This is a genomic window from Nitratireductor aquimarinus (genome assembly GCF_017255295.1).
In the GTDB taxonomy this organism is placed as follows: domain Bacteria; phylum Pseudomonadota; class Alphaproteobacteria; order Rhizobiales; family Rhizobiaceae; genus Nitratireductor; species Nitratireductor aquimarinus.
Window position 1 is genome coordinate 112,126 of the sequence record NZ_JAFKDE010000007.1, and the last position, 56,489, is coordinate 168,614.

At 63.1% G+C, this 56,489-nt stretch carries 55 protein-coding genes and 1 tRNA gene (2 of these 56 only partly in view); 26 read left to right on the forward strand and 30 right to left on the reverse strand.

What is annotated here, in order from left to right; genetic code table 11:
• The 5 genes from JYP46_RS13325 to JYP46_RS13345 all read left to right on the forward strand — a co-directional run.
• On the forward strand, positions 1-186 hold the 3' end of the coding sequence (locus tag JYP46_RS13325) for an AraC family transcriptional regulator (RefSeq protein ID WP_206546165.1). Its footprint begins 810 nt before the window's first position; 186 of the gene's 996 nt are visible here — the last part of the coding sequence; the start codon falls outside the window, past its left edge; its stop codon occupies positions 184-186.
• A gap of 110 nt (positions 187-296) precedes the next feature.
• Positions 297-959 (forward strand): outer membrane protein, encoded by a 663-nt coding sequence (locus JYP46_RS13330; protein WP_206548357.1) that lies wholly within the window; start codon positions 297-299, stop codon positions 957-959.
• A 66-nt stretch (positions 960-1,025) separates the two neighbouring features.
• Complete coding sequence (locus JYP46_RS13335; RefSeq protein ID WP_206548358.1) at positions 1,026-1,829, forward strand: SDR family NAD(P)-dependent oxidoreductase; 804 nt, start codon at positions 1,026-1,028, stop codon at positions 1,827-1,829.
• Between the two features lie 18 nt (positions 1,830-1,847).
• Positions 1,848-2,147, forward strand: coding sequence for an acyl carrier protein (locus JYP46_RS13340; RefSeq protein WP_206548359.1), 300 nt, complete (start codon positions 1,848-1,850; stop codon positions 2,145-2,147).
• 1 nt (position 2,148) lies between these two features.
• Positions 2,149-3,351 carry a beta-ketoacyl-[acyl-carrier-protein] synthase family protein gene (locus JYP46_RS13345; RefSeq protein ID WP_206548360.1) on the forward strand — a complete coding sequence of 401 codons (1,203 nt, stop codon included), beginning with the start codon at positions 2,149-2,151 and terminating at the stop codon, positions 3,349-3,351.
• A 76-nt stretch (positions 3,352-3,427) separates the two neighbouring features.
• Here the strand turns inward: JYP46_RS13345 and JYP46_RS13350 are convergent, their stop codons facing one another.
• Positions 3,428-3,823 (reverse strand): VOC family protein, encoded by a 396-nt coding sequence (locus JYP46_RS13350; RefSeq protein WP_206548361.1) that lies wholly within the window; start codon positions 3,821-3,823, stop codon positions 3,428-3,430.
• 198 nt (positions 3,824-4,021) lie between these two features.
• Between JYP46_RS13350 and JYP46_RS13355 the strand changes: the two genes are divergently transcribed.
• From JYP46_RS13355 to JYP46_RS13375, 5 genes are all read left to right on the forward strand, one after another.
• On the forward strand, positions 4,022-5,032 hold the full coding sequence (locus JYP46_RS13355; RefSeq protein WP_206546160.1) for a TAXI family TRAP transporter solute-binding subunit: 1,011 nt from the start codon (positions 4,022-4,024) through the stop codon (positions 5,030-5,032).
• 116 nt (positions 5,033-5,148) lie between these two features.
• Entirely contained in the window at positions 5,149-7,230 is a 2,082-nt protein-coding gene (locus JYP46_RS13360) for a TRAP transporter permease (protein WP_206548362.1), read from the forward strand.
• 112 nt (positions 7,231-7,342) lie between these two features.
• Positions 7,343-8,311: a helix-turn-helix domain-containing protein gene (locus JYP46_RS13365; RefSeq protein WP_206548363.1), complete on the forward strand. Its 969-nt coding sequence runs from the start codon at positions 7,343-7,345 to the stop codon at positions 8,309-8,311.
• Between the two features lie 80 nt (positions 8,312-8,391).
• Positions 8,392-9,825: an aldehyde dehydrogenase family protein gene (locus JYP46_RS13370; RefSeq protein ID WP_210346613.1), complete on the forward strand. Its 1,434-nt coding sequence runs from the start codon at positions 8,392-8,394 to the stop codon at positions 9,823-9,825.
• Between the two features lie 27 nt (positions 9,826-9,852).
• A complete protein-coding gene (locus JYP46_RS13375; protein ID WP_206548364.1) occupies positions 9,853-11,838 on the forward strand; it encodes a copper amine oxidase in 1,986 nt (661 codons plus the stop codon).
• A gap of 133 nt (positions 11,839-11,971) precedes the next feature.
• On the opposite strand, the gene JYP46_RS13380 is transcribed toward JYP46_RS13375, so the two are convergent.
• The 4 genes from JYP46_RS13380 to JYP46_RS13395 all read right to left on the reverse strand — a co-directional run bounded on the left by JYP46_RS13380 (position 11,972) and on the right by JYP46_RS13395 (position 15,694).
• The gene (locus JYP46_RS13380; RefSeq protein WP_090328370.1) at positions 11,972-12,454 is read right to left on the reverse strand and encodes a GlcG/HbpS family heme-binding protein; all 483 of its coding nucleotides are present in this window, start codon (positions 12,452-12,454) and stop codon (positions 11,972-11,974) included.
• Between the two features lie 87 nt (positions 12,455-12,541).
• Positions 12,542-13,153 carry a response regulator transcription factor gene (locus JYP46_RS13385; protein ID WP_113153204.1) on the reverse strand — a complete coding sequence of 204 codons (612 nt, stop codon included), beginning with the start codon at positions 13,151-13,153 and terminating at the stop codon, positions 12,542-12,544.
• A complete protein-coding gene (locus JYP46_RS13390) occupies positions 13,150-14,745 on the reverse strand; it encodes a sensor histidine kinase (protein ID WP_206548365.1) in 1,596 nt (531 codons plus the stop codon). Before JYP46_RS13390 ends, JYP46_RS13385 begins: the two co-directional genes overlap by 4 nt.
• Positions 14,746-14,782: 37 nt before the next feature.
• Positions 14,783-15,694, reverse strand: coding sequence for a LysR family transcriptional regulator (locus JYP46_RS13395; RefSeq protein WP_206548366.1), 912 nt, complete (start codon positions 15,692-15,694; stop codon positions 14,783-14,785).
• A gap of 326 nt (positions 15,695-16,020) precedes the next feature.
• On the opposite strand from JYP46_RS13395, the gene JYP46_RS13400 reads away from it, so the two are divergent.
• The 3 genes from JYP46_RS13400 (at position 16,021) to JYP46_RS13410 (ending at position 19,021) form a co-directional block, all read left to right on the forward strand.
• A complete protein-coding gene (locus JYP46_RS13400) occupies positions 16,021-17,019 on the forward strand; it encodes a TRAP transporter substrate-binding protein (RefSeq protein WP_206548367.1) in 999 nt (332 codons plus the stop codon).
• Positions 17,020-17,185: 166 nt separating this feature from the next.
• On the forward strand, positions 17,186-17,731 hold the full coding sequence (locus JYP46_RS13405; protein ID WP_206546153.1) for a TRAP transporter small permease: 546 nt from the start codon (positions 17,186-17,188) through the stop codon (positions 17,729-17,731).
• Positions 17,732-17,737: 6 nt separating this feature from the next.
• Positions 17,738-19,021: a TRAP transporter large permease gene (locus JYP46_RS13410; protein ID WP_113153208.1), complete on the forward strand. Its 1,284-nt coding sequence runs from the start codon at positions 17,738-17,740 to the stop codon at positions 19,019-19,021.
• A gap of 68 nt (positions 19,022-19,089) precedes the next feature.
• Here the strand turns inward: JYP46_RS13410 and JYP46_RS13415 are convergent, their stop codons facing one another.
• Complete coding sequence (locus JYP46_RS13415; protein ID WP_222474114.1) at positions 19,090-19,968, reverse strand: SMP-30/gluconolactonase/LRE family protein; 879 nt, start codon at positions 19,966-19,968, stop codon at positions 19,090-19,092.
• A gap of 217 nt (positions 19,969-20,185) precedes the next feature.
• Between JYP46_RS13415 and JYP46_RS13420 the strand changes: the two genes are divergently transcribed.
• The gene (locus JYP46_RS13420; RefSeq protein ID WP_206548369.1) at positions 20,186-20,959 is read left to right on the forward strand and encodes a MarR family transcriptional regulator; all 774 of its coding nucleotides are present in this window, start codon (positions 20,186-20,188) and stop codon (positions 20,957-20,959) included.
• Between the two features lie 55 nt (positions 20,960-21,014).
• Here JYP46_RS13420 and JYP46_RS13425 read toward each other — a convergent pair whose 3' ends face one another.
• Complete coding sequence (locus JYP46_RS13425; RefSeq protein ID WP_206546150.1) at positions 21,015-21,833, reverse strand: IclR family transcriptional regulator; 819 nt, start codon at positions 21,831-21,833, stop codon at positions 21,015-21,017.
• Positions 21,834-22,119: 286 nt separating this feature from the next.
• Here JYP46_RS13425 and JYP46_RS13430 point away from each other — a divergent pair, with 286 nt between their 5' ends.
• Positions 22,120-22,824 carry an MOSC domain-containing protein gene (locus JYP46_RS13430; RefSeq protein ID WP_206548370.1) on the forward strand — a complete coding sequence of 235 codons (705 nt, stop codon included), beginning with the start codon at positions 22,120-22,122 and terminating at the stop codon, positions 22,822-22,824.
• 110 nt (positions 22,825-22,934) lie between these two features.
• On the opposite strand, the gene JYP46_RS13435 is transcribed toward JYP46_RS13430, so the two are convergent.
• Positions 22,935-23,010, reverse strand: a tRNA-Thr gene (locus JYP46_RS13435).
• Between the two features lie 791 nt (positions 23,011-23,801).
• Here JYP46_RS13435 and JYP46_RS13440 point away from each other — a divergent pair.
• Together JYP46_RS13440 and JYP46_RS13445 are read left to right on the forward strand one after the other, a co-directional pair.
• Positions 23,802-24,290 (forward strand): (2Fe-2S)-binding protein, encoded by a 489-nt coding sequence (locus tag JYP46_RS13440; RefSeq protein ID WP_206548371.1) that lies wholly within the window; start codon positions 23,802-23,804, stop codon positions 24,288-24,290.
• Positions 24,291-24,305: 15 nt separating this feature from the next.
• Positions 24,306-25,106, forward strand: coding sequence for an FAD binding domain-containing protein (locus JYP46_RS13445; protein ID WP_206548372.1), 801 nt, complete (start codon positions 24,306-24,308; stop codon positions 25,104-25,106).
• 85 nt (positions 25,107-25,191) lie between these two features.
• Here JYP46_RS13445 and JYP46_RS13450 read toward each other — a convergent pair whose 3' ends face one another.
• From JYP46_RS13450 to hutI, 10 genes are all read right to left on the reverse strand, one after another.
• Positions 25,192-26,844: an alpha/beta hydrolase gene (locus JYP46_RS13450; protein WP_206546148.1), complete on the reverse strand. Its 1,653-nt coding sequence runs from the start codon at positions 26,842-26,844 to the stop codon at positions 25,192-25,194.
• A gap of 113 nt (positions 26,845-26,957) precedes the next feature.
• Positions 26,958-27,953: an N-acetyltransferase DgcN gene (gene dgcN / locus JYP46_RS13455; protein ID WP_206546147.1), complete on the reverse strand. Its 996-nt coding sequence runs from the start codon at positions 27,951-27,953 to the stop codon at positions 26,958-26,960.
• Positions 27,954-28,096: 143 nt separating this feature from the next.
• Positions 28,097-29,275: an alpha-hydroxyketone-type quorum-sensing autoinducer synthase gene (gene cqsA / locus JYP46_RS13460; RefSeq protein WP_206546146.1), complete on the reverse strand. Its 1,179-nt coding sequence runs from the start codon at positions 29,273-29,275 to the stop codon at positions 28,097-28,099.
• A 258-nt stretch (positions 29,276-29,533) separates the two neighbouring features.
• Entirely contained in the window at positions 29,534-31,084 is a 1,551-nt protein-coding gene (locus JYP46_RS13465; protein WP_206548373.1) for a TRAP transporter large permease, read from the reverse strand.
• Positions 31,081-31,590, reverse strand: coding sequence for a TRAP transporter small permease subunit (locus JYP46_RS13470; protein ID WP_113153220.1), 510 nt, complete (start codon positions 31,588-31,590; stop codon positions 31,081-31,083). Before JYP46_RS13470 ends, JYP46_RS13465 begins: the two co-directional genes overlap by 4 nt.
• Before the next feature lie 55 nt (positions 31,591-31,645).
• Positions 31,646-32,737, reverse strand: a complete 1,092-nt coding sequence (locus tag JYP46_RS13475; protein ID WP_113153221.1) for a TRAP transporter substrate-binding protein — start codon at positions 32,735-32,737, stop codon at positions 31,646-31,648.
• A 27-nt stretch (positions 32,738-32,764) separates the two neighbouring features.
• Positions 32,765-34,438, reverse strand: a complete 1,674-nt coding sequence (hutU, locus tag JYP46_RS13480) for a urocanate hydratase (protein WP_206546144.1) — start codon at positions 34,436-34,438, stop codon at positions 32,765-32,767.
• A gap of 3 nt (positions 34,439-34,441) precedes the next feature.
• Positions 34,442-35,245 (reverse strand): N-formylglutamate deformylase, encoded by an 804-nt coding sequence (gene hutG, locus JYP46_RS13485; RefSeq protein WP_206548374.1) that lies wholly within the window; start codon positions 35,243-35,245, stop codon positions 34,442-34,444.
• Positions 35,246-35,414: 169 nt separating this feature from the next.
• Complete coding sequence (gene hutH / locus JYP46_RS13490) at positions 35,415-36,956, reverse strand: histidine ammonia-lyase (RefSeq protein ID WP_206548375.1); 1,542 nt, start codon at positions 36,954-36,956, stop codon at positions 35,415-35,417.
• A complete protein-coding gene (hutI, locus tag JYP46_RS13495; protein ID WP_206548376.1) occupies positions 36,953-38,161 on the reverse strand; it encodes an imidazolonepropionase in 1,209 nt (402 codons plus the stop codon). The genes hutH and hutI overlap by 4 nt, the downstream gene beginning before the upstream one ends.
• 123 nt (positions 38,162-38,284) lie before the next feature.
• Between hutI and JYP46_RS13500 the strand changes: the two genes are divergently transcribed.
• From JYP46_RS13500 to rpe, 3 genes are all read left to right on the forward strand, one after another.
• Positions 38,285-39,670 (forward strand): formimidoylglutamate deiminase, encoded by a 1,386-nt coding sequence (locus JYP46_RS13500; RefSeq protein WP_206548377.1) that lies wholly within the window; start codon positions 38,285-38,287, stop codon positions 39,668-39,670.
• On the forward strand, positions 39,667-40,365 hold the full coding sequence (locus JYP46_RS13505) for a GntR family transcriptional regulator (RefSeq protein ID WP_206548378.1): 699 nt from the start codon (positions 39,667-39,669) through the stop codon (positions 40,363-40,365). The genes JYP46_RS13500 and JYP46_RS13505 overlap by 4 nt, the downstream gene beginning before the upstream one ends.
• Positions 40,366-40,441: 76 nt before the next feature.
• Positions 40,442-41,113: a ribulose-phosphate 3-epimerase gene (rpe, locus tag JYP46_RS13510; RefSeq protein WP_206546138.1), complete on the forward strand. Its 672-nt coding sequence runs from the start codon at positions 40,442-40,444 to the stop codon at positions 41,111-41,113.
• Between the two features lie 85 nt (positions 41,114-41,198).
• On the opposite strand, the gene pal is transcribed toward rpe, so the two are convergent.
• The 9 genes from pal to ruvC form a co-directional block, all read right to left on the reverse strand.
• Positions 41,199-41,702 carry a peptidoglycan-associated lipoprotein Pal gene (gene pal / locus JYP46_RS13515; RefSeq protein WP_113153229.1) on the reverse strand — a complete coding sequence of 168 codons (504 nt, stop codon included), beginning with the start codon at positions 41,700-41,702 and terminating at the stop codon, positions 41,199-41,201.
• A 182-nt stretch (positions 41,703-41,884) separates the two neighbouring features.
• Positions 41,885-43,198, reverse strand: coding sequence for a Tol-Pal system beta propeller repeat protein TolB (tolB, locus tag JYP46_RS13520; RefSeq protein ID WP_113153230.1), 1,314 nt, complete (start codon positions 43,196-43,198; stop codon positions 41,885-41,887).
• Positions 43,199-43,262: 64 nt separating this feature from the next.
• Positions 43,263-44,324 carry a hypothetical protein gene (locus tag JYP46_RS13525; RefSeq protein WP_206548379.1) on the reverse strand — a complete coding sequence of 354 codons (1,062 nt, stop codon included), beginning with the start codon at positions 44,322-44,324 and terminating at the stop codon, positions 43,263-43,265.
• 4 nt (positions 44,325-44,328) lie between these two features.
• Positions 44,329-44,784 (reverse strand): protein TolR, encoded by a 456-nt coding sequence (gene tolR, locus JYP46_RS13530; RefSeq protein ID WP_113153232.1) that lies wholly within the window; start codon positions 44,782-44,784, stop codon positions 44,329-44,331.
• A 9-nt stretch (positions 44,785-44,793) separates the two neighbouring features.
• Positions 44,794-45,507 (reverse strand): protein TolQ, encoded by a 714-nt coding sequence (gene tolQ / locus JYP46_RS13535; RefSeq protein WP_113153233.1) that lies wholly within the window; start codon positions 45,505-45,507, stop codon positions 44,794-44,796.
• A 307-nt stretch (positions 45,508-45,814) separates the two neighbouring features.
• Entirely contained in the window at positions 45,815-46,285 is a 471-nt protein-coding gene (gene ybgC, locus JYP46_RS13540) for a tol-pal system-associated acyl-CoA thioesterase (protein ID WP_206548380.1), read from the reverse strand.
• Complete coding sequence (gene ruvB, locus JYP46_RS13545) at positions 46,282-47,328, reverse strand: Holliday junction branch migration DNA helicase RuvB (protein ID WP_113153235.1); 1,047 nt, start codon at positions 47,326-47,328, stop codon at positions 46,282-46,284. Before ruvB ends, ybgC begins: the two co-directional genes overlap by 4 nt.
• A gap of 47 nt (positions 47,329-47,375) precedes the next feature.
• Positions 47,376-47,996 (reverse strand): Holliday junction branch migration protein RuvA, encoded by a 621-nt coding sequence (gene ruvA / locus JYP46_RS13550; RefSeq protein WP_113153236.1) that lies wholly within the window; start codon positions 47,994-47,996, stop codon positions 47,376-47,378.
• Positions 47,993-48,508 (reverse strand): crossover junction endodeoxyribonuclease RuvC, encoded by a 516-nt coding sequence (gene ruvC, locus JYP46_RS13555; RefSeq protein WP_113153237.1) that lies wholly within the window; start codon positions 48,506-48,508, stop codon positions 47,993-47,995. Before ruvC ends, ruvA begins: the two co-directional genes overlap by 4 nt.
• Between ruvC and JYP46_RS13560 the strand changes: the two genes are divergently transcribed.
• Positions 48,499-49,386, forward strand: coding sequence for a sulfite exporter TauE/SafE family protein (locus tag JYP46_RS13560; RefSeq protein ID WP_222474115.1), 888 nt, complete (start codon positions 48,499-48,501; stop codon positions 49,384-49,386). The genes ruvC and JYP46_RS13560 overlap by 10 nt on opposite strands.
• Here the strand turns inward: JYP46_RS13560 and rcdA are convergent.
• The 3 genes from rcdA to JYP46_RS13575 form a co-directional block, all read right to left on the reverse strand.
• Entirely contained in the window at positions 49,352-49,885 is a 534-nt protein-coding gene (gene rcdA, locus JYP46_RS13565; RefSeq protein WP_113153239.1) for a protease adaptor protein RcdA, read from the reverse strand. The genes JYP46_RS13560 and rcdA overlap by 35 nt on opposite strands.
• 347 nt (positions 49,886-50,232) lie before the next feature.
• Positions 50,233-51,882: an acyl-CoA synthetase gene (locus JYP46_RS13570; RefSeq protein WP_206546137.1), complete on the reverse strand. Its 1,650-nt coding sequence runs from the start codon at positions 51,880-51,882 to the stop codon at positions 50,233-50,235.
• 43 nt (positions 51,883-51,925) lie between these two features.
• Entirely contained in the window at positions 51,926-52,699 is a 774-nt protein-coding gene (locus JYP46_RS13575; RefSeq protein ID WP_206548381.1) for a sulfite exporter TauE/SafE family protein, read from the reverse strand.
• A gap of 193 nt (positions 52,700-52,892) precedes the next feature.
• Here JYP46_RS13575 and JYP46_RS13580 point away from each other — a divergent pair, with 193 nt between their 5' ends.
• The 5 genes from JYP46_RS13580 to JYP46_RS13600 form a co-directional block, all read left to right on the forward strand.
• Positions 52,893-53,540 (forward strand): thiamine phosphate synthase, encoded by a 648-nt coding sequence (locus tag JYP46_RS13580; protein ID WP_206548382.1) that lies wholly within the window; start codon positions 52,893-52,895, stop codon positions 53,538-53,540.
• A 2-nt stretch (positions 53,541-53,542) separates the two neighbouring features.
• A complete protein-coding gene (locus JYP46_RS13585; RefSeq protein ID WP_206548383.1) occupies positions 53,543-54,595 on the forward strand; it encodes a tetratricopeptide repeat protein in 1,053 nt (350 codons plus the stop codon).
• Positions 54,596-54,864: 269 nt separating this feature from the next.
• Positions 54,865-55,428, forward strand: a complete 564-nt coding sequence (gene efp / locus JYP46_RS13590) for an elongation factor P (RefSeq protein ID WP_113153243.1) — start codon at positions 54,865-54,867, stop codon at positions 55,426-55,428.
• Between the two features lie 45 nt (positions 55,429-55,473).
• Positions 55,474-56,277, forward strand: coding sequence for an inositol monophosphatase family protein (locus JYP46_RS13595; protein WP_206548384.1), 804 nt, complete (start codon positions 55,474-55,476; stop codon positions 56,275-56,277).
• Positions 56,278-56,481: 204 nt separating this feature from the next.
• Positions 56,482-56,489: the 5' portion of a MotA/TolQ/ExbB proton channel family protein gene (locus JYP46_RS13600; RefSeq protein WP_206546131.1), read on the forward strand. It continues 1,003 nt past the right edge of the window; the window shows 8 of its 1,011 coding nt (coding positions 1-8); its start codon is at positions 56,482-56,484; its stop codon lies off the right edge, out of view.

The window sequence follows — 56,489 nt, forward strand, 5'->3', positions numbered from 1 at the left end:
GCCATCAGAAACGCCCGCATCGAGCTTGCATCGACACAGCTCGTCAATCGCCCCGACACGCCGGTAAAGCAGATCGCCCATGGCTGCGGCTATGCCGACGCCGCCGCCTTCGCCCGCGCGTTTCGCGCCGCCACTGGCCTCACCCCCTCGGATTTCCGGGAGCGCCATCAGGAAACCGACAGATAAGCCGGTTCATTTGTGTCGTTTGAGACCCTGCGCACAGCCGTGAGACACCCTGCATGGCCGTTTTTTGATAAGGCTCCGGAAAATGTTCTAGGGGGTTCCCGGGGGGTTACATGAAACGACTGACCATCGCGACCGCGCTTTTTCTCGCCGTCGGCGCAACCAGTGTCCACGCCGCCGACACCTTTCCTCCGGCGGGTGAAGCGCCAGCCGAGAAGTGGCAGGGTTTCTATGCCGGCGCATGGCTGGGCTATCACTGGGGCAATATCGAGAACACCTATTGCAACGGCATTTGCGGCGACGATCTGGACCTGAGCGGTGCGGTTGGCGGTGTGGAAGTCGGCTATAATTTTGCCGTCGACCAGAACTGGGTGCTCGGCGTCTTCGCCAATGTCCCGCTTCTCAAGCCTCAGGAAGACGCAGACGTGCCGATCTTCGGCACCTATGACGTCGATCCGCGCTGGGCCGCCTATACCGGCGTGAAGATCGGCCGCGCCTATGGCCAGTGGATGCCCTATGGCCTGGTCGGCCTCGGCGTCGCGCGGGTCAAGGTCACAGACCCCGTGGGCACGTCTTCCAGCGCAACGCATCTCAGCGGCGTTGTGGGCGCGGGCGTCGAATACATGTTTGCCGACAACTGGTCGCTCGACGGTCGTTTCGTCTACAGCTTCTCCAATGAGAAGGATTACGATTTCTGCACCGGCGGGTTTTCCTGCCCCTCGGGCTACAAAGAAAACGCGCCCAACGTCACGATTGGCCTGAACTATCAGTTCTGAACAGGCTTCGACGCGCGCAATGCACACACAGGAACCACACGCATACCCAAGCCGGCCCGCACCAGAATGAAGCCGGACAACAAGACGAGCTTCGCCGACCTCGACGGCAAATTTGCCGTCGTCACCGGCGGCACGCGCGGCATCGGAGCCATTGTGGTCGAACGCATGCTTGAGGCGGGGGCCAGCGTGCTGTTCACCGGCACCGATGCCGACCGCGGCCGGCAGGCGCAGGAGCGCATGGGCGGAACCTTTCTGCGCGCAGACGCCGCTTCCCCCGACCATGCCGACCACATCGCCAAAGCGGTGCGCGAGCGTTTCGAGAGGCTGGACATCCTCGTCAACAATGCGGGCAGCCTGGGCAGCCCGCAAGGCGTCGAAGACACCACGCCAGAGGCGCTTGATCAGACGCTTGCCGTCCATCTGCGCGCGCCATGGCTCACCATGTCCGCGCTTGCGCCGCTGATGCGCCCGGCCGGCGGCAGCATCGTCAACATGGCCTCCATCGCCGGGCACCGTGTCGGCGCATCATCCGTCGCCTATTCGGTCAGCAAGGCCGCGCTCCAGCATCTCACGCGCTGCGCAGCGGCGGAATTCGGCAAGGATGGCATCCGCGTGAACTCGATCTCGCCGGGCTTCGTGTCGACGGACATTCACGCCGCCGCCATTCCCGGAAGCGAGGCGCGCGGCGCGCGCTTCGTGCAGGGGCTCGGCAAGGTGTTCGTCTCCCGTCAGGCGCTGCCGCATCTCGGCCAGCCGGGCGACATCGCAGAGATCGTGCTTTTCCTGGCTTCAGAAGCATCCGCCTTCGTCACCGGCTCCGACATCGTGGCAGATGGCGGCGTGATCTGGGGCAGAGACAGTCTTGGCTGAGACGACCCGCGAGGCACCATGAGCAAACCACCGCACACAGGCACCGCCATCAGGGCAGAACTGACACGGATCATCGCCCGCGAAGGCGAGATCGCGCCGGAGCGCATCATTCCCGAAGCCACACTCGACACGATCGGCATCGCCTCGCACGATCTCGTTCTCGTGCTGATGAGCATCGAGGAAACCTTCGACCTCTATGTCGCCGTCGACAGCGATTTCGCCGATGTCGAAACACTCGATCAGCTGCTTGGCCTCCTCACCAGCCGGATCATGGAGCATCAGGCGCTGGCGGAACCCGCCGCAAGCGAAGCCTGCTGACATGACAAGGCAGGTTGCCATCACCGGCATGGGCGCCGTCACGGCGGCAGGCATTGGTGCGGAAACGCTGTGGAACGCGGCAGCGGCCGGGCGCTCCGCCGTTCGCACCGTCGATCTGCCGGGGCGGGAAAAGGCGCGCGTCAACATCGCTGCGGCGCTGGATGAGGCGACGGACGCGCGCATCGCGGAACACACCAACACGACCACGGACCGCTTTGCAGCCATGGCGCTTCTGGCGGCACGGGAAGCGTTCGGTCAGGCGAACCTGCCGGGCGAAGCCTTCGGCCAGCGCTGCGGCATTGTGCTGGGCACTGGTGCTGGCGGCGCTGTCAGCACGGATCGCAACGCCCGCGCATTCTATGTGAAGGATGTGGACGCCGAGCCGATGAGCGTGCCCAAGGTCATGCCCAATGCCGCCGCCTCGCTTCTTTCGATGAAATACGGCATGACCGGCCCCGCACTGACCATCTCCACCGCCTGCGCTTCATCGGCCCAGGCCATCGGCCTCGGCTTCGAGCTAGTCCGTTCCGGTGCGCTGGACCGGGTCATCGTCGGTGGATCGGAGGCCATGCTCACGCCCGCCGTTTTCCGCGCATGGGAAATGCTGCACGTTCTCACGCCCGTCGCTTCACGCCCCTTTTCCCGTCGCCGCGATGGCATGGTGCTGGGCGAAGGCGCAGCCATTCTCGTGCTTGAGGCTGAAGAAAGCGCGCGGGCGCGCGGCGCTGAAACGCTCTCCCTGCTCGCCGGATATGGAACCACCAGCGATGCGCGCGACATGCTGCGCCCCGATGCCGATGGCGCGGCCCGCGCCATGCAGCTGGCGCTGCAATCGGCCGGCCTCGCGCCCGACGCCATCGGATATGTGAACGCCCATGGAACGGGCACGGTCTACAATGATCTTGCGGAAGCCGAGGCGCTGCGCACCGTGTTCGGCGCAGGCCTTCAAGACCTGCCGGTCTCATCCACCAAACCCGTTCACGGGCACTGCATCGGCGCGGCTGGCGCAATCGAGCTGATCGTCACCGTCGCCGCCCTGCGCGAACAGATCGCGCCGCCCACGATCAACTGGCTCGGGGCCGATCCGAAAATTCCGCTCGACCCCGTGCCCAATGAACGCCGTCCGGCGACGATGGACGCTGCGCTCTGCAACTCCTTCGCCTTCGGCGGCATCAATGCAAGCCTCGTCGTGCGACGGGCCTGAAACGTTCCATTTCCTTGATCTCGAGAAACTCCGGACGCAAAACCGGTTGCCGGTTCTGCCGGAATTTCTCCGGCAGTTAATGGAAGCGGCCGTGCTTCTGCAGCACTTCGATCTTGTAGCCGTCCGGGTCCTGCACGAAGAAGAAGCGCGCCAGAAGCGTGCCCTCGCGCTCGAAGGCGACAATGTCGCGCGGCGCAAGACCGGCCGCCTTGAAACGGGCGTGCTCGGCATCGAGATCATCGACGACAACCGCAAGATGCCCATAACCATTGCCCAGATCATAGGGCTCGGTCTGGTCCTTGTTGATGGTGAGCTCGACCTCGAAGCCGATCTCCGCATTGCTCAGATAAACCAGCGTGAAGCTGTCGAAATCGAGACGGTCCGCAATCTTAAGGCCGAACGCTTCCTTGTAGAAAGCGACCGATTTTGCCTCGTCCAGAACGCGGATCATGGTGTGAATGCACTTGGCCAAGATGCCTCCAATAGCGTTTCAAGCGGCGCTGGCTAATCTGCCGGGCGCCTGATTTTCCGTTGTCGAGGCACCCGAATAACAGAGTTGAGGCATAAATGTGATGGTATCTTGCCACCATCTCACTTGAAAGATTGATGCTGACCGGCAGGAATGCTAGCTCACGTTACGTTACTTGTTTTTATCTCTTGGGAGGTTTCCGTGAACAGACGGCGTTTTGCGATTATTGGAGCAGTCTTGTGCGGCATCGCCGCGAGCGGTGTGGCGCTTGCCCAGCAGCCGCAGTTTTTCCGCATCGGCACCGGCGGCACGGCCGGCACCTACTATCCGATCGGCGGCCTCATCGCCAACGCCATCTCCAATCCGCCCGGCTCGCGCCCCTGTGAGGAAGGCGGCTCCTGCGGTGTTCCCGGCCTGATCGCCACCGCCCTTTCGGCCAATGGTTCGGTTGCCAATGTGAACGCCATTGCCGGCGGTTCGCTGGAATCCGGTTTCTCGCAGTCGGATGTCGCCACCTGGGCGCACAGCGGCACGGGCATCTGGGAAGAGCGTGATCCGGTCGAAAAACTGCGCGCCATCGCCAATCTTTATCCCGAGACGATCCACCTGGTCGCCAGCGCGTCCAGCGGCATCGACAGCGTCGATGACCTGGCAGGCAAGCGCGTCTCCCTCGACGAGCCAGGCTCCGGCACGCTGGTTGACGCCCGCATCATTCTCGATGCCTACGGCCTTACCGAGAAGGACGTGGAAGCGCATTACCTGAAGCCCGACCAGGCTGCCGAGCGCATGCGCGACGGCGCAATGGACGCCTTCTTCTTCGTTGGCGGTTTCCCCGCCGGCGCCATTGCCGAGCTCGCCAGCCAGCACGACATCACGCTCGTTTCCATCTCCGGCGACGAAGCAGCCAAGGTGACGGGCGAGCATGGCTTCTTTGCCGCCAACACGGTTCCTGCCGGCACCTATGAGGGCGTGGGTGAAGACGTCACCACGCTTTCCGTCGGCGCACAGTGGATCACCAGCGCAGACCAGCCCGAAGAGATGGTCTACGAGATCACCAAGGCGCTGTGGAACGACAACAGCCGCAAGCTTCTGGACGCCGGCCACCTGAAGGGCCGCCAGATCACGCTCGACACCGCGCTTGACGGCGTCGGCATCCCGCTGCATCCGGGCGCCGAGAAGTTCTACCGCGAAGCGGGTGTGCTGGGCGACTAAACCCTGCCGGCAAGCATCGCCAACGCAAACGGACTCGGCCTGTCACCACGGGCCGGGTCCGTCTTTTCAGGCGTCGACGCGCGCACCAAACGTGATTTCCAGAGAGGCTTTGCAGGATGGCCCATCCATCTGAATCCGAACGCGCGGAAGCGCTGACCGAAGAACAGATGAAGGCGCTCGAAGAGCGCTATGATCCGGAAGTCCGTTTCAGACCCCTGCCCGAACTGCTCGGCTGGATCGCCGGCGGCGCGCTGTTCGTCCTCTCCTGCTATCACTATTACACGGCCGGTTTCGGCATTCCGCAGGCGACCACGCATCGCGGCGTGCATCTGGCCTTCACGCTGGCGCTGATCTTCGTTTTCTTCGCCGCCTGGAACCAGCCGCGCGAGCCGCGTAAGGGCCTGCTCTACCCGCTCGGCATGCCGGTCATCGACTGGGTTCTCGCCATTGCGGGCGCGGTGGCGGCGCTCTATGTGCCGTGGATCTTCAACGATCTCGCCTTCCGCGTCGGCGATCCCCTGCCCATCGACGTGTTCATGGGCACGGTGCTTATCGTCGTGTTGCTTGAGGCCACGCGCCGGGCCATGGGCTGGCCGCTGCCGGTCATCGCCCTGCTCTTCATCGCCTATGCCCATTTCGGTCAGTCCATGCCCGGCATTCTGGCGCATCCGGGCGCGAGCTGGAGCAACATCGTCAACCATCTCTACCTGACGAGCCAGGGCATTTACGGAACCGCGCTGGGCGTCATCTCCACCTATGTGTTCCACTTCGTGCTGTTTGGCGTTCTTGCGACGCGCATCGGCCTCGGCCAGCTCTTCATCGACCTCGCCTCGGCCCTTGCCGGACGCTATTCCGGCGGCCCGGCCAAGGTGTCTGTGCTTTCTTCGGCCATGCTCGGCTCGATCTCCGGCTCGTCCATCGCCAACACGGTGACCACCGGCTCGCTGACGATCCCGGCGATGATCCGCATCGGCTATCCGCGCCATTTCGCAGCCGCCGTGGAAGCGGCAAGCTCCACCGGCGGTCAGATCACCCCGCCGGTCATGGGCGCCGTCGCCTTCCTGATGATCGAATATCTGGGCGTGCCGCTCACCACCATTCTGACCGCTGCCCTCGTGCCCGCCTTCATGCACTTCTTCGGCGTTCTGGTGCAGGTGCATCTGGAAGCCCGCCGTCGCGGCCTGCGCGGCCTCACCAGGGATGAGCTGCCCGTCGCCTGGACCGTCTTCAAGGCTGGCTGGCTCACCACGCTGCCGCTCTTCGTGCTGGTGGCCATTCTCCTGTCGGGCAAAACGCCCTATCTCGCCGCCTTCTGGGGCATCTCCGCCTGTCTTCTGGTGCTCGTCATCCAGAATTTCATCCGCCACGACATCAAGACCGCGATCCGCGAAAGCGTGCGCGAAACGTGGGACGGGTTCGTTGTCGGTGCGAAATACTCGCTCTCCGTCACGGCGGCCGCGGCCCTTGTCGGCGTCATCATCGGCGTGGTCACGCTTACCGGCGTCGGCTTCAAGATCGCCTATATGGTCACATCCGTTGCCGCCGGCTGGGCGCAGAGCGTGGCCGACAGTCTCGCCTTCCTGCCGTTCGAGCTCTTCAGCGTGAGCACGCTCACCCTGCTCTTCACCCTGATCATGACCGCAATTGTCTGCGTTCTGATGGGCTGCGGCATCCCCACCACGGCGAACTATCTGATCATGATCGCCGTCGCGGCCCCCATTCTGAGCCTGCTCGGCGTCGAGCCCATCGTGGCGCATTTCTTCGTGTTCTATTTCGGCGTTCTGGCAGACATCACGCCGCCGGTGGCGCTGGCGGCCTATGCGGCGGCCGGCATCGCCGGGGCCAACGCCTTCAAGGCCGGCAACACCGCCTTCCGGCTCGGCATGGGCAAGGCGCTGGTGCCGTTCGTCTTCGTCTTCTCGCCCTCCATGCTGCTGGTCACAGACAGCTTCACCTGGAACGAGTTCTTCCTGGCGACCATCGGCGCGATGCTCGGCATCTGGATGCTGTCGGCGGCGTTCTCAAGCTGGCTGTTTGCACCGCTGCGCGTCTATGAGCGGCTGCTGCTCGCGCTCTCCGCCATCCTGTTCGTCGCGCCGGATCTCTACGCCACGCTGGCCGGCGCCATCATCGCCGCACCGGTTTTCGTCCGGCAGTTCTCGGTGCGCAAGGCAGGCGCCGTCACGGCGGAAAACTGAGGACGGCAGGGGCGGTGCATACCCCACCTTGCCGAGCCGCTGAAAGCTGACTACGCTTCCCCTGCCGCTTCCTGCCCGCAATGCGATGGCAGGCGACGGCGGGAGGAGAAACATGCCGTCTGACGAGACGAACAGCCTGGCGCCGCTGGACGCCTTCCAGGCTGGCGTACGCAATGTTTGCGGGCAGTTCCTGGTTTCGCCGCCGGACGGCGCACGGGATATGCGCGGCATCATCACACTGAAACAGCGTCAGGCGCTGGCGGTTGCCGTGGTGCGCAACAGTGCGGCCCGGATCAACCGCGACTGGCGCTGCATCAGGCAGGATTCCGCCGAGCACCTGTTTCTGGTTCTGCAGAAGGCGGGCCATTCGGTGATGCGTCAGGGCGATGCCGATGTACGGCTTGCGCCCGGCGACTTCATCATGATCGACTCCGCCTATCCCTCCCGCTTCCTCTATGGCGACAGTGGCAGCCTGCAATATTCCGTGCACCTCAACCGCGCCGAATTCGCCCATCGCTTTGGCACCTGCGCGCTGGGTGGCTGTCCGATCCCCGGCTCCACCGATATCGGCATGGCGCTGCGCGCCACCATCGACCGCATCGTCGATGGCGAGGGGGCTGCCGCGCAGCAGCATTTCATCGGCGAGGCCTTCTTCAACCTTATGGGGGCCTATCTCTGCGGCATGGAGGCAGGCGACCTGCCATCCCCGGAAACCAGCAACGAACTGCTCATGGCCAAGGCGCGGGCTTATATCCGGCAGCGTTTCCGCGATCCGGAATGCACGCCGGCAGACGTCGCAGCCGCCATGGGCGTCAGCCTGCGCGCCCTGCAGCGCCGGTTTCAGGCGGCCGGCTCCTCCCTGTCGGAATGTCTCATCGGCGCGCGGCTCGACTATGTTTGCCAGCGGCTGATGGCGCAGGAGGCGGCGGGAACCTCGGACCGCATCTCGACAATCGCTTTCGACGCGGGCTTCAACGACCTGTCCTATTTCAACCGCCAGTTCCGCGCCCGCTACCGGGTGCCGCCCGGCGAATACCGCCTTCATGCGGCGACGCCATCGGCCAAAAGCGTGACGCAATAGTCCAAGACCGGTGGCCGGCCCGCTTCCACTATGCCCGATTGATGCCGCCCGAAAGGCGGCGCTATCGGAGGAGGAAGACGATGGCAGACACCGCGACAGCCACAGGCGCAGATGCGTTCCAGAACATCATCAATGGCCGCCCCGCGCCAACCGCGGGAGGCCAGCCCGTGCTTGATCCGGCAACCGGAACACCGGTCGGCCAGATGCCGCTTGGCACGGTTGAGGATCTCGAAGCGGCGGTGGACGCCGCCCGCGCAGCCTTTCCCGCATGGGCGGCTGCCAGCGATGCGGACCGTCAGGCAGCCTGCCTGAAGATCGCAGACCGGCTCGAACAGGCGATCCCGGAGCTTGCGCCCCTTCTGACGGCTGAGCAGGGCAAGCCCATTGGCGGTTTCGGCTCGCAATGGGAAATCGGGGCTGCCGCCGCATGGACCCGGCACACGGCAGGCCTCGAACTGCCGGTCTCCGTCCTGCAGGACAACAATGAGGGCCGCGTGGAGGTGCACCGCAAGCCCATCGGCGTGGTTGGCTCCATCACACCGTGGAACTTTCCCGTGCTGATCGCCGCCTGGCACATCATTCCCGCCGTGCGCGCCGGCAATTGCGTGGTCATCAAGCCCTCGCCCAACACACCGCTCGCCACGATCCGCTTCGTCGAGATCATCAATCAGGTGCTGCCGGCCGGCGTGGTCAACATCGTGTGTGGCGCAGATGAAATCGGCGCGGCCATGTCCGCCCATCCCGGCATCGACAAGATGGTGTTCACCGGCTCCACCGGCACAGGCCGCAAGATCATGGCCTCGGCCGCCGAAACGGTGAAACGCCTGACGCTGGAACTCGGCGGCAATGATGCAGCCATCGTGCTTCCCGATGTCGACCCGCAGGCGGTCGCCGAAGGGCTCTTCTGGGGCGCGTTCCTCAACAACGGCCAGACCTGCGCCTGCATCAAGCGGCTCTATGTGCATGACAGCATCTATGACGCCGTCTGCGATGCGCTCTCGGCGCTGGCCGCCGCCATTCCCATGGGCGACGGACGGCAGGATGGCGTCGCGCTCGGCCCGGTGCAGAACGCCATGCAGTTCGAGCGCGTGAAAGAGCTGGTCGAGGAGGCAAGAGCTTCCGGCGCGCGCATTCTCACCGGCGGCGCACCCTCCGGCGGACCCGGGTATTTCTATCCCGCCACCATCGTCGCCGATGCCGAACACGGCATGCGCCTTGTCGATGAAGAGCAGTTCGGCCCGGTCCTGCCGGTCATCCGCTACACGGATGTGGAGGCCGTGATTGCACGGGCCAACGACAATCCGAACGGGCTTGGCGGCTCCGTCTGGTCGCAGGACACCGAACGCGCCAAGGCGCTGGCGCTGCAACTCGAATGCGGCACCGCGTGGATCAACAAGCACGGCATGATCCAGCCCAACGCCCCCTTTGGCGGCATCAAGCAATCCGGCGTCGGCGTGCAGTTCGCCGAGGCAGGGCTGATGGAGAACACCGTCGGCCAGACCCTGATCATGTAACGGCACGGTTCAAGAGGAGGAGACACGATGAAGAGACACTTATCCGCCACCTGCGCGGCCATGGCGCTCACCGTCTTATGCGGCGGCGCTCTGGCTCACCCGCTGGACGGCCTGTCGAAAGAGGAGATCGCCGAGGTCGTCACCATCATGAAATCCGATGACCGGATTTCCGACGAGGCCCGCTTTCCGCTGATCGAGCTGAAAGAACCGGAAAAGGCCGAAGTGCTTGCCTGGAAAGAAGGCGATAAAGGCCCACGCGCCGCCACCGTCCATGTCATCTCGGGCGACGAGACCTACAAGGCCGAGGTCAATCTCGTTTCCGGAGAAATCAGCGATTTCGGCGCCATTGGCGGCCAGCACATGGTGCTTCTGGAAGAATTCATAGGGGCCATGGATCTGGCCCTTTCCGACGAAAACTTCGTCGCCGCCCTCGCAAAGCGCGATCTGGAGCCCGGCGACGTGTTCTGCCTGCCGCTCACGGCCGGCTCGTTCGACATGGAGGCGGAAGCCGGCCAGCGCCTGATGAAGGTGCCCTGCTACGTCAATCCGACCGGCTCCAACTTCTACGCCAAGCCCATCGAAGGGCTCTATGCCGTGGTCGATCTCGCCGGCAAATCCGTGGTCGAGGTGATCGACAATGGCGTCGTGCCGGTGCCGCAGGATGCCTGGGGCTACATGGAAGAAGAGGTCGAGGCGCGCACGGGCGCGCTGCGGCCCGAAAGCAATCCCGCCACGCTTCGCCAGGAAGGCGACCCCAATTTCACCATCGACGGCAGCATGGTGAACTGGGACATCTGGCGCTTCCGCTGGCGCGTCGACAAGCGCCCCGGCGTGGTTCTGTCCAACATCGAGGTCAATGACCGCGACGACTGGCGCTCTGTGCTCTATCAGGCCCATCTGTCGGAAGTCTTCGTGCCTTATATGGACCCGGACGAAGGCTGGTACTGGCGCACCTATATGGACAGCGGCGAATATGGTTTCGGCATCTTCCTGAGCCCGCTGCGCGCGGGCGTGGACTGCCCCTCCTATGCGCGCTTCCTGCCCGCCACCGTGCATGACGATCTGGGCAACCCGATCGAAATCCCGGATGCGTTATGCATCTTCGAACGCAATATCGGCGACCCCGCCTGGCGGCATTACGAGATCTTCGCCCAGAGCGAGGAACAGTCCGTGCCTGCGGAAGGCCGCCCGGCAAGCGAGCTGGTGGTGCGTTCCGCCTCACAGGTGGGCAATTACGACTATCTTATCGACTATGTGTTCGAGCAGAACGGGCGCATCCGCGTGATGGTCGGCGCAACCGGCCTCGATGCGGTGAAGGGCGTTGCCTCTACCTCCATGGAGGACGCAACCGCCGAACAGGAAACCCGCTACGGCACGCTGATCGTGCCCAATCTGGTTGCACCCAACCACGACCACTTCTTCAACTTCCGGCTCGATTTCGACATTGACGGTCAGGACAATGTCTTCATGCGCACCGGCCTCGTGAAGGGCGACATGCCAGATGGCGTGCCGCGCCGCTCCATGTGGGTGACCGAGGCGACAATGCCGAAGACCGAAATGGAAGCGCGCTATCGCGTGAACCCGGCAACGCCGGCCATGTATCACATCATGAACATGGGCCGGAAAATCGGCGTCGGCCATGCGCCGGGCTACATGATCCTGCCGCAGAACAGCGTCGCCTACAGCCCGCTGGACACGGAGAACGATCCGCCCGCAAAGCGCAACGCCTATATCGACTACACGTTCTGGAACACGCCCTATGCGGCAAACGAACGCTATGCCGGCGGCGAATACGCTTTCCAGAGCGACGGGTCGGACACGCTCGCCGAGTGGGTGAAGCAGGACCGCAGCATCGACAACACCGACATCGTGACCTGGTACACGATGGGGTTCCATCATGTGCCGCAGATGGAGGACTGGCCGGTCATGTCGACCATGTGGAAGGGCATCACGCTAAAACCCTACAACTTCTTCCCGCACAATCCGGCGCTCACCGTGCGACTGCCCGAATAGGCCAGAGCATCGGACCGAAAAGTGGTGTCCGGTTTTCGGATCATTCCGATGCTCCATCAATAAATCAGATCGCAGAAACGAAGAGAGGCGCGACCGAAAGGCCGCGCCTCCTTTGTTCAACCCGTAGGGGTGATTATTCGGCGCCGATTGCGTCGAGACCGGCGCGGGCGCAGGTGGCGTCAATGTCGCCCGAAGGCGCGCCGCCGACACCGATGCCCGCCACCAGAGCGCCACCGATGCGCACCGGCAGACCACCGGCCTGGATCACCAGACGGGAATCCATGTCGCGCAGGCCGTCATTCTGCGGGTTCTCACCGATGAAGTTGGCCAGACCAGCCGTGTCGCGGCCAAGGCTTGCGGAGGTGAAGGCCTTGCCGACGCTGCTGCCGGTCGTGTGCGGGCCGGAATTGTCGGCTTTCACGAGAACCTTGGTTGCGCCGCTGCGCTCCACCACGGCAACGCTCACCGCGTAACCTTCAGCGGCACAGGCGTCGAGTGCAGCCTGAGCAGCCTTCTGCGCCATGTCGAGCGGCAGGTAGGGAGCGGTGGGCAGGTCCTGAGCCGAAACGGCGGTCGCGGCCAGAAGCGAGGCGGAAAGAACAATCGAACGGATCATCGGGAACTCCTTGGGTTTGGATGATCCGTTTCTAGCAAGCTGCCCCGCTCCACCGCATCGGTAGCGCTGGCGGGGGGCTCCGTAGTTCTACGGATGCCTGTTCGCCTGCAGCCAGAGCCGCGTCATTTCCGCCGCCGATGTCGTGCCGAGCTTTGCGCCGATGGAAGCGCGATGGCTTTCCACCGTGCGTGGCGAAACGGCCATGGAAGCGGCAATCTCCTTGGTGGTGAAGCCGCCGGCAATGCGCTCCAGAACCTCGCTTTCACGGCCCGTCAGGCTCGCCAGAAGATCCGCCGTTTCGGCGTGTTCGGCCGCTTCCCGCTCAGAGCGGTCCAGCATGTCCTGCGCCTTCTGGATGGCGTCGATCAGATCCTGCTCATCGACGGGCTTGCTCAGAAAATCCACCGCGCCATTGCGGAAAGCCCGGCGGCAGGCCTCGATATCACCATGGCCGCTGATCACCACGGTCGGCCAGTCTATGCCCTGCGCGATCAGGCGCTCCTGAAGCTTCAGGCCCGAGATCACGGGCATGCGAATGTCGAAGATCAGACAGCCGGGCGGCAGCTTGCCGAGCGCGGCCAGAAAACTCTCCGGGTCGGGAAACGATTTCACGTCGACGTCGACCGTGCTCAAAAGCAGCACCAGAGCGCGGCGCACGGCTTCGTCGTCATCCACCAGATAGACCGGCCTGCCACTCATGCCGAAACCCTCCCCTCATCGTGCTTGATCTCGTGCCGTTGGCTCGCCAGAGGGAGGCGCACCTGAAAGCGGGCGCCTCCTTGCGAGGGCAATAGCTCGATCTCGCCATTCATGCGCTCGACGATGCGTTGCGAGAGCGAGAGGCCAAGCCCGGTGCCCTGCTCCTTGCCGGTCACGAAAGGCTCGAACACCTGCCCCGCCAGCGCTTCATCCACGCCCGGCCCATTGTCATACACGTCCAGAATGGCGAGCCCCGCCTCGCGGCGGCTTGTGACGCTCACCTGCCCGTCCTGCGTTTCTTCCAGCGCCTCAAAGGCGTTGCGCACGAGATTGAAAATCACCTGTTCGAGCTCCGTCCGGTCGGCGCGCACGGCCAGCGCCTCATCGGCAAGGTCCAGCTTCAGCTTCACCGAACGCTTGCGCGCCTCGGGCGCAAGGAGCGCCTCAACGCCGCCGATGGCCGCGTTCAGGTCGGTCATGCCGGTCTCACCGCGCGGCGGACGGATCCACTGGCGCAGATGCGAGAGAATGTCCGCGCCGCGCCGTGCCTGCGCGACAAGTTCGTCCAGCACGGACGCCACGGCCTGCGTATCGCCCTTGGCAAGCAGGCGGCGGCCCGCCTGCGCCTGTGTCAGAATGGCGGTGAGCGGCTGGGTCAGTTCATGGGCGATGCCGCTTGCCATCTCGCCCAGCGAATTGACCCGCGAGGCATGGGCCAGCCGCGTCTCGCGCGCGCTGAGCTTCGCTGCACGTTCCGCCTGCATGCGCCCGGCCCATTGCTGCCACAGCGCCAGACCGGCCAGGAACAGCACCGACATCACGATCAGCGCCGGAACGATCTTCGACATGGGGAACAGCGCCGCCATGTGCTGGGTGACTGCCGTGCGCAGCACAAGCGGCTGCGAGGCGCTGCCCAGCGTTCTCTCGAAAGCGGGTGGCCCGACGATTTCATCGCCGATCAGAAGCGCGCCATCGGGAAAGACAAGCGACTGGCTTGCCGAAGCGGTCTGCCAAAAGTCGCGATCACTATCCAGAAGTCCCTGCGCGTCGATCTCAAGACCCAGACCATAGATCGCCGCATCGCTGTTCGGGCTGCGCTTGACCAGAAGATAGTGCCCCGGCACACCGCCGGGCATTGGACCCAGAACCAGCGACCCATCGGTTGCCTGAACCGCTGCGCGGATCGCCGCATCGACCGCCGGATCGGCTGAGGCGCGGGTCGTCACGCCTTTGCCGTCCTCATCCACGGGCACGAGATCGACAGCCTCAATGCGTGGATAGAACCGGCGGAGCGCATTGGCCACGTCGAGAAAGAGATCGAACCCGCTTTCACCGCCGGCAAGCGCCACCGCCGAGAGCGCCGTCATATGCGCGTCGTGCTGGCCGGCCCGCTGCGAGGCAAGGCGATGCAGCGCCGCACTCTCATCATCGAGTTCCGAGAGCAGCCGCCAGCGCTCATTGGCGGCAATCGCGGCAATGGTTGCGAGCGCCAGCACGAACCACGCGGCGACAAACCAGACCGGCCGGCCGAAGCCCCGAAAGCCCCCATGGCCCCCAGGGCCCATGCGATTGTCGGAAGAATTCTGTTTCATGCGCGCGATCTTGAGGAAGGGCGGGGCTTTTGCAAGCTCATTGTGCCGGAAACATCTCGGCCACGATGTCCGCCAGATGCTGCAGCGCCGCGCCGGCCCCGGCCTCACGCCACGCAAAACCGATCTCGATTTCCGGCTGCACGCCGGCAAGCCGGAAATAGGCAACACCCGGTCGCACCATTCGCCGCATCGTGCTCGGCACGAAGGCGACGCCAAGCCCGCCGGAGACCAGATTGATGATGGTCTGCATCTGCATGGCCTGCTGCCCCGGAAGCGGCGCAGCGCCCCGCTCCGCATAATAGCGGGTCACGAGATCGTGCAGCACCGGCGCGCCATGCCGGGGAAAGAGAATGACCGGAAGGTCGCGCAGGGCTGCAAAGTCAAGCTTGCCGCCACGGGGCCGCACGCGACCGGAGATCACCCACTCCTCCGGCACGGCGACCACCAGCCTGTCCTTCTCCACCGGGCGGTATCGCAGGGGCGAATGCAGCGCGCCGCGCGGCGGGGTGATGACAATGCCCGCATCCAGAGTGCCGTCGAGCAATTCGGCGATCTGCACATCGCACGTCGCCTCGCTCAGAACCAGTTCCACCTCGGGAAACCGCGCCTTGAAGCGGCTGACCAGCTCCGGCAGGAAACTGTAGCTGACGAAACTGATGAAGGAGAGCCGCACCGTGCCGATTTCGCCGCGCGACAGACGCTGCGCCACCTGCGGCAAATCGCCGGCCTCCTGCAGCACACGCCGCGCATGCGGCAGCCACTCGCGCGCCACGGGCGTCAGCGCCACGCTACGCCTCGTGCGCTCGAACAGCGGCAGGCCGAGCTCCGCCTCCAGCGCCTGAATGCTCTGGCTGAGAGGTGGCTGGGTCATGCCGAGACGTTCTGCGGCACGACCGAAATGCAGTTCCTCGGCAACGCTGACAAAGTGCCGTATCTGGCGGATGTCCATGCGCTTCTCATCTGCAAAGCAACTTAATTCAATACGATATATATATTTCTCATATCACACAAACACCCATAGCCTCGGCCCGGATGGTGGCGCATCGCCTGAAACGGCGCTTGAGGACGGGTCCCGGAACAGCGCCGCCGGCGCTCGGTCCGGCGATGCAGCGGCGCGGATAATCGCAAGGGGGACATGGCCATTTCCGCAAATCCCGCCGCCCCGGCGAACAGTGTCAGATTGAATAATTGGGGACCGAATGGGTTTGACACGCCCGATCCTTTGGGCGAATGGGAGAAAACAATCGCAATGAAATTCCATAAAGGGAGAGAGTGATGAAACTTTTCGCAAGAAATCTTGCGTCTGCGGCAGCGTTCGCTGCGGCACTGGGCATTTTGGCTGGTGCGCAGTCCGCGCAGGCTCAGCAGGAAATCAAGCTCGGTTACGCGCTTGCGCCGAACTCGCATTACGGCGTCGCCGCCGACAAATGGCAGGAAGAAGTCGAAGCCAAGACCGATGGCCGCTATTCCTTCCGTCACTTCCCCTCCTCCGGCCTCGGCGGTGAGCGCGAAGTGATCGAAGGCCTGCAGATCGGCACGATCGAAGCCACCATCGTCTCCTCCGGCACGCTCAGCAACTTCGTGCCCGAGACCGGCGTGTTCGACATCCCCTTCCTGTTCCGTGACCTCAATCACGCACGCGACGTGCTCGACGGCGAGATCGGCCAGAACATCCTTGCCAAGTTCGATGATGTCGGCCTGGTTGCGCTTGCATGGGGCGAGCAGGGCTTCCGCCACATCACCAACAACCGCAACACGATCGGCAAGCCCGAAGACGTCGCCGGCCTGAAGCTGCGCACGATGGAAAACCCGATCCACATCACCGCCTTCGAGACGCTCGGCGCCGCGCCGACCCCGATGGCATGGCCGGAAGTCATCAGCTCCCTCCAGCAGGGCACGATCGACGGCCAGGAGAACCCGCTCTCCGTCATCACGTCGACCAACCTCTCCGAGGTCCAGAAGTATCTGACGCTTTCCGGTCACGTCTATTCGCCGGCCATGCTGCTCGTCTCCAAGCAGCTCTGGGAAGGCATGTCTGACGAAGACAAGCAGGCGTTCCAGACGGGTGCGACCGAAGCCGCAAAGGCGATGCGCGCCTTTGTCGACAATGTCGAGACCTCCGGCGTCGCACAGCTCAAGGAAGAAGGCATGGATGTCGGCGAACTCACCGCCGAGCAGAAGGCCGCCTTCCAGCAGGCCGTCCAGCCTGCCTATGAGCAGTACTACGAACAGTATGACAAGGCGCTGATCGACCAGATCATCGCGACGAAATAAGCGCTTCGCGCCATCACGTCCGGACGGCGGCCCCGTGGTCGCCGTCCGAATTCTGTTTCAGAATGTAATTTTTCGGGCCAGACGGTTCCCACCGCTCGTGGGGATGGGCTAAACAAAGCCCGTTCAACGGGCTGCGGCGCAACCGGCCGCCAGGCGGGGAAGATCGGTGAAAACGTTCGAGCGATATTTTGTTGCCCTCAACAAGTGGGCGCTGGTGCTGCTTCTCGGCGCCATGGCGGTCATCGTCTTCGCCAATGTTACGCTGCGCTACCTGACGAATTACTCGATCACCTGGTCCGAGGAAGTCGCCCGCTACCTGATGATCTGGATGACCTTCATCGGCGCCGGCCTTGCCCTGCGCACCGGTGGCCATGTGGCGATCAGCAATTTTCAGGAAATGCTCGGCAAGTATGGCCAGCGCGCAGTGCGCATTCTCATCCTGCTTCTGCTTCTGGCCTTCTTCTCGCTCATGATCTGGATGGGCCTGAACTACATGGAGCGCGCCCGTTTCCAGCTTACGCCGGCAACCCGCATTTCCTTCCGTTACATCTACGCCGCGATGCCGATCGGCTTCAGCCTGCTCATCGTGCATCTGCTTCTGGTCGCGCGCTCCTTCGTGATGGAAAACCGGTTTGTCGACATCGAGACCGACACCCCATCCGCCGCGCTCGCCGAGAGCGGTGACACCCATATCGCAGCCAACCGGGACTAGACGGCCGTGGCGCTGATCCTCTTTGCATCCTTCTTCCTCCTTCTCATCATCGGCATGCCGGTGGCCTTCGCGCTGGCGCTTGCCGTCTGGGCCGCGATCAGCCTCGGCAGCACCTATCCGCAGATCGTCATCGTCAAGGAGATGTTCTCGGGGCTGGACAGTTTCCCGCTCATGGCGGTGCCGTTCTTCATTCTGGCGGCCGAGCTGATGTCCAGCGGCGCGATGACGCAGATCCTGCTGCGTTTCGCCTCACAGTTTGTCGGCCATCTGCGTGGCGGGCTGGGCTACGCCAATGTGGTGTCGTCCACCATGTTCGCCGGCATCTCCGGCTCCGCGCTCGCCGATGCCGCCGGCCCCGGCGCAATGATGATCCGCATGATGGAGAAGGACGGGTACGACAAGTCCTATGCCAGCGCCCTCACGGCGTCGGCCTCGGTGGTCGGCCCCATCATCCCGCCATCGATCATCATGATCCTCTACGCCATGCAGGACGAGCGGGTTTCCGTGATCGCCCTGTTCATGGCGGGCCTCATTCCCGGCGTCGTGATCTCGCTCGCGATGGCCGCGACCAACTGGTATGTCTGCCGCAAGCGTGGCTTCAAGAGCAGCGCCCCGCGCCCCTCCGCGCGCGAGATGCTGCGCACCAGCTTTCAGGCACTGCCCGCAATCTTCCTGATCGTGCTGATCATCGGCGGCATTCGCAGCGGCATGTTCACGCCCACCGAAGCCTCGGTTGTGGCCGTGTTCTACGCCCTTCTGTGCGGCATGTTCGTCTACCGCTCGCTGCGGATTCGCGACCTGCCGGACATCATCTATCGCTCCGCGCTCGTCACCGTCGCCATTCTGCTCATCCTGGCAGCGGCCCGCGCTTTCGCCTGGATCATCATCATCGAGGGCATCCCGCAGAGCATCGCGGCCACCATCGTGGCATGGGACCTCAGCCCCATCGTGTTCCTGCTGGCGGTCAACGTGCTGCTCCTGGCTTTCGGCCTGTTCATGGACCCGCTTCCGGGCGTCATGATCCTCGTGCCGATCCTCAGCCCCATCGCCTATTCGCTGGGCATCGACCCCATCCACTTCGCCATCGTGGTGATCGTCAACCTGACGCTGGGGCTTTTGACGCCCCCGGTCGGGGCGTTGCTGTTCGTCGTGTCGTCAGCGGTGAAGATCCGGGTCAGCGACATGATCCGCGAGATGCCGCCCTTCCTGATCGTGCATCTGATCGTGTTGCTGTCGCTCACCTTCATCCCGGCGCTCTCGACCTGGCTGCCGAGCCTCAGCGGCTACTAAAGCAATCCCAGGAAAAGCGGGCATGCTCTAACTTCAGCCCCCGCTGGCGTCAGCCGGTCAGACCAGCGTCAGCCGATCAGAACGTCGGGTTCAAACTTGCCCGTCGGCACACCAAGATCGACAAGAAACACGCCCCCGGCCGCATCCGCGCCGGGGCTTTCAGGGTCGATGTTCACTAAGGCCGATGTCACGAGAAGGCGCTCCGCCTCAGGCCCGACAAAGGCCGGGCAGGTGGTCAGGGCGGCCGGCAGCGCGATCTTGCGAAGAAATGCGCCATCTGGCGCGTAGACCTGCACCCCGTGCCCTCCCCAGCACGCCACCCAGAGATTGCCCTGCGCATCCACCACCGCGCCATCGGGCATGCCGTCCTCGAAGGGTGCGCCGAATGGCGTTGGCGCGCCAATGGGCAGACCGGTCCCGGCGTCGAGCGCGACCTGCATGATCTGCCGGGTCGGCGTATCCGTGAAATAACCCAGGCGGCCGTCCGGCGAAAAGCAGATCGCGTTGCTGACCGTGATGCCTGAAAAGAGGCGGCGCAGCGCGCCCTTGCGATACCAGTAGATCGAGCCCGCGCCTTCCTTCTCGTCCTTGCCCATCGTGCCGATCCAGAAGGCGCCGGACGGATGCACGCGGGCATCGTTGGAGCGGGTCTGCGGCTGATCTGCCTCAAGCGGCATGTGCAGGCTGAGACTGCCATCGGCGATGCTGCGCAGGTAAAGACCGCTCTCCGTCACCAGCAATTGCCGCTCGCTGTCGATCCGCGCAAGCGCGCTGGAGAGTTCGGGCAAGCCATGCCGGCGCGTTACGCCGCCTGTAAAGCAATGCTCAAACAACACCCTGCCGGGTATGTCGAACCACCAGACCGTATCCGTGTGCCGGTCATAAGTCGGCCCCTCGCCCAGCGTGCAGCGGAAACCTTCAAGCCGCTCCCAAACCGTTCCGGTCAAATGCCCCTCCTTTGCCCATATGCCCCTCAGCGCAGACATAGCGCTGCCACCGGATCGCCTTCAAGCGGAATGCACCGGAAGGAGTCCTGACCCAGACTTGATCACATTTTGGAGAGAATGCCGCCTGGCACACCGTCAGAAGCCGTCAACATATTGATATACCGGCGATCTTTCACTTAAAAAGGCGTGGGGGCCCTACATCAAGGCGAAGCATACGGTGAAAGCACGGATAGAAGACGGGAATAGCAGCACAGTCGCATTGCAGAACGGTCTGGAATTGGTTCGCCGTCTCTCCGACGAAGGTCCGATGACCAGTGAGGAATTGGCACAGAGCCTTTCCCTGAGAAGCGACACGACCGCCAAACTTCTGAAAACGCTGGAAATGCACGGTTTTGTCGAACCCGCGCGGTTCGCCAAACGCTTCCAGCCAGGCAGAATGGCTGGAACCCTTTCAGAGAAATTTCTTGGCGATACGCCCGTCACCGACATCGCCCGCCCCGTTCTTCAGGCGCTTGCCGACCAGCATGACGGAATCGGAACGCTCGTGGTGGCGGACCGTGACGAAGCCCTTCTTCTGGTCACCTGCAGCGGCCCGACCCGCCAGAATGCCCATGAATGCCATGTGGGCTCGACATACCCCCTGCCATTCACGGCGGGCGGACACGCCCTGCTCTTCACCATGCACAATGCAGCAGACGAACCGATTGCAGAGCGCGGCTACAACGAGGTCGAAACCAGGGCGCTCGAAGAGAGCTTTGCGTTCTTCTGTGCATCAGGGTGCTTCCGGACGCCGCTTCCCGAATGCGATCTGCTTTTGCTCGGCGCGCCGCTTCATCTCAGCAATGCCGTTCTGGCGCTGGAACTTGCCATTCCCACCGGATCGAGCGCCAGCCAGGACACGACAGCGGCGGTCAAGGATCTTCTGGCGGCCGTCGAGCTGATCCAGCGCAAATGCTCGACACTCGGTGTGCGCTATCTGGAAGATTCCTGAAACGGCATCGGTTTCTGCGTCAGGCGGACACGCCTGACGTCGGCAGGGCCTCGCCTCAGACGGCGTGCTGGTGAAACTGGGTGTTCTGGGCGCGGGTCGATAAGGCAGCAGACAGATGCAGGAGTTCCTGCCCCAGCTCCCTGAGACGCGATGGTGGCGTATGGGCGCGCGGCGCACCGCAGGCGATAGACATGGCGTTCAGCTGGCCCGAAGGTCGCAGTGGCACCGCCACGCCATGCACATCTTCATGCCAGTTGCCCAGCGACAGCGCAAAGCCCTGCTCCTCTATCTCCGAGAGCCCCTGCTCGACATGCTGCGCCAGGTGCGACCAGTCCCCACCGTGATGCCGCTCTAAAGCCGCCATCAGGTGTCCAAGCTGTGTTTCTTCAAGACAGGAAATCAGCGCGTGGCCGATGGGCGAGGCGGCAAGCGGAATGCGCGAGCCGGCCTCCAGGCGTAAGGTGACCAGCGTGGCGCTGCTGTGGCACACTTCCAGATGCAGCGCGTCGGTGCCGTCGATTACGGCAAGAGCGGTGTGAACCCGAAAATTGTCCGCAATCTCCTGCAGATAGGGGCGCGTCAGCTCGACGATCTGCGCTTCGCTGCGCGCACCATATCCAAGCCGCACAACCCCAGGAGCCAAGCGAAAGCGACGACGGCTGGCGCTGTAATGCAAAAGCCCCATCAACGCGAGGGATTTGGTCAATCGTGCAACGGTAGCAGCCGGCAGATGCGTGCGCTCGACAATGTCGGAATTGCTCATCCAGACGGGCGCTTCGGCAAAAACGGAGAGAAGGCGCAGTCCCCGGGACAGCGCGGTTGAAACAGGCGGCGTCTTGCGCCCTTGCCGCTTGAGTATACCCGCGCCTGCCATTCTCCCCCCTTGGTGTGATGTTGAACCCTTCGGAAAAAGGGAACCAAAACTAGCAACACTGAGGCTCCACAGGCAACGATAAACATGCGTTTATCGCAAACATTCTATGGCAAACTGCAATTTCAAAACCGGGTTTAGTTCTGAAACACTGCGTCAACACGCTAGTTCACATGAAACCCTAAACTGGCTCACAACGCCGGCCTCTTCCGCCTCTATGTACTGACCGGACCTGAAGCACATCTTTTCGATCCGATGCTTCAGGACACCAAACTCAGGAGGCAACCACGTGCCCCACGCGACAAACACCCCACTGAAAGCCCTCCTGATCGGCGAAATCGCGCCGCTTGGAGAGAAGCAGGCGCCAAGCGGCATCAACAAGAAGCCCGTCGAAAGGGCTCTTTTCCTCAGCCACACCGGCTTCATCGGCGACAATCAGGCAGACACCAAACATCATGGCGGCCCCGATAAGGCCGTTCACCACTATCCCCGCGATCACTATGACGCCTGGCGGGAAGAGATCGGTGACAACACCCTTCTCGACAGCCCCGGCGCGTTTGGCGAAAATCTCTCAACCCTTGGCCTCAATGAAGAGACCGTGGCGCTGGGCGATGTGTTTCGCCTCGGCAACGCCATTCTTGAAGTATCCCAGGGACGGCAGCCATGCTGGAAGCTGAACAGCCGCTTCGGCGTCAGGGACATGGCGCTCAGGGTACAGAAAAGCGGCCGCACCGGCTGGTATTACCGGGTCTTGCAGGAAGGTCAGGTGGCGCCGGGCGACGCGCTTGAACGGATCGACCGCCCCCTGCCCGAATGGCCGCTGAAACGGCTCTGGCAGACGCTCTACGTCAAGACGCTTGACCGCAGTGAGCTGGAAGAGATGGCGGCGCTGGAGAAGCTGCCCGATGGCTGGCGGCGCTATGCACAGCGACGCCTTGAATCCGGCAAGGTCGAGAGCTGGAACCGCCGCCTGCGGGGCGACAAAGCCGACTGAGGAACAGGGCCGACTGAAGAACACGAACACGCGCGCTCCGACAGCACGCGGGGCGCGCACTCAAGCCCGGGTGGTCATCTTCCAGAGTGGAGAGAGAGAGAGAGAGAGAGTGGTGCCGCTTGTCAGACTCGAACTGACGACCTCCGCATTACGAATGCGATGCTCTACCAACTGAGCTAAAGCGGCCCTTTCGCCATGGTCGGAACCCCGCCATGACCAGCTTGCTTCGCCATCCGCTCTGGACAATTGCGGCGCGAAGCACTTTCCCAGTGCACATACCCGCCTCTGCGAGCTTTCGCAACCCAATTGTCGAGCTAGAACGCCGTTTGGAGAGGGACATTTTCGGTCCGCAATCACCAAGGCAGCAAGCGGCGTCCTGATAGCGGCAATCTCCCAGGAGATCAAGCGGAAATGGCACAATCAGAGCAACCTAAAAAAAGCCATGTAGATTTGATAGTTAACAAACAATAATTCAGTAAATCATTTTAAGTATAAATACAAATTACTTGATAAACAAATAGATATGATTTTTAATTTGCGCATTGGAGGAATATACTATGAAAAATTTTGCACCAATTATAATTGCTGCAGCGGCGTTTCTGCCCGTGAATGCCCACGCCGACGCAAATGCGTATCAGTGCAGGACCAACAGTTACCTCACGCATGTGAGAACCGACACACCATGGCGTGCCCATGTGGTGACCTACATCCACCTGACCGACAGGAAAAAGTTCCCGTCAGGCGGCGCAACCGTCAACAAGATCAGGTGTAGACTACACCCGAAGAGGACGCTGACCGAAAGCCGCAGACCTCCCGCGCAAATCCGCGGAAACGGCGGGGAGCACAGCCAGTAGAAAGTACCCGTGGCAGCGGCGTCCGGCCCCTTCTTTCACACGGCAGGCATGGACACCGCTGCTGCATTCGCTAAGTTGGCGATCATCACAATAGCCACCGAAAATTCCAGTAGGCAGGTACCCATGACGAATGTGACAATGACGGTGAACGGACAGAAGGTCTCGGGCAGCGTCGAAGGTCGAACCCTGCTCGTTCAGTTCCTGCGCGATACGCTGGGGCTGACCGGCACCCATGTGGGCTGCGACACCTCGCAATGCGGCGCCTGCACGATCCATCTGGACGGAAAATCAGTCAAGGCATGCTCCCTTCTCGCCGTGCAGGCCGAAGGCGCGGAGATCACCACCATCGAAGGACTTGCCGAAGGCGATGTGCTGCATCCGGTGCAGGCCGCGTTCAAGGAGCATCACGGCCTTCAGTGCGGCTTCTGCACGCCCGGCATGATCATGGCCGCCACGGACATGATTCGCCGCCACCCGGAAGGGCTCGACGAGGGAACCGTGCGCGAAGAGCTTGAAGGCAATATCTGCCGCTGCACCGGCTACCACAACATCGTCAAGGCCATCATGGCCGCTTCCGAAGCGGTCAAGACCGGTTCCACGAAAGCCGCCTGAGCGAGGAGAGCGACCATGTATGACGTCAATTATCACCGCGCCGGCTCCCTCGAAGAAGCCCTCAAGCTGTTCAAGGCGGCGGAAGACGGCAAGTTCATCGCCGGCGGCCAGACCCTCATCCCGGCCATGAAGACGCGGCTCGCCGCTCCGTCCGACCTCGTGGACCTGCGCCATATCGCCGATCTGAAGGCGATTTCCGTTTCCGGCAAGACCGTCACCATCGGTGCGGGCGTCACCCATGCCGAGGTCGCCGCCAGCGCTGACATAGCAGCCGCCTGCCCGGCGCTCTGCCATCTGGCCGGTCTCATCGGCGATCCGCAGGTGCGCCATATGGGCACGATTGGCGGCTCGCTCGCCAACAATGATCCGGCGGCAGACTACCCCGCCGCCATGCTGGCGCTTGCCGCCACCATCATCACCAGCACCCGCGAAATCGCCGCCGAAGACTTCTTCACCGGCCTGTTTGAGACGGCGCTGGAAGAAGACGAGATCATCACCGCCGTGCGCTTCGACGCGCCGGAAAAGGCCGGCTACGCCAAGTTCCCGAACCCCGCTTCGCGCTATGCGATGGCCGGTGTCTTCGTTGCCGTGGATGGCGGCGCAGTCCGTGTGGCCGTAACGGGGGCCGGCGATGACGGCGTTTTCCGCAGCGCCGAACTCGAAGCCGCACTCGCCGCCGAGTTCAGCGCATCGGCGCTCGAGGCCGTGGCCGTCCCTGCGGACGATCTCATGACCGACATCCACGCATCGGCCGAATACCGCGCCGGCCTGGTCGTTGCCATGGCCAAGCGCGCCGTTGCAATGGCAACGAGCTGATCCTCCAGCGCACGCGATAAAGCGCGGGCCTGTCCGCAGGCCCGCAGCTGGAGCGCTCCCGCTTTTCCTGGATGTGCTCCAGGGCCTACTTCTTCAGCTTTTCCTTGAGACGCTCGATCTCCGCCGGCGACCAGCCTTCCGGCTGGGTCACGGCCACCCACGCATCGATATAATGCTGCGGAGCATAGAGATGCCCGTATCCGATGGGCGCCGTGGTCGCCATCGCCATGTCCAGCGCAAGTTGCAGGAAGGTGACGATCGGATACCAGCGCAGGTCCGGCGAAACGTCAGGCCCGCGCTCCCCCACCAGCCATGCCGGTCGCCGATACCAGGCGAGCGGATCGAAAAAGACGACCGGGTCGCTCGCATATTGCAGATAGACGATCCGCAGCGGACCCCACTTTGCGCCGGGAATGTCGAGCGAATTCTTCTGCGCCGTGAAGCGCACCACGGATCCATCCCCCAGACGCGGCAGCCAGGCCGGCGTGCCGGGGTTGCGGTCGCGGGTGAAATTGCTCCACAGGCGGCTGTTGAAGGGCGGCCCGGCCCACAGCGCCCCCTGGAAGGGATCCGCCAGAATGTTGTAGATCTCGGTCGACTGCTCCGAACTCAGTGCGCCAAGGCTCAGACCGTAGAGATAAAGCTCCGGCCGGTCGTCTTTCGGCAGCGTGGTCCAGTGACCATAGACCTTGCGGAACAGCGCATGCGCGGCTTCCGCCCCGTAGCTCGGCTCGATCAGCAGCGAAAGCCAGCTCGTGAGGTAAGAATATTGCTGCGCGACCATCACCGTGTCGCCGCCATGCAGATATTCCAGTGTCACGCTCGCTTCCGGGTCGATCCAGCCAGTGCCGGTGGGCGCCACCACCGCCATGACCTTGCGCTCGAACGCGCCGATCCGCTTCAGCTCTTCCAGCGCCAGCTCGGCGCGCTCATCTGCAGTCTCCGCCGAACGCAGCCCCACGTAAACGCGCATCGGCTCCAGCGCCTCGCGACCGGTAAACGCAGCAATCGCTTCCCTGCTGTCACCGCCGACAACGAACTGGCGTCCGGTACGCCCCAGCGTGTCCCATGGGATCAACGATCCCGGCCCGCCCGTGCGCAGCCCGCTTTCAGGCTGCTCGATACCGTCCTCAAACAGCGCATCGAGCTCCGCATAGGCGGAATCGGCAACCCGCAGCGCATAGCGCAGCAGCACGCGGTCGACCAGCGATGCCAGCACGAGACCGACAATGACAATGCCGATCACATTGGCCACGCGGCGCGGCACATAAGGCTTCAGCCGGCCTGAAATGAAGGTGAAAGCACGCCCGATGCCACGCCCCATCACGACAAATAGAAGGAACAGAACCAGCGCGATGCCGCCCACCTTGAAGGGATGCGCGGTATCAACCGGCTCAAGCTGCATCAGCGCACGAATGGAATTCTGCCATTCGGCCGCTTTCCAGAGGAAGAAGATGGCGACAGCCACGCACAGCGCGGCCATGGCGAATTTGCCATAAATGCGCGGACGGCGCGGCGGCTCCGGCAGTTCCAGATAACGCCACAGCCAGACGCAGAAAACGCCCAGCCCATAGCCAACCGCTGCCGAAACGCCAGACAGAACACCCTGCAGCAGAAAGTCCCGCGGCAGCAGGGTGGGCGTAAGCGATGCTGCGAAAAGCAGTGTTCCAAGGCAAAGCCCCAGAACGGAGAATGAATGCCAGACGCGCACGTCGCCCTGCTCCAAGGTATCGGTCATGTCTGCCCCACTGTCTCACCAATCCCGTGCATGGCATCGGGATGGCCACAGTGAAGCGTCATGGCAGGCAAGGCAACAGCCCTGTCTGCCACGTCGTTAAAGATCGGTCAGGATCAGTCCAGCGCGTCGACCAGACGGCCAGCACCCTGGCGGAACGGATCGATGGTCGGCAGCCCCATGCGGCTCTCGATTTCCTCGAGGCAGGCTTTCGCCTCCGCATCGTTGAGGGCAGCGGTGTTGACCGAGATGCCCACCACCTTGACGTCCGGATTGACCACGCGCGCGGTTTCCAGAGACAGGTCGCGCAGCGCCTCGAGCGTGGGCAGCTGATAGTGCGGCAGGCCGCGCATGTGGGTGCGGGTCGGCTCGTGGCACAGCACCAGCGCGTCCGGCTGACCGCCATGGATCAGCGCCATCGTCACGCCGGAGAAGGAGGGATGGAACAGGCTGCCCTGCCCTTCGATCAGATCCCAGTGATCGGCGTCATTGTCAGGCGTGATGTGCTCCACGGAACCGGCCATGAAATCGGCAACGACCGCGTCGAGCGGCACCCCGGAACCGGTGATCAGAATACCGGTCTGGCCGGTTGCGCGGAACGAGGCCTTCATCTCGCGCTTGTGCATCTCGCGCTCCATGGCGAGCGCGGTGTACATCTTGCCGACCGAACAGTCGGTGCCCACGGCCAGGCAGCGCTTGCCCGCACGCCTCTTGCCATCGGCAATCGGGTATTCTTCCTGAGGCACACGCACGTCATAAAGATGCGTGCCGGCCTTTTCGGCCGCCGCCACAAGGGCGGGCTGCGCCGTCAGGCGATTGTGCAGACCGGAGGCGATGTCCATGCCCGCTTCGGCAGCTTCCACCAGCGTCGCGACCCAGCTCTGCGATATCACACCACCGCGGTTGGCCGCGCCCACAACCAGCGTCTGCGCACCGGCTTCCCGGGCTTCCGCGATGGTCATGTCCTTGAGACCCAGATCAGCCTTGCACCCCTCAAGGCGCAACTGCCCCACGCAAAACTCGGGTCGCCAGTCCTTGATGCCTTGCGCGACCTTTGCGGTCAGCGCGTCCGGCGCATCTCCAAGAAACAGCAGATAGGGCGTTTTCAGCATCGGTGGGTCGCTCCCTTATAATTGGTTTATCGGCTCATCAATGATGAAAGCCCCGCTTGTCAAGCTGTGGTTCGGCAACCAGAGCCCTCTGGATCAACCGCCGCCACAACGATTGAGCCAGAGCGCGCCGCACCTGAAAGCGCCTATGCCATCACTTCTTTCAGCAACTTCAACGCGTCTGCACAGCGTGTCGTCAGCGTGTCGAGTTCCTCATCCGTCAGTCCCGAATGAACCGATAATCGCACCAGGCAGTGGTTGCGCGGCGTCGCTGGCGGGCAGAAAACCGCGCCGAACACACCCGATCCCTGCAGTGCATCGCGCATTTTCAGCGTGTCCGGCTCATTGCCGCTCTCAATCGCGATGATCTGCTCCGTGCCGCCGCCCACATCGAAGCCAAGCTCGTCCAGCCGCCAGCGCACGATGTCCGACACCTCGCGCAGGCGCTCGCGTCGATCATCAGCCCTGCGGATCAGCGCCAGCGCTTCCAGGAACCAGACATACTCATGCTCCAGCAGTCCGGAGCTGAAGATCGCGGGGTTGGACTCCATGCGAAAATACTCCTTGAAGCGGCGTGAGCAGACAATCAGTCCGGCGCGGCCGGCAAACGTCTTGGCCAGAGAGGCCGTGCGAAAGTCGATCCGGTCTGCCAGTCCCAGCGCCACGGCAAGCCCCGCACCACCGGGACCGTGCGTGCCAAGCGAATGGGATTCATCGACAACGAGAACACAGCCCGTGCGCGTTGCGACATCCACGATTGCGGCCAGCGGGCAGAGGCTTCCATCCGTACTGTAAACCGTGTCGACCACCAGCACACCGGGCCCATACCGCCGGATCAGGCGCTCGGCATGGTCCGGGCTGTTGTGGCGAAAGGGAATGCCCCGCGCGCCTGCTGCTTTCACCCCTTCCCAAAGGGACGCATGCGCATTCATGTCCAGATAGACCGGAACCGAAGGGCTGGCGATGGACTGAAGCAGCCCCACATTGGCGGTGAAGCCCGACTGGCAGATGATCGCCTCTTCGCCCTGCATGTAATCGGCGAACGCCGCCTCCAGCTGCTGCATCGGGCTGCCCTTCATGGTGAAGACGCTCGACATCAGCAGATCGGTCTTGCTGTTCAGAAGGGCCTCGGCCTGCGCTTCTCTCAGCGCCGGCTCGTTCTGGATGCAAAGATAATCATTGCTCATGAGCTGGAGGTCGCCGCTGCCCGGCTCACGCCCCCTCAGGAGATGGCCCCCGCTCCATAATCGTTCCACGCGCTGGATATGGAACGCGTCTTCGCGTTCACGCAGCTGTTCTTTGGGACACGCAGCGAGCTCGGCCATAAGCAAATTCTCCAAAACAGTTTCGCGAGCCCCGGTCGCGCCATGAAATCGCAACGCCGTGCAGCACCCCCCATTCTGAAAGGCTTATAAGCAACAATATTAGGGCTTCACCTACAAAAACAGTATCAGCATATGTATATGACGAAGGGATTTCAATTCTGAATAAAATAGAATTGTAACCGACGCTTTACATAAATTCTCTACTTATACGCGCAGCATTAATACAATCATTAAGATAAATAAAAGCAGATATTCGCGTCAGAATATCTGCGCCGGAAGCCATGTGGAAATCGACGGCAGAAGCCAGATAACGCCCATGCCCACGAGCTGCAGAATGATGAAGGGAATGACGCCGCGATAGATCTGTCCCGTCGTGATTTCCTTTGGCGCAGCCGCGCGCAGATAGAACAGCGAGAACCCGAAGGGCGGCGTCAGGAATGACGTCTGCAGGTTGATCGCGATCAGGATCGCGAGCCAGAGCGGGTCATGTCCCATCAGGATCAGAATGGGAGCGACCAGTGGCAGGACGATCACCGAGATTTCCACGAAATCGAGGAAAAAGCCGAGCACGAAGATCATCGCCATCACAAAGATGAGCGCCCCCTGCGGACCGCCGGGCATGGAGTGCAGGATGTCCTCAACCCGCGCATCACCACCCAGTCCACGGAACACGAGCGAGAACACGCTGGCCGTGAGAATGGTGGCGAAGATCATTGCCGTCACCGTCATCGTGTTGGTGACAATCGGCGTGAGAATGCCGCGCTGGCGCGCCTTGTCGATGGAAATGACGATGGCGAGGACGCCGAGCGCCAGAAGCCCGGTTGTCAGCCCCGCGATGAGCCATTCGAAGAGGCCCACATCGCTGCGCTGCAGACGCACCGGAAAGATACCGGCCAGCACCGCGACAGCACCCAGCGCCGCCGCGCCCAGAACGATCAGACGGCCATTTCCTTCGCTGCGCACACCGGCGAGTAGCAATGCGCCAATGGCGCCCACGCTTGCCGCCTCGCTTGGCGTTGCAATGCCGCCGAGGATGGAGCCCAGAACGGCAACGATGAGCAGAACCGGCGGCAGAACGGCGCGCTGCACCTCCTGCCTGCTCGGCCGGTCGCCGACCGCAACCAGCGCCGGAGCGCTGTCCGGCTTCAGGGCTGCCCGCGTCATCAGGTAGGCGATGTAGACCGCCACAAGCGTCAGGCCCGGCAGAAGCGCTGCGGCGAAAACCTGACCGACGGAGATCGTCTCGATGGTGAATTTGCCCTGCTCATACTGCGCCTGCTGATAGGCGGTCGACATCACGTCGGACAGGATGATGAGCAGCGTCGAGGGCGGAATGATCTGGCCCAGCGTACCGGAGGTGCAAACCACGCCGGAAGCAAGCTTCGGATCATAGCCGTTGCGCACCATGGTCGGCAGCGCGATCAGGCCCATCGCCACCACGGTTGCGCCCACAATGCCGGTCGAGGCCGCCAGAAGCGCGCCGACCAGCACGACGGAAACCCCGAGACCGCCGCGTATGCCGCCGAAGAGACGGCCCATCGTCTCCAGAAGCTCTTCCGCGATGCGGCTCTTTTCCAGCACCACGCCCATGAAAACGAACAGCGGAATGGCGATCAGAACCTCATTGGTGAGGGTTCCGAAAACCCGCTGCCCGAGCGCGCCCAGAAGCCCGACATCGAACTGGCCTGTCATCCAGCCAAGAAAGGCGAACAGCGCAGCCGTTCCCGCCAGCATGAAGGAAACGGGATAGCCGATCAGAATGGCGACGATCAGCGCCGCAAACATGAGGATGTCGAGCGGTAAGGTCATGCGGCGGGGGCTTCTTCACGAAGACGCGCGAGATCGCGCAGGATGCAGGCAAGGCCCTGGATGATGAGCAGCGCACAGAAGGCGGGGATCAACGATTTGAGCAGGAAGGAGGCGGGAATGCCGCCCACCGAGATGGCTCCTTCCATGATCGACCAGGAATTGCGCACGGAAGGCCAGGAGAACCAGGCGATCATGAACATGGACGGCATCAGGAAGCACAGCGCACCGAAAATATCGATGCGCGCCCTGCCGCGCGGGCCGAACAGCCCGTAGAAAATGTCCACGCGCACATGCCCGTCGACCAGAAGCGTGTAGCCTCCGGCCAGCATGAACAGTGCTGCGTGCAGGTAGAGAACGGTCTCGTTCATGAAGATGAAGCTGACGCCATAGACATAGCGCAGCACCACCGTGCCGAATTGCACCAGCACCATGGCCAGCGCCAGCCAGCGCACAACAGCGCCCACTGCCCGGTTGATCCGGTCAAGTTTGTCCGCAAGCTCAAGCATGCCGAGCGTTCCCCGAAAGAAACGGGCCGAGCGCGAGCCCGGCCCGGTCGTGTTGTCAGCCGCCGTATTTGTAGTCCATCGCACGGGCGTTCATCTGCCCGTTGTCTGCGTAGACCATGTATTCGGCGATGCCTTCGCGGTAACCGAGGAAGCTCTCGACGATGCGCTTGACCAGCTCGTCATCGTCTTCGCGCAGTTCCGCGATCACTTCGCCTGCGGCATTGCCCATGGCGACGATCACGTCATCCGGCAGCTTCTTCACCTGAACGTCCTGCTCTGCCACGAGCTGCTTCAGCGCTGCGGCATGCTTGGTCGTGTATTCGGTCCAGACCGGATTGTAGAGCGATTCACAGGCATAGGCGACGGCCTGCTGCAGATCTTCCGGCAGCGCATCATAGGCCGCCTTGTTCACCGCACACTCCTCGGCCGAAGACGGCTCGCCGACACCCGGCCAATAGTAGTTCTTGGCTACCTGATAGAAGCCAAGCGCCGAATCCGTCCACGGACCGATGAACTCACCGGCGTCGATCGTGCCGGACTGCAGGCCCTGGAACATGTCGCCGCCGCCCATGGCCTGAACGGCCATGCCAAGCTTGGCGCACATTTCAGACGCAAGACCCGTGGTGCGGAAGCGCAGGCCCTTCAGATCGTCGACCGAGTTGATCTCGTTGCGGAACCAGCCCTGCCACTGCGGACCGGAATTGCCGCAAAGGAACGGCTTCAGCCCGAAACGGCCATACATTTCGTCGTAAAGCGCCTGTCCGCCGCCATGCACGAGCCAGCCCAGCTGCTCGTCAGCGCGCAGACCGAAAGGCTGCGAACCGAACAGCAGAATACCGCGCGACTTGGAGCCCCAGTAGGAGGGAACCGCGTGGTAGAGTTCAGCCGTGCCTTCCGACACCGCGTCGAACACGCCATTGCCCGGCACAAGCTCGCCGGCAGCGTAAAGCTTCACTTCCAGCCGGCCGCCGGACAGAGCCGTGATTCGGTCGGCAAGCATCTGCGCCGCCACGCCCGGTCCGGGCAGGTTCTTCGGCCAGGCCGTGACCATTTTCCAGGTGATCTTGTCCTGTGCGATGGCCGGAGCCGCTAAGCCCGTCGCCACACCGGCAACACCTGCCGCTTTTAGAAATTGACGCCTTTTCATGGAAAACCCCTCTGAATTGTTCGGTTATTAATTTCCAAGAATCGCCGGCAGCCGCAAGCCCTTTTCCTGCGCCCAGTCGCGCGCAATGTCGTAGCCCGCATCGGCGTGACGCATCACGCCTGTCGCCGGATCGTTCCACAGCACCCGCTCAAGGCGGCGCGCCGCATCTTCCGTGCCATCGGCACAGATCACCATGCCCGAATGCTGCGAGAAGCCCATGCCCACGCCGCCGCCATGATGCAGCGAAACCCAGGTCGCGCCGGAGGCGCAGTTCAGGAGCGCGTTGAGCAGCGGCCAGTCGGAAACGGCATCGGAACCGTCCTTCATGGCCTCGGTTTCACGGTTGGGAGACGCCACCGAGCCCGAATCCAGATGATCGCGCCCGATCACCACCGGAGCCTTCAGCTCGCCCTTCGCAACCATTTCGTTGAAGGCGAGGCCAAGGCGGTGCCGGTCACCCAGACCGACCCAGCAGATGCGCGCCGGCAGGCCCTGGAACGCGATGCGGTCGCGCGCCATGTCGAGCCAGCGATGCAGATGCTCATTGTCGGGCAGAAGCTCCTTCACCTTCTCGTCGGTGCGGTAGATGTCTTCCGGATCGCCGGAGAGTGCGGCCCAGCGGAACGGGCCGACGCCGCGGCAGAACAGCGGGCGGATATAGGCCGGCACGAAACCGGGAAAGGCGAAAGCGTTCTCAAAGCCCTCTTCGAGCGCCACCTGGCGGATGTTGTTGCCATAGTCGAGCGTGGGAATGCCCTGGTTCCAGAAGTCGACCATCGCCTCCACATGCTCGCGCATCGAAGCACGGGCCGCTTTCTCCACGGCCTTCGGATCGCTCTCGCGCTTCTCGCGCCACTCGGCCACGGTCCAGCCCTTGGGCAGGTAGCCGTTCACCGGATCATGCGCGGAGGTCTGATCCGTCACCATGTCCGGCTTCACGCCGCGCCGCACCAGCTCGGGCACGATCTCCGCCGCATTGCCCACAAGGCCGACGGACTTCGCCTCGCCCGCCTTCGTCCAGCGGTCGATCATCTCCAGCGCCTCGTCCAGCGTGGTCGCCTTCTCGTCCACATAGCGGGTGCGCTGGCGGAAATCGATGCGCGTCTCATCGCACTCGATGGCGAGGCAGCAGGCACCGGCCATGACGGCCGCCAGCGGCTGCGCGCCGCCCATGCCGCCAAGCCCTGCGGTCAGGATCCACTTGCCCGTGAGGTCGCCGCCATAATGCTGCCGGCCTGCCTCCACAAAGGTTTCGTACGTGCCCTGCACGATGCCCTGCGAGCCGATATAGATCCACGAGCCGGCCGTCATCTGGCCGTACATCATCAGGCCCTTCTTATCGAGCTCGTTGAAATGGTCCCAGTTGGCCCAGTGCGGCACCAGGTTGGAATTGGCGATCAGAACGCGCGGCGCATCCTTGTGGGTGCGGAACACGCCCACCGGCTTGCCCGACTGAACGAGCAGCGTCTCGTCTTCATCAAGAGTCTTCAGCGTCGCGGCAATGCGGTCGAAATCGTCCCAGGTGCGGGCCGCCCGGCCAATGCCGCCATAAACGACCAGCTCGTTCGGGTTTTCGGCAACGTCGGGATCGAGATTGTTCATCAGCATCCTGAGCGGCGCTTCCGTCATCCAGCCCCTGGCGTTCAGCTCCGTCCCGCGCGGCGCCCTTACCTCGCGAATGTTGTGACGCGGATTGCTCATGGTTCAGTTCCCCTTCAAGGATGGCGCGATCTTTGAAAGACGCGTCAGAATGGCTTTGAGATGCGGTCGCAGGCGCGCCGCTTTTTCTTCGTCATAGTCAAACGGCACGGCCTCGCCCTGAAGATGCGTTGCCTGCGCCAGTTCCATCTGGATGCCATGCACGCCGGTCCCGGGCCGGCCGTAATGCCTGGTCGTCCATCCGCCGACAAAACGGCCGTTGAGCACGCTGGAAAACCCGTCCGCACCGGCACAGACATCAACCGTCGCCTGCTCGATTTCCCGCGCACAGGTCTCGCCGTGATTGGTGCCGATATTGAAATCGGGAAGCTGCCCTTCGAACAGGAACGGGCAGTGCGAGCGGATGGAATGGCAGTCATAGAGGATCGCCACGCCATGCAGCGCCTTCACCCGCGCGATCTCGGCCTCCAGCGCGGCATGATAGGGCGCGTGAAAGGCATCAAGCCGCTCGGCTACATCCTGAGCCGTCGGCTCCTCCCCCTCGCGCCAGATCGGGCGGTTGTCGAAATCCGTCAGCGGCACCAGACCGGTCGTGTTCTGCCCCGGATAAAGGCTCTCGCCGGAAGGGTCGCGATTGGCGTCGATCAGATAGCGATGAAAGGTCGCCCGCACGGTGGTCACACCATCGAGCAGACCGTCATAGAGCCGATGCACGTGCCAGTCCGTATCGGTCAGAAGCCGGCCCTGTTCATTGAGCCGGGCCTTGACCGCCTCCGGCACAAAAGTGCCCGTGTGCGGCAGCCCCAGAATGACGGGCGAGGAGCCCTGATGCACTTCGACGGGGTTCATGCGCAAATCTCCAGTGTTGGCGTCCGCCCCTCACCCTTACCCTCTCCCCGCAGGCGGGGAGAGGGGGGCGTCAACGTTGCGGCCATCGTCCTTCTCCCCGCGAGCGGGGAGAAGGTGCCGGCAGGCGGATGAGGGGCAGTCGCCACATCCAAAAAAGACACGCTCCCGATCAAGGCTCACTCCTCAATTCAGGCAGAATGTTCCCGGGAATGCTGGCGTTCAGATCGCCGGAGCGCACGAGCGCGATGGCGTTTTCCAGATCGGGGGCCAGATAACGGTCTTCCTCCAGATCCGGCACCGCGTTGCGGATCGCCGCATGGGCCTGCGCAAGCTCCGCACTCGTTTTCAGCGGCGCGCGGAAATCGACGCCCTGCGCCGCCGTCACGGCTTCAATGCCGATAATGCCGAACAGGTTCTCCGTCATCGGAATGAGCCGCCGCGCGCCGTGACAGGCCATCGACACATGGTCTTCCTGATTGGCGGAAGTGGGCGTCGAATCCACGGAGGCCGGATGCGACATCTGCTTGTTTTCCGACATCAGCGCAGCCGAGGTCACTTCGGCAATCATCAGGCCGGAATTCAGGCCCGGCTTCTTCGCCAGAAACGCCGGCAGGCCAAACGACAGCGCCGGGTCGACCAGAAGCGCAATGCGCCGCTGCGCAATTGCGCCGATCTCACAAATGGCAAGCGCAATCTGGTCGGCGGCAAGCGCCACCGGCTCAGCGTGGAAATTGCCGCCCGAAACAACCGTCCCGTCGGAGAGAACCAGCGGATTGTCGGTCACTGCATTGGCTTCGATGGTCAGCGTGCGCGCCGCCTGGCGCAGAAGATCGAGACACGCGCCATCCACCTGCGGCTGGCAGCGGATGCAATACGGATCCTGCACCCGCTCATCGCCTTCCAGATGGCTCTCGCGGATCTGCGAGCCCTCGAGCAGCGCCCACAGTGCTGCCGCCGTGTCGATCTGGCCCTGATGGCCGCGAAGCGTGTGAATTTCGGGGTGGAATGGCGCGGAAGAACCCATTGCCGCATCGGTCGACAAGGCCCCGGTGATGAGCGCCGACCGCGCCGCGCGATGCGCCCGGAACAGCCCGGTCAGCGCCAGCGCGGTGGAAACCTGCGTGCCGTTGATCAGCGCCAGCCCTTCCTTGGCCTTCAGCACGACCGCCGTAAGCCCGGCCCGGCGCAGCGCCTCGCCGCCGGAAAGCCGCTCGCCGTCGAAGAAAGCCTCGCCCTCGCCCATCATGGCAGCCGCCATATGCGCGAGCGGCGCGAGGTCGCCGGATGCACCGACCGAGCCCTTTTCCGGGATCACCGGCACGACACCGCGCGCCAGCATTTCCTCGATCAGCTTGACCACCTCCATGCGCACGCCGGATGCGCCACGGCCCAGCGAGAGCAGTTTCAGCGACATGATCAGCCGCACAATGGCTTCGTCAAGCGGCGCACCAACGCCGCAGCAATGCGAGAGGATGAGGTTGCGCTGCAGCGTCTCCACATCCTGCGGCGGGATGCTCACACTGGCGAGCTTTCCAAAGCCGGTGTTGACGCCATAGATCGCTTCATTGCCACGTGCGATCTGGTCGATGCGCGCAGCCGCCGCCTCAATGCCGGGATAGCAGGCCGGATCAACGCGCACGGCAACGCCATCACGCCAGATACGCTCCAGATCCTGGATCGTGACCGCACCGGGGGTCAGAACAAGCGTCATGCAAAATCTCCTGCAATGCGGCGATGGAGCGGGTTGAAGCCGATGCGATAGGCAAGTTCCGCCGGGTGCTCCACGTCCCAGATGGCGATTTCGGCGCGCTTGCCGGCCTCGATGGTGCCGATTTCCTCGGCCAGCCCGAGCGCCCGCGCGCCTTCGCGCGTGGCTCCCGCCAGCGCCTCTTCGGGCGTCATGCGGAACAGCGTGCAGGCCATGTTCACGGTCAGAAGGAGCGAGGCAAGCGGCGATGAACCCGGATTGCAGTCGGTCGCGACCGCAATCCGCACGCCATGTTTGCGCAGCGCCGCAAGCGGCGGATACTGCGTCTCGCGCAGCGTGTAGAATGCGCCCGGCAGGAGAACGGCCACCGTCCCGGAAGCGGCCATCGCCGCAACGCCTTCCTCGTCCAGATATTCGAGATGATCCGCCGAAAGCGCGCCATAGGAGGCCGCCATCTTCGCGCCGCCCAGATTGGAAAGCTGCTCTGCATGCAGTTTTACCGGCAGGCCGAGTTCGCGCGCCCGGTCGAAGACGCGCGCCATCTGCACCGGCGAGAAGGCAATGCCCTCGCAGAACCCGTCAACCGCATCGACCAGACCTTCGGCACGGGCAGCATCCATGCCCGGCAGCACCACCGCGTCGATATAGGCGTCTTCACGCCCGCGATATTCGGCTGGAACCGCATGGGCGGCGAGATAGCTCGTCTTGATCCGCACGGGCCGCAGCTCTGCCAGACGGCGCGCGGCGCGCAGCATCTTGAGCTCGTCCTCGACGGTCAGCCCATAACCGGATTTGACCTCCACCGTCGAAACGCCTTCGGCAAGAAGCGCATCGAGCCGCTTCAGCGCGTCTTCGACCAGCGCATCTTCATCCATGCCACGCGTTGCAGAAACGGTGGAAACGATGCCGCCGCCGGCCCGCGCCACTTCTTCGTAGCTCGCGCCTTCAAGCCGCATCTCGAATTCCCTGGCGCGATTGCCGCCAAACACCAGATGCGTGTGGCAGTCGACAAGCGCCGGCGTGGCGAGGCGACCGCCGAAATCGGTCCGCTCCCATCCGGAAAAACGCTCCGGCAGGTTGCTCATTGCACCTGCCCAGACAATCATATCACCCTCGATGGCGATGCCGGCATCCTCGACAAGCCCATAGGGCGCGCCGCCTTCGCACATGCTCGCCAAGCGGATACCGCTGATGACACTCTGCTTCATAACAGGAAGATTCCTCCCTACCCACTGCAGGCCTCCCCATACAGGGCATATTGCCTAAGACAGAATTTTTGTCTACGATTATTCTTATATGTATAGACATAATTAAGCCGGGAACAACGCCTCATGCAAGCGATTTTTGCTCAGAATGCACTCACGCCAGGCGGTTGGCAAAAGGACGTGCTTGTGGAGCTCACCAGTGCGGGGCGCATCAAAAGCGTGACGGCCGGGGCCGCGCCCGCAGATGACAAGTCGGGGGATGCCAAGACAATACGTGTTCCCGTTCTCCTGCCCGCCATGTCCAACCTGCACAGCCACACGTTTCAGCGCGCCATGGCCGGGCTGGCCGAGCGGCGGGGTCCGGCCGGGCGCGACAGTTTCTGGACATGGCGCGAAATCATGTACCGCTTTCTCGACCTGCTTTCGCCGGAAGACATCGAGGCGGTCGCCGCCTTCGCCTTCATGGAAATGCAGGAGGCGGGTTTTGCCGCCGTCGCGGAGTTCCACTACGTCCACCATCAGCCCGGCGGCGTTGCCTATGACGATGTGGGCGAGCTTTCTGCGCGTATCGCAGGCGCTGCGGACCAGACGGGCATCGGCCTCACCCTCCTTCCCGTTCTTTACCGCCATGGCGGCGTGGACCAGCGACCGCTGCAGGGCGGCCAGCAGCGTTTCGGCAACGATCTGGACCGGTTCCAGAAGCTGCTTTCACGCGCTGAAGCATGCATTGGAAATCTCGCCGCCGACGCCCGGCTTGGCGTTGCACCACACTCGCTGCGCGCGGTGGGGCTGGATGATCTGCGTGAAGCGCAGACCATGCGTCCCGATGCGCCGCTGCACATGCACATCGCCGAGCAATTGCCGGAGATCGACGAGGTTCTGGCGGCCTATGGCCAGCGTCCGGTGGAGTGGCTGCTCGACAATTGCGATGTGGATGCGCGCTGGTGCCTGATCCACTGCACCCACATGACCGACGAGGAGACCGGCAATCTGGCCGACACCGGAGCGGTCGCCGGGCTTTGCCCCGTCACCGAGGCCAATCTGGGCGACGGCATCTTCAACGGGCTTCACTACCGTCAGGCAGGCGGTGCACTTGGCATCGGCTCCGATTCCAACATCCGCATCACCGTCGCCGAAGAGCTGCGCCAGTTCGAATACTCCCAGCGCCTGCGCGACACGGCCCGCGTGGTTCTGGCTGCGCACGGCCAGTCCTGCGGGCGCACGCTTTACGATGCAGCCCTTGCCGGCGGCGCTCAGGCTCTTGGCCGCGATTCCGGCGCGATCCAGCCGGGACACTGGGCCGATCTGGTGGCAATCGATCAGGACGATTTCGCAGGTGCAGCATTCGACGATGGTGTATTAGACGGCTGGCTTTTTACCGGCGACAATGGCGCCGTATCCGAAGTGTGGTCGGCAGGACGCCACTGTGTCCGTCAGGGCCGCCACATCGAACGTGAAACGATCGCCGCACGCTACACGCGCACGATCAGAAAACTGATGGAGTTGCTGTGACCAGCGAACGCGCCTCATTCCGCACCATCCGCGACGAGCTCTCCCGACGCATCGCAGAACGGGTCTGGCTGCCGGGAGCCCTGATCCCCGGCGAAGAAGCCCTGGCGGAGGAGTTCGGGGCGGCGCGCGCGACGGTCAACCGCGCGCTTCAGGAGCTTGCCCGCGCCGGCATTCTCGAACGCAAGCGCCGCGCTGGCACCCGCGTCGCCCTTCATCCGGTACGCGAGGCGCGCTTCGTCATCCCCCGCATCCGGCAGGAGATCGAAGCGCGTGGTTCGGAATATCAGTACCGCTTACTGAGCGCTGACATTACCGATGCACCGGAGGTCATCTGCGCCCGGCTCAGCCTCCTGTCCAGATCCAACATGATGCATGTGCGATGCCTGCACCTGGCCGACCGCGTCCCCTACCAGTACGAAGATCGCTGGATCAATCTGAACACGGTTCCCGGTGCCCGCGATGCTGATTTCGCGACCATGGGGCCGAATGAATGGCTCGTCGGCCACGCCCCCTTCTCCAATGCGGAGTTCACCTTCATGGCGGCGGCCGCCAGCCCCGACGAGGCATCCCTGCTGCAGATCCGGGAAGGTGATCCGGTCTTCATCGGCGAACGCATCACATGGATGGCGGGCGAGCCGATCACGCTGGCTCATCTGGTGCATCCCGCATCGCACCGCATGGTGACACATCTGTGAGGCGTCCCGCCCGCGCCTCGACAAGGCGCGGAGAAGACGTTAGGGCAAGCCAGTCTCATCGTTACGGAAAACCGTCATGACCGCGCGCAACACGCTCATCGCCCCCTCCATCCTCGCTTCCGACTTCTCGCGCCTCGGCGACGAGGTCGAAACCGTCGCCAAAGCAGGCGCTGACTGGATCCACCTCGACGTGATGGACGGCCATTTCGTGCCCAACATCACTTTTGGCCCGCCCATCATCAAGGCAATCCGCGACCGCACCGACAAGGTGTTCGACTGCCACCTGATGATCACACCGGCAGATCCCTTCCTCGCCGCCTTTGCGGATGCGGGCTGCGACATCATCACGGTTCACGCGGAAGCCGGTCCGCACCTGCACCGCTCGCTGCAGACCATTCGCAATCTCGGCAAGAAGGCCGGCGTCTCGCTCAATCCGTCGACGCCCGAAAACGTCATCGAATACGTGCTCGACCAGGTCGACCTCGTGCTTCTGATGACGGTCAATCCGGGCTTTGGCGGCCAGGCTTTCATTCCGTCCGTGGTCGAGAAGGTGCGCCGCGTGAAGGCAATGATCGGCGACCGTCCGATCGACATCGAGATCGATGGCGGCGTGTCGCCCGACACGGCCGGTGAGTTGGTTGCCGCCGGCGCCAATGTGCTCGTCGCCGGCTCCGCCGTCTTCAAGGGCGACGGCGAAGAAGCCTATGCGAAGAACATCGAGGCCATCCGCAAGGCCGCGCAGGGCTGACGCCTACGTCTTTCAAATTCAGCCAACAAAAAAAGCCGCGCGGACATTGTCCAGCGCGGCTTTTCTTTTCTTGTATGCAAAATGCTTAGCTGCTGCCGCCGTTCAGAACGGTGACCGCGCGGCGGTTCTGCGACCAGCAGGAGATGTCGTCACAGGTCGCGACCGGACGCTCCTTGCCGTAGGAAATCGTGCGGATGCGGTTTGCCGCAACGCCACGGGCCACCAGGAAGTCACGGGCCGAAGCCGCACGGCGTGCGCCGAGCGCGAGGTTGTACTCGCGGGTGCCGCGTTCGTCGGCATGGCCTTCCACGGTGATCGTGTAATTCTGGTACTTGTTCAGCCACTGCGCCTGGCGGGAAAGAACCTGCTGCGCATCGGCGCGGATCGACGACGAGTCGAGGTCGAAGAAAATCCGGTCGCCCACGCTGACGGTGAATTCCTGCTGCGATCCGGGAGGACCGCCCGCACCGCCCAGCCCGATATCGGCTGCACTGTTGGGAACCTGCTTGTTGGCGCAACCGGCCAAAGCAAGAGCCGCTACCAGGGCGATGCTAACCGGGTGTTTGGCGATCGCTGCAATCGACAGCATTGCCACCTCTCCTTCAAATTAGAGAAATTTTGTTCAATGATCAGTAACCACGTTGCCGTTAAGGACCCCTCAAGAAACGCGGTTAACGAAGACTTACCGGTACCAACCAGAACCGTTATTTCGCGCAAACTAGCTTAAAATACGGCGGAAACGCGGCGAATCCGGCAGGAACCGGCCCGCCGCTACTCGAGTAGCGGCGACCATGCCGGATCCGAACCGTAATTCGCGGTCGGGATCTTCTGCTCGTTGCGGCCCGTCAGATCGATGGAATAGAGCTGCGGTCCGGCAGAGCCCGCCGGCTGACGGAAGAACATCACAACGCGGCCATTGGGCGACCAGGTCGGACCTTCCTGCAGGAAGCCGGAGGACAGGATGCGCTCGCCCGAACCATCGGTGCGCATCACGCCAATCTGGAACTCGCCGCGCGTCTGCTTGGTGAAGGCGATCAGATCGCCGCGCGGCGACCAGACCGGCGTCGAATAGCTGCCGTCACCGAACGAAATACGCTTGGGATCGCCACCGCTCGCGCTCATCACATAGATCTGCGCGCGACCGCCACGGTCGGAGGTGAACACGATCTGCGAACCATCCGGCGAATAGGACGGCGAGGTGTCGATCGCATTGGCCGTCGTCAGGCGCGTTGTGTTGCGGCTGCGCAGGTCCATCGCGAAGATGTTCGAGTTGCCGTCATCGCGCAGAAGGCTCATCACGATCTGCTGGCCATTGGGCGAAAAGCGCGGCGCAAACGTCATGCCGGGGAAATTGCCGACCAGCTCACGCTGTCCGGTCTCCAGCTGCAGGAGATAGACCTGCGGCTGACCGCCCTCATAGGACATGTAGGTGATTTCCTGACGCGTCGGCGAGAAGCGCGGCGTCAGAACGATGGCGCGGCCATCGGTCAGGAAACGCTGGTTGGCGCCGTCCTGATCCATGATCGCAAGCCGCTTCACGCGGTTGTTGCGCGGGCCGGACTCGTCCACATACACGATGCGCGTGTCGAAATAGCCGCTCTCACCCGTCAGGCGCTGATAGATGGCGTCGGCGATGATGTGCGCCACGCGCCGCCACTTGTCCTTGCTGGTGAAGAACTGCTCGCCGATGAGCTGCTGGCCCGCATAGGTGTCCCACAGGCGGAATTCGGCCTTCAGCCGTCCGTCCGCCGTCTCGGAAACCTTGCCCGTCACCAGCGCCTGCGCGTTGATCACGGTCCAGTCCTGAAAACGCGGGGCCGCATCCGGGTTGGAGATCTTCTCGATGAAGGCCCCCTTCTCGATCGGTGCGAACAGGCCGGACCGCCTCAGATCGGCCTCAACGACGCTGGCAATTTCCGCGCCGGTGCCATCGGCGGAGATGAACTCCGTGATGGCGATCGGCAGCGGCTCGACCACGCCCTTGTTGATGTCGATCTCGACCACTGCCCTTGCCGGCAGCACTGCAACGCCAAGCCCGGCGACAAGCGTCGCGATCAGGAAGGTCGCTCTCAAGATTATCTGCATTTGCTCCTGCCTCTCCCCATTTGGTTAGGCTCAAGCCCCCATCGCCATATGGATGGTGCCCGGGTTAAAACATGTCGCTTGGATCGAAGTGGACGATGACTTCAGACCAGGTGTCGTACTTCGCCGCCGGCAGATTGTAGGGCGCGCACTGGAGGACGGCGCGGCGTGCGGATTCTGCCGCTGCCCGCTCGACCATGGACCCGCTGCCGCCGGAAATGATGCGCGGACTTCCCTCGATATTGCCACTCGCATCCAGGTTCATCTGGATGGAGACCTTCAGATTGTCGGCCTCGAGCGCGCCAGCCGGCACGTTCCAGCACCGCTGGATCTGACCGCGCAGCGCATCCATCTCGCTCTGCGAAAGCTTCTCGCCGGGCGTGTTGCGGCTGCCACCAAGCGACGCCTGCTCCTGCGAGCGCTTCGCGCCGCCGCCAGAGGCCTTGTCCTTGTTCAGAAGCGCCGCCACCTCGTCGAACAGTTCGTCGGATTTCTCCGACTTCTGCTTGGCCGCGGTCTTCTGCGCCGGCTTTTCGGCATCCTTGCGGTCGGGCGCCTTGGCCGTGCTCGCCTTTGGCGGCTGAGGCCGCGACTGTGGCACCGGCGCGCTGTTGGGCAGGGAAACGCTCTCTGCCTCGGGCGCTTCGGCCACGACCGTCTCTTCAGGCGCGGGGTCCGGCTGCACATCCTGCTTGGGCTGCGGCTCGGGGCGCACCTCCGTCGCCGGCACCGGGGTCGGCTCCGCCTCGGCCTGTCTGGGCTCGGGCTCCGGCTTCGGTTCGGGTTTGGGCGTCGGCTTCGGCGCAGGCGGCGGCTCCGCCGTCTTCTGCACTTCGCGCTTGCTCGGCTCCGGCGTCGGCGGCGTTTTCAGGTCGACATCATTGTCGCCCGTGTTCTGCGCGTTCTCGACCGGGTCAGGACGCTTGGTTGGCGTGGGCGCAGGCTTTTCGGAAAGCTCGGCTTTCTTGTCGCCCTCCTGCACCTGCGTCATCGATTCGATGGGAATGATGTCGACGGGCAGGGATTCGACATCCGCCACCTCATAGGCGCGCGGCGCCGACAGCGAAACCAGGCCAAAGCCCAGAAGCGCCGCGTGCATGCCCGCCGATATGACGATACCCGCCTTCATTCGGTCAGTTGCCTTCTTCCTGCAGCGTGACCAGGCCAAGATTGCGATAGCCGGCAGCCGAGATACGCGCCATCACGCGCATCACCGTGCCGTAATCAGCCGCGCGGTCACCGCGCACATAAATACGTTCGTCATAGCCCGAACGCGCAATCGCCTGCAGCTTCGCGACCACCTCTTCGATGGGCACTTCGGTCTCCTGCAGATAGATCTGGCCGTCGCTGTTGACGGAAACCGTGATCGGCTGCGTTTCGGAGTTGAGCGCCTTGGCCTGCGTTTCCGGCAGGTCGATGGGCACACCGACGGTCAGCAGCGGGGCGGCCACCATGAAGATGATGAGCAGCACCAGCATCACGTCCACGAAGGGCGTCACGTTGATTTCGGAGATCAGGCCCGAGCGCGAACCCCGGCGACCGCGCCGCCGTCCGTTTCTTCCGCCCGCCGAGCCGACTGACATACCCATTGCGTTCTCCTAAGCCGCCTTGGCGGCGACCTTCTCGTCGATCTGCCGCGAGAGGATGGTCGAAAACTCGTCCGCGAAGCCTTCCATGCGTCCGGCGAGCTTGCCCGCATCCGATGACAGCTTGTTGTAGGCAATAACAGCGGGAATGGCGGCCAGAAGGCCGATGGCCGTGGCCAGAAGCGCCTCGGCGATGCCCGGCGCGACAACGGCCAGATTGGTCGACTTGGAACCGGCAATGGCCTGGAACGAGGTCATGATGCCGACCACCGTGCCGAACAGGCCGATGAACGGCGCAGCCGAACCGATGGAGGCGAGGAAGCCCAGCCGGCTCTCCAGACGCTCCATCTCGCGCGTCAGCGCCAGATCCATGGCCTTGTCGATGCGGTTCTGAAGGCCGATCGGCGAACGCGCGCCCTTCTCGAAGCTCTTCTTCCACTCGCGCATCGCAGCCACGAAGATCGACCCCATACCGGTCGTCTTGCGCTCCGAGAGCGCGCGGTAAAGTTCTTCAAGAGACTGGCCGGACCAGAACGTCTTCTCGAAACGATTGAGAGCAGAGCGCATGCGGGCATAGGCAATCGATTTGTCGATAATGATGGCCCAGGTCCACACGGATGCCGCCAGAAGGCCGATCATGACCAGCTTGACGACCCAACCGGCCTGCCAGAACAAAGCCCAGATCGACAACTCCCCACCTGGTGCGGCGAGCGTAACACTTTCCATGGATCAAAATCCTCTTAAGATCAGGGCGGCGTACATCTCGGCTTCGGTCTCGCCCCTGCTTGCGTGCCGTTGCCTTCGTCCGATCCGAGGCGTCCCCGCAAGATGCTTCAAGGCCCCTTTATCCGGTAAAATTTGGTGAAAGGAAGGCGCACGGATTCGCTACGGATTTCATGATTTTCTTCATGAACCGTTATGGTTAATTAAGCGTTAGGAAACGGAGCGCCAACCAGGCTGCGGCAAAGAGAATCGCTTACGGGGCAAGACAATGCGCCTTCGGCACGCCCCTCATCGCAGCGAAACCCGCGAATTAGCCGCCTTTCGGCTTGAAGGCCTCGATCCATTCTTTCGGGAACCGGCGCGGCTTGCCGGACGCGCCAATGATCGCCGCCTCCACCTTCGCCTCCACCAGCACATCGTCACCACGCAGGAGACGCTGCGCCATATAGATGCGCGCGCCCGAAATCGCCTCGGTGCGCGTTTCCACCGTCACGATGTCGTCCACGCGGGCCGGCTGGCGAAAGTCGATTTCCATGCGCCGCACGACCCAGGCCAGCACCTCGCCATGCTTGCCGTCGGCAAGCTCGGTATGGTGGACACCCGCAAGACGCAGGAAATCCGACCGGCCGCGCTCCAGAAACTCCAGATAGCGGGCGTGATAGACCACACCGGTAAAATCGGTATCGGCAAAATAGACCCGCGCCACGAGACGGTGACCGAATTCGGTCAGTTCGCCCGAAAGCCCGACCGTCAGGTCTTCGCCTGCGCCGCCGCCGCTCATTCCTTGTCTCCCTGCTGGAACAGGCTGATCTGCGCCTCGGCCAGCGCCTTGGGCGGCTGAAGCCCCATGTGACGCCATGCCTTCGCGGCCAGAACGCGCCCGCGCGGCGTACGCTGGATGAAGCCCTGCTGGATCAGATAGGGCTCGATAATGTCTTCAATCGCGTCGCGCGGCTCCGAGAGCGCCGCCGCAATGGTCTCGATGCCCACCGGGCCGCCGCCGAAATTTTCCACGATCATGCTGAGGTAACGCCGGTCGAGCAGGTCGAGGCCAAGCGCATCCACTTCAAGCCGCGACAGCGCCTCATCGGCAACCTTGCGCGTCACCTCGCTCGCCCCCGCCACGGTGGCGAAATCGCGGACCCGGCGCAGCAGGCGTCCGGCAATGCGCGGCGTGCCGCGCGCGCGACGGGCGATTTCCTCAGCGCCATCGGTGGCCAGCGGCATGCCCAGAATGCGCGAGCCGCGCGTGACGATGGATTGCAGTTCTTCGGTCGTATAGAAATCGAGCCGCACCGGAATGCCGAAACGGTCGCGCAGCGGCGTGGTCAGAAGGCCAAGCCGCGTCGTCGCGGCCACCAGCGTGAACTTCGCCAGGTCAATCTTCACCGAACGCGCCGCCGGCCCCTCGCCGATGATCAGGTCGAGCTGAAAATCTTCCATCGCCGGATAAAGGATTTCCTCCACCGCCGGGCTCAGCCGGTGAATTTCGTCGATGAAAAGCACGTCGCGCTCTTCAAGATTGGTGAGAAGGGCCGCCAGATCGCCGGCCTTTGCGATCACCGGACCGGAGGTGGAGCGGAAATTCACGCCCAGCTCCCGCGCCATGATCTGCGCCAGCGTGGTCTTGCCGAGGCCAGGCGGGCCAACGAACAGCACGTGGTCCAGCGCCTCGCCGCGTCCGCGCGCCGCCTCGATGAAGACCTTCAGATTGGCGCGCGCCGCCTTCTGGCCGACGAAATCGTCCAGCGATTGCGGCCGCATGGTCGCGTCCAGATCCTCACCGCGCTTGTCGGCCGAAATGAGCCGTTCGGCATCCGTCATCCGCAGAAATCCACTTCACTACCCAGCTTGGCGCCCATGCCTGTTGCCTAGCGCGCCAGTTCCTTCAGGCCAAGCCTGATCAGCGTTCCGGCCTCGGCGCTCTCGCCGGCTTCCTTCAGCGCCGCCGCAACCGCATTGGCTGCGACATCGCGCGAATAACCGAGATTGGCAAGCGCAGAAACCGCATCGGCCACCGCCGAAGGCGCTGCGCCCTCGCCCAGTTCCTGTTTGAGACCGATCGTGTCGCTGGCCTCGCCGGCATAGGCGGGGGCCTTGCTCTTGAGCTCCGAGACAATGCGCTCGGCCACCTTCTTGCCCACGCCCGGCGCGCGCGCCACCGTGGCGGCATCCTTCAGCGCAATGGCGTTGGCGAGTTCCGAAGCCGAAAGCGTGGAAAGCACCGAAAGCGCCACCTTTGCGCCCACGCCCTGCACATTGTTCTGCAAAAGGCGGAACCACTCGCGCTCCAGCGCGGAGCGGAAGCCGTAGAGACGGATCATGTCCTCGCGCACATAAGTCTCGATAAACAGCGTCACCGCCGTCCCCTCGCCCTCAAGTGCGGCCAGCGTGCGCGCCGGGCAGTAGGCCACATAGCCAACCCCGCCCACATCGACGATGCAGTGATCTTCGGCGATCTCGTCGATGATGCCCTTCAGTTTGCCAATCATTTCAGTGCTTCCATTGCCAGTCGGGAGGTGACGGACTGCCGGTGATGCGCGTGGCAGATGGCGATGGCAATCGCATCCGCCGCATCATGCGTGTCGAAATGCGCCTTCGGCATCAGCACCTTCACCATCAGATGAATCTGCTTCTTGTCGCCGTGACCGACGCCGATCACGGCCTTCTTGACCGCATTGGGCGCGTATTCGGCAACGCGCAGGCCGGCCCTTGCCGGCACCAGCATGGCGATGCCGCGCGCCTGACCCAGCTTCAGCGTGGCCGATGCGTCCTTGTTGACGAAAGTGGCCTCCACGGCGGCCTCCTCCGGCCGGTGCTGGTGCAGAACCGCCTCCAGCCCCTCATGCAACTGGCACAGGCGCGAGGCGAGGTCAGCCTTGGCATCGGAAGAGACCGAGCCTGCGTCAACGAAGCGAAGGGAGTTGCCCTGCGTCTCGATGACGGCCCAGCCGGTGCGGCGAAGCCCCGGGTCGATGCCCATAATGCGAATCGGTGTGTTCATGGCTCTACCATAGCGGTGGGCAGGCCCATTGCCACGCGTTAGGATGCGGCTGCATTCCTGTCCCGGCACACCGACTGCCTGGAGGCGAAATCCTGCCCGAACTCGATCTCAGTCTTGCCCTTCTCACCCTCACCGTTCTGGTGGCGGGGGTGGTGCGCGGCCTGTCCGGGTTCGGCACGGGGCTCATCGTCGCGCCGATTGCAGGCGCGCTCTACGATCCCGTGACTGCTGTGGTTCTGCTGGTCATCATCGATTCGCTGCCCACGCTTCCGGTCGCCCTGCCGGTGGTGAAGCTCGCCCGCTGGCGCGAGGTGCTGCCGGTTCTCGCCGGGCTGGCGCTGTTCGTGCCGCTTGGCGTCTACATTCTCAAGAATGGCGACGAAACCGCGCTGCGCTGGATCATCTGCATCGTCATTCTGGGCTGTGCGCTGGTGCTGCGCAGCGGCTGGCGCTACCACGGGCCGCGTGGCTTTCCCGTATCCTTCGGCATTGGCGGCATTTCAGGCACGCTGTCGGGCATCGCCGCCATTCCCGGCCCGCCGGTCATCATCTACTGGATGGCGTCGGCGCTGCCGGTCTCCGTGGTGCGCGCCAATCTCATGACGCTGTTTCTGATTTCGGAGATCTTTTCCGCCGGCAATCTGTGGGCGGCCGGCCTGTTCGATGAGCCGCGCGTGATGCTCGGCCTGATTATGGTCCCGCCCTATGTGGTGAGCCTGCTCATCGGCGGAAAGCTGTACGGGATCGCCAGCGACACGACCTATCGGCGGCTCGCCTTCACGCTCATCATCGCGTCTGCGCTGATTGCGCTTCCGCTTACGCAGACGCTGTTTCAGTGGGGAATCAGCGGTGCCCGAACGCTGTTTTCAGCAGGGTGATCTGCTCGAAGACCGGGTTGTGGCTGTAGAGATCGGCATCGTTCGCTGCAGCCGGCGCACCGCCATAGATCTCTTCGTCCATACGCCGCACGATGTCCTGCAGGCGCACCGAGCGCATGACCAGATCCTGGAAATTCTCCGGCAGATCGGACCAGCCGTCGGCCTGCTCCTGCGGCGAATGCGTGTCGAGACGCACTTTGGACTTCTCGGCAGCCACCTGCTCGCGCGTCATCTCGCCGGAATTGGCGGCGCGCTGCAGAAGAAGCCACGAGGCAAGCTGCATCAGACGTGTGGTCAGCCGCATGGATTCGGCCGCATAAAGCGCAGCGCCGGCCCGCGTCAGGCCCTTGGCCTCGATGCGTCCTTCGCCATCCAGATACTCCGCGGCCTCTTCAACCAGGCTCATGCCCTGATTGTAGAGAGGCTTGAAAGAATCCGAGAACACGCGATGCTCGGCCAGCTTGATCGTAGTCGCGCGACCGTTCCCGCCTTCAATCATTGTGCTTACGCCCCACCATTATACGAAACTGCGGCCACCGCCGGCTGATGCGTTCAATCACAAGTGAGCCTGACTCTCAATGCCAAGAACTCAATGCAAGGATGAGCCTGTGCACAGCTGTTGGCAAGTTCTTACTTAATGAAAGGTTAATGCTCATTTTGTCGAAAAAAAGAGCCGCAAACGCGGCTCTCAGGAGTTTAAACAGGGAGGCGTCAAACAGAATGGCTCCAGCCACTCGGTAAGAATCCAGATCACTGGATGTACACAGTAAACGCATGTAAAGCTTAATGCTTGGTTAACGCCGCCACCGATAATTGCATCGAATGCCAGCGTTCGCCCTCTTTTCCCTACAGCGCCCGGGCCTGATCCCGCAGCCGGAACTTTTGAATCTTCCCCGTCGAAGTCTTTGGTATTTCAGAGAAAATGATGGTTCTCGGGCACTTGAAATGCGCGAGCAGAGAGCGGCAGTGCGCGATGATCTCTTCGGCTTCCGCACTTCTGCCCGGCTTCAGTTCAACGAAGGCCACCGGCGTTTCACCCCACTTCGCATCCGCCTTCGCGACCACCCCGCAGGCCGCAATGGCGGGATGTTTGTAGAGCGCATCCTCCACCTCGATGGAAGAGATGTTCTCGCCGCCTGAAATGATGATGTCCTTGGAACGGTCCTTCAGCTGGATGTAGCCATCGGGGTGCATCACACCCAGATCGCCCGAATGGAACCAGCCGCCGGCGAAAGCCTCTTCCGTCGCCGCCCTGTTCTTCAGATAGCCCTTCATGACGATGTTGCCGCGGAACATGACCTCGCCAATGGTCTCGCCATCGCGCGGGGTTTCCTCCATCGTCTCCGGGTCCATCACGGTCAGCCCCTCGAGCGCCGCATAGCGCACACCCTGACGCGCCTTGCGCGCGGCCTGCCCGGCGCCGTCGAGCGCGTCCCACTCGCCCTTCCATTCATTGACCACGGCCGGTCCGTAGGTTTCCGTCAGGCCATAGAGATGGGTCACCGCAAAACCTGCCTCGGCCATGGCCGAAAGCACGGTTTCGGGCGGCGGAGCCGCTGCCGTGTTGAACGTCACCGTGTGCGAGAAATCGCGTTTTTCCTCATCCGGCGCATTGAGCAGCGCCGACATCACGATCGGCGCGCCGCACAGATGCGTCACCCCGTGATCGGCAATCGCGTCATACATGGGCTTTGCGCGCACCCAGCGCAGGCAGACATGCGTTCCCGCCGTCAGCGCCAGCGTCCACGGAAAGCACCAGCCATTGCAGTGGAACATCGGCAGCGTCCACAGATAGACCGATCCGCGCGTCAACCCCGCATGCACCGTGTTGGCATAGGTCATCAGCGCCGCACCGCGGTGATGATAGACCACGCCCTTGGGATTACCCGTCGTGCCGGAGGTATAGTTCAGCGCGATGGCGTCCCATTCGTCATCGGGCATGGACCAGGCAAACCCGGCATCGCCCGAAGCCAGGAATTCCTCGTAATCGGCGCTGCCGATGCGCTCGCCCTTCGGATAGGGCGCATCGTCCGCATAGTCGGGATCGTCATAATCGATGACCAGCGGCTTGACGCTCGCCAGCGCCAGCGCCTCCTTCATCACGCCGGAGAACTCCCGGTCGACGATCACCACCCGGCTCTCCGCATGGTCGAGCTGAAAGGCGATGATCGCGGCATCAAGGCGGGTGTTGAGCGAATGCAGCACCGCCTTCGTCATCGGCACGGCGTGGTGCGCCTCCAGCATGGGCGGCGTGTTGGACAGCATCACCGTCACCGTATCGCCCTTGCCGATCCCGTGGCTGGCGAGCGCCGATGCGAGTTTCAGCGAGCGCTCCCAGAAGGTCGCATAGGTGATGCGCTGGCTGCCATGGATGATCGCCACGTCATCGGGAAACACCTTCGCCGCGCGCTCCAGAAGCACAAGCGGCGTCAGCGGCTGGTGGTTGGCGGGGTTCTTGTCCAGATCCCGTTCGAAAGCATTGCCGGTCACAAACATCCTCCCGCTGTTTTCATCTTTTAAGCACAGGCTCCCGAACCCGTCACCACCCCATAAGGTCAAAGACCCCGTCATGGATGAGCTTGAGGGAAACGATCAGGACCATGACATACATGAACGGATAAAAGACCGTCGGCTTCATGCGCTTGATCACCCAAACGCCGGCCAGCGTGGCGAGCGGCGCAAGCGGTATCAGGATCAGCGACGCCGTCAGGTTGGAACGGTCGAACTGCCCGAGCGCGAAATAGGGAACGAGCTTCACCGCGTTGACGATGGCGAAAAAGACCACGCTCGTTCCCGTGTAAAGGCGCGGATCCTGCCCAAGCGGCAGCGCATAGACCTGATAGGGCGGCCCGCCCGCATGCGCGACAAAGCTCGTGAAGCCCGCAACCGCGCCCCAGAAAGTGCCGCGCGGGCGGCTTTGGCTGGCGATCCGCACATTCCCTGCGATCTTCTCGAACGCCCAGCGCAGGAAGAAGGCCAGCGTCACCAGACCGACGATCAGGCGCACATGCCCTTCCGTCACGACGGCCGCCGTCGCCCAGCCGATGGCGATGCCGATCAGCGCGCCGGGCAGCATGATGGAAAGCGTCCTGCGGTCCATGTAACCACGCCAGGCCCAGAGCGAGACGATGTCCATGACGATCAGGATCGGCAGCAGGATCGCCGCCGCCTGCACCGGCGACACGACCAGAGAAAGCATCGGCACGCCGAGCAGCGCCATCGCGCCGCCGAAGCCCCCCTTCGACAGGCCGACCAGCAGAACGGCCGGAATCGCTGCAAGATAAAAAGCTGGATCGGAAAGCAAAGGTGTCATGAAATTCGTCTGGATCGCCCGACGGCCGGGCGTCGCCAGTCATAATCCTTATGACCGCACTTGGCGAGCGTCCGGCAGGAAGGACCAATTTTCCTTGTCCATCCCCCCGTGCTTCGTCTATGCCGCATTCAAACCAAAATGACGGGTCAGAAACGAACCGGGTCGGTTCCGTCGAGACGCCAGGAGTTCCTACATGACCAATCGCTGCCGCCTCGTATTGATTGCACCGCCGCCGGAACTGGCTGCCAATGACGAAGCACATCTGGAAGCAGCCCTCGCCGCCGGCGATGTCGCTTCCCTCATCATTCCCGATTACGGGCAGGACGAGGTCAGCTTCCAGGCCCGTGCCGAGCGCCTCACCCCCATCGCGCAGGCGCACGGCGTCGCCGTGATGATCGCCGGCGCGCCGCGCATCGCCACGCGGGTGAAGGCAGACGGCATCCATTTCGACGGCTCGCTCGAAGAGCTGGCCGAAATCATCGAGAAATACCAGGATCGCATGATGATCGGCGCAGGCGGCGTGAAAACCCGCGACGACGCGCTTCAGCGCGGCGAAATGCAGCCCGATTATCTGTTCTTCGGCCGTTTCGGATACGACAACAAGCCGGAACCGCACCCGCGCAACCTCACACTGGGCGAATGGTGGTCGGAAATGGTCCAGATCCCCTGCATCGTGATGGGCGGCAATGCGGTCGCCTCGGCAGAACCCGTGGCGCAGAGCGGCTGCGACTTCATTGCGCTCGGTGCGGCCGTCTTCTCTGACGAGATCGACGCCGCCGCCGCCGTGAAGGAAGCCAACGTCATTCTCGAGAAGACCTCCCAGAACGCTCAAGGAGCCTGATCATGCGCGCGCGCCTCCAGCCGGTAGCATTGCTTGCCGCCCTGTTCTGCGGGCTTGCCGCGACAGCGCAGGCAGCCGGCGACGCCGGCCCGGAAAAGGCCGCAGAAACGGCACCCGCCACAACCGGAACTGAAAAGCAGGCGCCCCGGGCCGACCGGCTGCAACCGGTCGGCGACAGGCCGCTTTCCGCCCCCACGGTGGATCAGGTGGACCCGGACCGCTTCGGCAAGCTGCCGGACGCCGCCTATGGCGCCTTTCAGCGCGGCTACTATCTGACCGCGCACAATCTGGCCCTGCCCCGCGCAGAGGCGGGCGACCCGGCTGCGCAGACCCTCATCGCAGAGATCTATGCCCGTGGCCTTGGCATGGCGCGCGACGCAAAGAAGGCCGCCGAATGGTATTCAAAGGCAGCGCAGCAGGGCGTTCCCGAGGCGCAGTTCCAGTATGCGCTGATGCTGCTTGATGGCGGCTTCGTCGAGAAGAACACCGACCGCGCCTTCGAACTCATGCAGGTGGCGGCCGACAATGGCAACCGGCTCGCCCAGTTCAACCTCGCGCAGATGATCCTCGACCGGCAGTCGAGCTTCGAAAGTCGCGAACGCGCTGTCTCCTATTACGAGAAGGCCGCCAATGCCGGGCTGGCCGACGCGCAGTATGCGATGTCCCAGGTCTATGCCAACGGGTTTGGCGGGCGCGAGGCCGATGACAAGGTCGCCCGTTCATGGCTTGATCGTGCAGCCAGGCAGAATTACGACACCGCACAGCTCGATCTGGGCACGTGGATGGTCGAAGGCCGTGGCGGGGAGCGCAATGCGGAAACCGGGTTCGCCTGGCTCAAGCGCGCAGCCGAAGGCGGCAACATCGCCGCGCAGAACCGCCTCGCCAAGCTCTATCGCGCCGGCGTCGGCACCGACCCGGACACGATTGAAGGCGCTGCATGGTATATCTCCGCGCGCCGCGCCGGGTTGATCGATCCGGAGATGGAAGACTTTCTGGCCGGCCTCACGCCGGAAGAAATGAAGGAAGCCATCCAGCGCGCAAATCGGCTCCGCTAGCATTTTTCGGACGCCCCCAAAGGCCGCATGACTTGCCTTGGACCGCTTTTTATGGTCTTGGAAGCGCCGAATTGCGCGCCAGTGGAATGAACTCGCCATTCGAAATCCGCAATGCGGTCTTGAGATCGGATGTCGAATTCACTCCACTGGAAACATAAACTTGCTGGCGGTTTTGCTGTTTCCAACCTTTGCTCTCGCGGCCGATGCAACCGGGATGCAAATGCAGGACGTGAACCGCTGGCGCGCTCAAGACCCGCAGGACGATCCATATGAAAATCAACGGCAATGAAATTCGCCCCGGCAACGTCATCGAACACAATGGCGGCCTCTGGGTTGCGGTGAAGACCAACGCTGTGAAGCCCGGCAAGGGCGGCGCATACAACCAGGTCGAACTGAAGAACCTGATCGACGGCACGAAGCTGAACGAGCGCTTCCGCGCCGCCGAGACCGTCGAGCGCGTTCGCCTCGAGCAGAAGGACTTCAGCTTCCTCTACGAGCAGGAAGACGCTCTGGTGTTCATGGACTCCGAGACCTATGAGCAGCTCGAGCTGCAGAAGGACTTCGTCGGCGACCGCGCCGCATTCCTTCAGGACGGCATGACCGTCACGGTCGAGCTCTACGAAGAAAAGCCGATCGGCATCTCCCTGCCGGATCAGGTCACGCTGACGATTGCCGAGGCCGACCCGGTGGTGAAGGGCCAGACGGCTGCTTCTTCCTACAAGCCGGCAGTTCTGGAGAACGGCGTGCGCGTGATGGTGCCGCCCTTCATCGAGGCTGGCGAGCGGATCGTCGTCGACACCAACGAACTCACCTATCTGCGCCGCGGCGAATAAACCCGGCGCTTCCGCGAAACACACACTTACGAAAGCTTACATCCCATGGCCCGTTCGGCGATTATCAACGTCATGGTTCAGGCTGCCATGAAGGCAGGCCGCTCCCTCGCTCGCGATTTCGGCGAGGTCCAGAACCTGCAGGTTTCGCTCAAGGGCCCTGGCGACTATGTGAGCCAGGCCGACCGCAAGGCGGAAGACATCATTCACGCCGAGCTGTCGCGCGCCCGTCCGGGCTACTCCTTCCTGATGGAAGAGAGCGGCACGGTGGAGGGTGACGACCCGCAGCACCGCTGGATCGTCGATCCGCTCGACGGCACCACGAACTTCCTGCACGGCATTCCGATCTTCTCGATCTCGATTGCCCTGGAACGTCAGGGCCAGATCGTCGCCGGCGTTATCTACAACCCGGCCATGGACGAGCTCTACACCGCCGAGCGCGGTGGCGGCGCGTTCCTCAACGACCGTCGTCTGCGTGTCGCGGCGCGCACCAAGCTGTCCGACGCCGTTGTCGGCACCGGCATTCCGCATCTGGGTCGCGGCCACCACGGCACGGCCCTGCTCGACCTGCGCAATGTCATGGGCGAGACGGCGGGCATCCGCCGGCTTGGCTCTGCGGCGCTCGACCTCGCCTATGTGGCAGCGGGCCGGATGGACGGTTTCTGGGAAGATTCGCTTTCACCCTGGGACATTGCCGCCGGCATCATCCTCGTGCGCGAAGCCGGTGGTTTCGTCAGCGACAAGTCGGGCCGCGACAAGATGTTCGACAGCGGCCAGATCGTCGCCGGCAACGAGGCCATTCACCGCGCACTGGTCAAGACGCTCGGCAAGCCGGCCGCAAAAAAAGCCTGATTCAACTCCGTCCCGCACGGTGTTTCAGAACCAGCAAAGCCCGGGATCGAAAGGTCCCGGGCTTTGTCGTTGCGACATCAAAAAGCTGATGCGCTCATAACCGGATACTGTCTGCGGCTTTCAATTTCGTCATATTTACGATTAGAATCCTGCGCCATACAGGAATCAATACTGGTTCTGCGGCGCAGTGGACACGAGGAGCAGATGGCCTT

What these genes read in the sequence shown, in the direction of transcription:
- JYP46_RS13330 (WP_206548357.1), top strand. Translation starts at nt 297, where the DNA reads ATGAAACGACTGACCATCGCGACCGCGCTTTTTCTCGCCGTCGGCGCA.
- JYP46_RS13335 (WP_206548358.1), top strand. Translation starts at nt 1,026, where the DNA reads ATGAAGCCGGACAACAAGACGAGCTTCGCCGACCTCGACGGCAAATTT.
- JYP46_RS13340 (WP_206548359.1), top strand. Translation starts at nt 1,848, where the DNA reads ATGAGCAAACCACCGCACACAGGCACCGCCATCAGGGCAGAACTGACA.
- JYP46_RS13345 (WP_206548360.1), top strand. Translation starts at nt 2,149, where the DNA reads ATGACAAGGCAGGTTGCCATCACCGGCATGGGCGCCGTCACGGCGGCA.
- JYP46_RS13360 (WP_206548362.1), top strand. Translation starts at nt 5,149, where the DNA reads ATGGCCCATCCATCTGAATCCGAACGCGCGGAAGCGCTGACCGAAGAA.
- JYP46_RS13365 (WP_206548363.1), top strand. Translation starts at nt 7,343, where the DNA reads ATGCCGTCTGACGAGACGAACAGCCTGGCGCCGCTGGACGCCTTCCAG.
- JYP46_RS13370 (WP_210346613.1), top strand. Translation starts at nt 8,392, where the DNA reads ATGGCAGACACCGCGACAGCCACAGGCGCAGATGCGTTCCAGAACATC.
- JYP46_RS13375 (WP_206548364.1), top strand. Translation starts at nt 9,853, where the DNA reads ATGAAGAGACACTTATCCGCCACCTGCGCGGCCATGGCGCTCACCGTC.
- JYP46_RS13380 (WP_090328370.1), bottom strand. Translation starts at nt 12,454, where the DNA reads ATGATCCGTTCGATTGTTCTTTCCGCCTCGCTTCTGGCCGCGACCGCC.
- JYP46_RS13385 (WP_113153204.1), bottom strand. Translation starts at nt 13,153, where the DNA reads ATGAGTGGCAGGCCGGTCTATCTGGTGGATGACGACGAAGCCGTGCGC.
- JYP46_RS13390 (WP_206548365.1), bottom strand. Translation starts at nt 14,745, where the DNA reads ATGAAACAGAATTCTTCCGACAATCGCATGGGCCCTGGGGGCCATGGG.
- JYP46_RS13395 (WP_206548366.1), bottom strand. Translation starts at nt 15,694, where the DNA reads ATGGACATCCGCCAGATACGGCACTTTGTCAGCGTTGCCGAGGAACTG.
- JYP46_RS13400 (WP_206548367.1), top strand. Translation starts at nt 16,021, where the DNA reads ATGAAACTTTTCGCAAGAAATCTTGCGTCTGCGGCAGCGTTCGCTGCG.
- JYP46_RS13425 (WP_206546150.1), bottom strand. Translation starts at nt 21,833, where the DNA reads ATGGCAGGCGCGGGTATACTCAAGCGGCAAGGGCGCAAGACGCCGCCT.
- JYP46_RS13440 (WP_206548371.1), top strand. Translation starts at nt 23,802, where the DNA reads ATGACGAATGTGACAATGACGGTGAACGGACAGAAGGTCTCGGGCAGC.
- JYP46_RS13445 (WP_206548372.1), top strand. Translation starts at nt 24,306, where the DNA reads ATGTATGACGTCAATTATCACCGCGCCGGCTCCCTCGAAGAAGCCCTC.
- JYP46_RS13450 (WP_206546148.1), bottom strand. Translation starts at nt 26,844, where the DNA reads ATGACCGATACCTTGGAGCAGGGCGACGTGCGCGTCTGGCATTCATTC.
- dgcN (WP_206546147.1), bottom strand. Translation starts at nt 27,953, where the DNA reads ATGCTGAAAACGCCCTATCTGCTGTTTCTTGGAGATGCGCCGGACGCG.
- cqsA (WP_206546146.1), bottom strand. Translation starts at nt 29,275, where the DNA reads ATGGCCGAGCTCGCTGCGTGTCCCAAAGAACAGCTGCGTGAACGCGAA.
- JYP46_RS13465 (WP_206548373.1), bottom strand. Translation starts at nt 31,084, where the DNA reads ATGACCTTACCGCTCGACATCCTCATGTTTGCGGCGCTGATCGTCGCC.
- JYP46_RS13470 (WP_113153220.1), bottom strand. Translation starts at nt 31,590, where the DNA reads ATGCTTGAGCTTGCGGACAAACTTGACCGGATCAACCGGGCAGTGGGC.
- JYP46_RS13475 (WP_113153221.1), bottom strand. Translation starts at nt 32,737, where the DNA reads ATGAAAAGGCGTCAATTTCTAAAAGCGGCAGGTGTTGCCGGTGTGGCG.
- hutU (WP_206546144.1), bottom strand. Translation starts at nt 34,438, where the DNA reads ATGAGCAATCCGCGTCACAACATTCGCGAGGTAAGGGCGCCGCGCGGG.
- hutG (WP_206548374.1), bottom strand. Translation starts at nt 35,245, where the DNA reads ATGAACCCCGTCGAAGTGCATCAGGGCTCCTCGCCCGTCATTCTGGGG.
- hutH (WP_206548375.1), bottom strand. Translation starts at nt 36,956, where the DNA reads ATGACGCTTGTTCTGACCCCCGGTGCGGTCACGATCCAGGATCTGGAG.
- hutI (WP_206548376.1), bottom strand. Translation starts at nt 38,161, where the DNA reads ATGAAGCAGAGTGTCATCAGCGGTATCCGCTTGGCGAGCATGTGCGAA.
- JYP46_RS13500 (WP_206548377.1), top strand. Translation starts at nt 38,285, where the DNA reads ATGCAAGCGATTTTTGCTCAGAATGCACTCACGCCAGGCGGTTGGCAA.
- rpe (WP_206546138.1), top strand. Translation starts at nt 40,442, where the DNA reads ATGACCGCGCGCAACACGCTCATCGCCCCCTCCATCCTCGCTTCCGAC.
- pal (WP_113153229.1), bottom strand. Translation starts at nt 41,702, where the DNA reads ATGCTGTCGATTGCAGCGATCGCCAAACACCCGGTTAGCATCGCCCTG.
- tolB (WP_113153230.1), bottom strand. Translation starts at nt 43,198, where the DNA reads ATGCAGATAATCTTGAGAGCGACCTTCCTGATCGCGACGCTTGTCGCC.
- JYP46_RS13525 (WP_206548379.1), bottom strand. Translation starts at nt 44,324, where the DNA reads ATGAAGGCGGGTATCGTCATATCGGCGGGCATGCACGCGGCGCTTCTG.
- tolR (WP_113153232.1), bottom strand. Translation starts at nt 44,784, where the DNA reads ATGGGTATGTCAGTCGGCTCGGCGGGCGGAAGAAACGGACGGCGGCGC.
- tolQ (WP_113153233.1), bottom strand. Translation starts at nt 45,507, where the DNA reads ATGGAAAGTGTTACGCTCGCCGCACCAGGTGGGGAGTTGTCGATCTGG.
- ybgC (WP_206548380.1), bottom strand. Translation starts at nt 46,285, where the DNA reads ATGAGCGGCGGCGGCGCAGGCGAAGACCTGACGGTCGGGCTTTCGGGC.
- ruvB (WP_113153235.1), bottom strand. Translation starts at nt 47,328, where the DNA reads ATGACGGATGCCGAACGGCTCATTTCGGCCGACAAGCGCGGTGAGGAT.
- ruvA (WP_113153236.1), bottom strand. Translation starts at nt 47,996, where the DNA reads ATGATTGGCAAACTGAAGGGCATCATCGACGAGATCGCCGAAGATCAC.
- ruvC (WP_113153237.1), bottom strand. Translation starts at nt 48,508, where the DNA reads ATGAACACACCGATTCGCATTATGGGCATCGACCCGGGGCTTCGCCGC.
- rcdA (WP_113153239.1), bottom strand. Translation starts at nt 49,885, where the DNA reads ATGATTGAAGGCGGGAACGGTCGCGCGACTACGATCAAGCTGGCCGAG.
- JYP46_RS13570 (WP_206546137.1), bottom strand. Translation starts at nt 51,882, where the DNA reads ATGTTTGTGACCGGCAATGCTTTCGAACGGGATCTGGACAAGAACCCC.
- JYP46_RS13575 (WP_206548381.1), bottom strand. Translation starts at nt 52,699, where the DNA reads ATGACACCTTTGCTTTCCGATCCAGCTTTTTATCTTGCAGCGATTCCG.
- JYP46_RS13580 (WP_206548382.1), top strand. Translation starts at nt 52,893, where the DNA reads ATGACCAATCGCTGCCGCCTCGTATTGATTGCACCGCCGCCGGAACTG.
- JYP46_RS13585 (WP_206548383.1), top strand. Translation starts at nt 53,543, where the DNA reads ATGCGCGCGCGCCTCCAGCCGGTAGCATTGCTTGCCGCCCTGTTCTGC.
- efp (WP_113153243.1), top strand. Translation starts at nt 54,865, where the DNA reads ATGAAAATCAACGGCAATGAAATTCGCCCCGGCAACGTCATCGAACAC.
- JYP46_RS13595 (WP_206548384.1), top strand. Translation starts at nt 55,474, where the DNA reads ATGGCCCGTTCGGCGATTATCAACGTCATGGTTCAGGCTGCCATGAAG.